Origin of the sequence: Maribacter litoralis (assembly GCF_003075045.1) — a bacterium.
GTDB lineage: Bacteria > Bacteroidota > Bacteroidia > Flavobacteriales > Flavobacteriaceae > Maribacter > Maribacter litoralis.
The window spans coordinates 807,403-865,073 of sequence record NZ_QCZD01000001.1 but is presented as its reverse complement, the minus strand read 5'-3'; the positions used below and the strand labels follow the sequence as shown (position 1 = coordinate 865,073).

Genomic DNA, 57,671 nt, shown 5'->3' with positions numbered 1-57,671 from the left:
GCTAGATCCTGTGACCGAAGAACAATATTTAAATAGAAATTAAGAAGTACCTCTATACTTTTAAATTAATAAAATCTTAGTGATGAAAAATATCAAGACAACATTGTTATTGCTTTTAATTGTTCAATTATTGGTAAATGATGTTTATGCTCAAAAGCAGCCCATTACCCTTGTAGAACAAGGCAGTTTTACCGTGGGTGGTAGCGTTAAAACCAGCCCTGGTACTTTTGACCCAGTTGCCCATGGCTCATTTAATCCTTCCAATCAGGCTACCGAAGGACAAACCTTGCATGGAGACCATGCCACTGTTTTTTATCAAATTCCTGATAGTGCAAAAAAATTACCTTTGGTTTTTTGGCATGGGTATGGACAGAGCATGCGTACCTGGCAAACGACCCCAGATGGCAGAGAGGGGTTTCAAACGCTATTTTTAAGGCGTAATTTTCCCATATACCTTATTGACCAGCCCCGTAGAGGATTATCAGGGAGGAGCACGGAACCTACTACGATTTCGGCAGCCACGGATGATCAATTGTGGTTTGGGATATTCAGATTGGGGACGGGAAGCACATTTTATCCAGATGTTCAGTTTTCCGAAGACCCAGGGGCGTTGAACCAGTTCTTTAGGCAAATTACACCGGATACGGGACCATTAAACATCAACCTTAACATAGAGGCGGTTTCCACGCTGTTCGATAAGATTGGACCTGGTGTTTTGGTCACCCATTCCCATAGTGGCGGCCAAGGTTGGTTGACGGCCTTAAAAAATGGGAACATCAAAGGCATTGCATCCTATGAACCCGGTAGTAATTTTGTCTTTCCAGAAGGCGAAGTCCCTGAGACCATCCCCTATGTGGGAGGAGCTTTAAGTGCGAGAAGCGTACCCAAGACAGCGTTTAAACGATTGACGGAAATACCCATTGTTATCTATTATGGGGATTATATACCCAACGAACCTGTAGCGCATCCTGGGCAGGAACAATGGCGCGCCGCCTTGCAAATGGCAAAGCTTTGGACGGCCACGGTGAACAATCATGGAGGTGATGTCACCTTGGTACACCTTCCAGAAAAGGGTCTTAAGGGAAATACACACTTTCCGATGTCCGACCTGAACAATGAAAAGGTGGCCGTATTGTTAGCGGAATGGCTAAAAGAAAAAGGATTGGATAAAAAATGACACTATGTTGACTAAAAAATTGGGGCTTTTATTGGTATTACTGCATCTGTCTTTACTTGGTTTCGGGCAAAGCGATGATACCCTAAAAGCGGATACTGATCAAGGGAAAATGATGGTTCGCATTGCGGAACTTGAAATTGGGACGGACTATCTGGATGAATATTTGGAGATACTCAAAGAGGAATCGGAAGCATCACTTAGGCTGGAGCCCGGGGTAATCTGCATTTACCCCATGTTTCAAAAGCAAAATCCTACACAGATACGACTTTTGGAAATTTATGCCAATAAGGAGGCTTACGAATTGCATTTGAAAACACCTCATTTTCAAAAGTATAAAACAACCACAGCAGAAATGGTAAAAGATTTAAAACTGATTGATATGGAAGCTATTGATCCTGAATCGATGTCGATGGTTTTTAAAAAATACAAGTTCTAGTTCGAAATGGGCGAATAACTTTGGATGCTGGAAACTATTAATTCAACATCCGGTACTCCTGTGGAGTATAGCCACCTTTTTTTGAAAAGCCTTGTAAAATGTTGCGAGTATTTAAAACCAAGTTCATACATTATTTCACTAAGTGATTTATCCGGATCGAATATTTTTTGTTTCGCTACTTGAACAAGGGTGTTCTGTATGTTTTTCTTTCATCTAACTTCTTTCTGTTAAATCATGTTCACCATTAAGTGGGTACACTGTACCTAAATTTAAATTTCAAACAATAATCATCGACCCATATCTAATCTTTTGTGTTGGACAGAGAAGAAAACTATTGTTCGAATTTAGTTAATACTTTGTGAACAAAGGGTTTATACCCCTGTAATCCGTAATAATGGTAGGTGAATCCGTAATTGTGGTAAGCCTATCCTATGAATTATACCATAGCTTTGGAAAAGGTAATTTATAATCTAAATCAATTAAATAAAACAAAATGAGAGCATTATTGATAGGCTTGTTTATAGGTATGCTAAGCATATCTTCCTTTGCGCAAGAAGCTATTTTTCCGATGGGGGCAAAAGCGAAAAACGTACACCATACAGGTGATATTTGGCTTACGCATGTTGTAGATGCCGATGGAACTTTTAAACATAACGTAGCCCAAGCGGTTTCAGCACCTGGAGCATTTCTCAATTGGCATTTACATCCAGACGGCCAACAATTGTTGATTACTAGCGGCGTTGGTTTTTATCAGGAAAAAGGAAAGGAAGTACAAGTGATGCGAGCTGGTGACGTTATCAAATGCCTTCCCAACGTAGAACATTGGCATGGTGCTACTCCTAAAAGTGCAGTGACCTATTTGGCGATAGGTGGTAGCACACCTACCAAATGGACAGATGAACTTAGTGTTGAGGATTATAACAAAATACCGCTTCCTAAAATTAACAATTCAAGTCTTGAAAATGAGATCAAGGAACTTTCTAAAGCCAAATGGAAATGGATGGCCGAAAAGGATGTGGACAAGTTGGCCAATTTGTTTCATGACAAATCAAGGTTTGTACACATGAGCGGCTCCTGGAAAAAGGACAGGGAATTGGAAATCATCGAGACGGGAAGTATTTGGTATAAAAATGCCGATGTACACGATGTGGTCGTGGAAACTTTTGATGACAATACCGCGGTACTTTGGAACAGAATAACACTTACGGCCCATGTTCGTGGTAACGATGTATCCAATGAATTTACCGTGACCGAATTCTATAAAAAAGAAGGCGACGATTGGAAATTATTGGACCTTACCTTTAGCAGCGTTCGTGATACCCATGAAATTGCGCATTAATACTTCAGAACAAATAATTTATAAAAATGAACAGGAAAATAATACTAAGTCTATTAGTTATGCTCATCACAGGAAAAGTCGCCCTTGCCCAATCGACTGATTTAGAAAAGGAAATCAGAGAGCTGTCCATTCATAAATGGCAATGGATGGCCGATAAGGATGCCGATAAATTGGAAGGCCTTTTTCATGATAAAGCCAAGTTCGTCCACATGGGCGGCACATGGGGAAAGGACCGCGAAGTAGAAATCATTAGAGGTGGGTTCATCCACTATAAAAAAGCTGATGTCCATGAAGTCATGGTCGAAGTCTTGAATGATAATACCGTTATACTTTGGAACCAAATTACACTCTTGGCCGTAGTAGGCAGTAATGAAGTGACCAATCCCTTTATGGTAACGGAGGTTTATGTAAAGGAGGATAACACTTGGAAATTGGCCGATCTGACCTTTAGCAAAACAATGACAAGGGAATAACTTGAACAACGCAACTTAATAAACACTCAAATGAAAAAATACATATTAGGATTGTTGGTACTCCTTGGAGTTACTATTTCCGCGCAAGAAAGTACACCCAAAGTAAAGACCGAATTAGGGGTAATTCGAGGCGTCTATGAAGATGGTGTTGATAGCTTTAAAGGAATACCCTTTGCGGCTCCTCCAGTTGGTGAGTTTCGTTGGAGAGCCCCTCAACCATTATCCCCCTGGGAAGGTGAATTGGATGCCACGGAATATGGTGCCAACTGTGCTCAGTCCGGATGGGGCGGGGCACCGGGAACCATTAGTGAAGGTTCATCCGAGGATTGCCTGTACCTTAATATTTGGAAACCGGCGGATGCAAATACGGGTGCGAACCTGCCCGTCATGGTTTGGATTCATGGTGGAGGATTCGTTGGTGGAAGTGGTTCCGGAGCTGGAATCGCGGGTGATGAATTTGCGAAGAAGGGAGTGGTTTTAATCACCATCAATTACCGTTTGGGTCGTTTGGGGCATTTTGCATTTCCAGCGTTGAGCGCCGAACATCCTGAAGAATATAAAGGCAGTTACGCCTATATGGACCAAATTGCAGCGCTGCAATGGGTGCAAAAGAACATTGCCGCTTTTGGTGGTAATCCTGATAACGTAACCATATTCGGCTTTTCCGCAGGTGGAGTATCCGTACACTCTTTAATAACGATTCCAGATGCGAAGGGACTTTTCCATAAGGCCATAAGTGAATCTGGTGGTGCCCGTGACGGTGTCCTTACCGGAAGGCCTATACAGGAGGAAAATGCCTCCCCTTTTTATCCCGTTTCCGCGGAGACCATTGGAATTAACTTTGCCAAAAAACAGGGTATAGAAGGTACGGATGCCGATGCCTTGGCCAAGCTACGGGCATTGCCAGTGGAAGAAATTGTGGATAGCGGTCAGGAAACGGATGGTGAAGGTGGTCCAAGAACGTATTCAGGACCTATTTTGGACGGTTCGTTGGTGGTAGAAACAGCTGAAAGTGCCTACAACGCTGGTAGACAAATGCAAATACCGTTGATGATCGGTTCTAACAGCGCCGAAATCGGAGGTAGTTTTGTCAACAACAGTAAAACAAAAGAGGAACTATTTTCACTTTTTGGCGAGTTTAAGGAGGAAGCACAAGCTGCCTATGATCCTGATGGAAGCAAAGCATTCGAAGAGGTGATTACCAAGTTCAATACCGATTGGGTGTGGGGAGAACCAGGACGTTTTGCCGCAAGAGCTTTCGCGGAACAAGGTGAACCCACGTTTATTTACCATTTTGGGTTTGTACCCGAACCTATGAAGGAAAGAATGAAATATGGTGCCGGCCATGGTTCCGAAGTTGGCTATGTGTTTAATAATCTTGATGCACGTTGGGGCAATCCCGAGACCACTCCAGAGGACAAGAAGGTGGCGGAACTTATGAACGGATACTGGGTAAATTTCGCCAAGACCGGAAACCCGAATGGAGATGGATTATCCAACTGGCCAGTCTATACTAAAAATGAAGGTGAAATCATGGATATACAGTTAGATGGTGAAGCCGTTGGAAAACCAGACCCAAGAAAAGCCAGATTGGATGTCGTTGAAAAGGGTGTCAAACTTAGAAACAAACTACAATCACGAGGAATTTAGTCCATTTATTGGGTTTTAAAATATTACGATAACAGCATATTGGTATGGAAAAGAAAAGTAATTCAGTAAACAGAAGAAATTTTATTTCGAAATCCGCCCTTTTGGGAGCAGGTATAGTGGCAGGCCCAATGGCCTTTGCCAATGAGAAAAATTCACCTGGTACAATTGAGGGTTTAAAAGCAGCTTCCAACCCTGAAAAGCGAATGTTGGGCGCATTGGAAGTATCGCCAATTGGGTTGGGTTGTATGAGCATGAAAAGTGGCAGCTACAATCCACCAAGAGATACCAAGGATATGATTCCCGTAATTCGTGGGGCTTATGATTTGGGCGTTACCTTTTTTGATACTGCCGAAGTGTACGGCCCATTTACTGATGAGGAATTAGTAGGTGAGGCACTGCAACCTATTAGAGACAACGTGGTCATTGCCAGTAAATTTGGGTTTGACTTTTCAAATGGAAAAAGGGCAGGTAGAAATAGCAAGCCAGAGCATATTAAAAGTGCTGTAGAAGGCATGTTGAAACGCCTTCGTACCGATCGTATCGATTTATTGTATCTGCATCGCTTGGATCCAAACGTTCCGATTGAGGATGTTGCCGGAACGGTCAAGGATTTGATAAAGGAAGGGAAGGCGCTCCATTTTGGACTTTCCGAAGTTTCACCGACGACCATACGAAAGGCCCATGCAGAGCAGCCCGTTGCTGCCCTTCAGAGCGAATACTCTATTATTCAGCGTGCCCTTGAAAATGAAGTAATAGATACCTGTGGAGAATTGGGCATAGGGTTCGTGCCATGGGGACCGGTATGTCGTGGATTTTTAGGCGATAAGTTTAACGAGCATAGCCGTTTTTCTAGTGACTCCCGCTTATCTCAAGTGCCCTATTTTACACCGGAAGCTATTGAAGCTCACATGGAGGTGCTCAGGCTGGTACGCGAATGGGGTCGAAAAAAGGATGCCACTCCGGCCCAAATAGCATTGGCGTGGGTCATGGCACAAAAACCTTTTATTGTTCCTATTCCAGGAACTACGAAACTGCATCATGTGAAACAGAACCAAGGTGCACTGAACGTTACTTTTTCCGATACGGAATTAAAGGAATTCAGGAATGCTTTGGAGAGGATACAACTGGTAGGTGTCCGTGGGCCAGAAACTGCCTTGGTAGATCAATAGAAGAATACGTCAAAAAAATCTGTAGTTATCGATATTGAAAATATGGATTCGTCCCTCTCAACAAATCAAAAAACCTATATTCAAATAGCCCAAAATTTTTTGATGAAACTGAGCGGACAATTCCCCATTACAGAGGACACACAACCCATAAAGTTGCGCAAAGCTTCAGATTTTGCGGAAATATTAAATATTCATGTAAACTCTTTGAACAGAGTTGTAAAATTATATACGGGTAAAACGACTACCCAAAATATTAATGAACGTTTCATTAAGGAAGCAAGGGGATTGCTCAAAAGAACCGACTGGTCAATTACTAAGATAGCGGCGGTCTTAGGCTTTAGGGAAGTAAATCATTTTAGTGCCTTTTTCAAAAAACATGTAGGACATACGCCAACAGATTACAGGAAATTAAAGATCAAAAAATGATAGTGAGCCGTTGGATATTTATTATTTTCTTGGTATCAGGATGGTGCAGTGCCCAAGGGTCCCTGAATGAAGCTGACAACATTCTTATCGTATATCTATCAAGAACGAAAAACACTAAGGTTGTGGCCGAAATGATCCATGAAAATATGGGCGGCGATGTGGTGGCACTGGAATTAAAAAATCCTTATCCGCAAAACTACAAGTCGATTGTGGCACAAGTGGCAGAAGAAAATCGCACCGGGTTTCTTCCGCCCCTAAAAACACAGATAAATATGGACAAGTATGATACCGTTTTTTTAGGCTTCCCAACATGGGGAATGCAACTGCCCCCACCAATTAAAAGCTTTTTGACCCGGCACGACTTAAAGGATAAAACGGTTATTCCTTTCAACACCAATGCTGGGTACGGTATTGGCAGTACCTTTCGAACGGTGGAAAGCCTTTGCTCCGATTGCAACATTTTAGAGGGGTTTTCGGTAACCGGGGGTATTGAGAGGGATGGAATTTACTTGGCCATAAAAGGGAACCGTAAAGTAGAAGTGAAAGAATTACTTGTGGAATGGCTTGAAAAGATTAAACCCCTGACTATCAAAAACTAAAAACAATTAGGATTTTGACAAAGTAGGTTAAAACTGTTTGAATTTCGTAGGCAACATCCAATATATAATCTTTATTTTTAAGTAAATTTTTTAAAAATGGCAATATTCAACTTAAATATTAACGGATCGGAACACAGTGTAGATGTTAATTCAAATACTCCAATGCTATGGGTACTAAGAGACCATATTAAATTGGTAGGTACTAAATATGGTTGCGGTATCGCTCAATGTGGTGCCTGTACGGTGCATTTAGGTGACAATGCGGTGCGTTCTTGCCAATTACCTGTTTCGGCTGTTGGGGAGCAAAAAATCACGACCATTGAAGGACTGTCGGAACATGGTGATCATCCGGTTCAAAAAGCCTGGTTGGAAATCGATGTTCCCCAATGCGGTTATTGTCAGGCCGGACAGATTATGTCGGCGTCAGCTTTGCTTAAAAGAAAACCAAATCCGTCGGACGAAGAAATTGAAAGCGCGATGAACGGGAATATCTGTAGGTGTGGTACATACACTCGTATTAAAAAAGCAATAAAAACAGCCGCTAGTTCGGAAAACGTTTAATCAAAAAAATAGGAGATGACAAAGCTAAAGACGCATATGGGACGTAGGGCCTTTATCAAGAATACAAGTTTGGCAAGTGGAGGTTTGGTACTTGGCTTTAGTATTTTAAACTCCTGCAAACCTGAGCAGGCAAAAGAGATGGCTGTCAGGGAAATGCCCAAAGAATGGTTCGAAATGAATTCGTATCTGAAAATAGGTGATAACGGGGTTGTAACCATTTATACGCCCAATCCGGAATTCGGTCAGAATATCAGGACATCTATGCCCATGTTGGTAGCAGAAGAGTTAGATGTAGATTGGAAAAATGTACTGGTTGAACAGGCGCCCTATCATGCAGACAAATATGGATTTCAATTTACGGGGGGCAGTAGGGGAATAAGTGCCCGATGGGAGCCGCTTAGAATGGCCGGAGCAACCGCAAGGCAGATGTTGATAGCGGCGGCGGCAGAAACTTGGCAGGTACCCAAGGAAGAGATTACCGCAGAAGCAGGAGTATTACAACATGCAGCCACCAAAAAATCGGCCGGTTACGGAGAAATGGCTTCAGTTGCATCAACACTTACCGTACCCGAAGAAGTACAACTAAAAGAGGTAAAGGATTTTAAACTGGTCAGCCGTTCGCAAAAAAATGTAGATGCAAAAAGCATTGTAACCGGTAGGCCTCTATTTGGCATGGATATTCAAGAGGAAGGAATGTTGATCGCCATGATCGAACATCCACCAGCTTTTGGTTTGACCTTAAAATCAGTGGATGGTGAAGCGGCCAAAGCTATGCCTGGAATCAAGGATGTGGTTACGATCAAGAGTTTTAAGGACGGATATGAAAAAGGCGGTTTCGACACCAACGCTTTTCCTGAATTGGTTGCGATAGTGGGCAACTCTACTTGGGAGGTGATGCAAGCTAAAAAGAAATTAAAAGTTGAATGGCAACCCATTACCGCCTATTCGGAAACAATCGCTGGGTTTGGTGGAAAACAAACGATTAACATACCCGCAGGACTGGAATCTACCACGACCCATAAATCAAAAATGGAAGCACTTGCTGCAAAACCGGGAAAAGTTGTCCGAAAAGATGGAAATCCAGAAGTAGCCTTCGAAAATGCAACAACGATTTTGGAAAGAAGTTACTCGGCGCCTTTTCTTGCTCATAATAACATGGAGCCCTTGAATGCTTTTGCCCATGTAGCAGGCGATAAGGCGAAAATTGCAGCACCAATACAGATTCCGCCTTTGATCATCCCTACCATTGCTAGTAGTCTGGGAATACCGAAAGAGAATATTGAGATGGACCTTCCAAGAATGGGCGGTGGTTTTGGACGCAAGGCCTATGCCCACTTTGTAGTGGAAGCGGCCCTAATTTCACAAAAAGTCAATGCACCTATCAAGTTAGTATATAGCCGTGAAGACGATATGACTAATGGTATTTATCGCCCAACTTATCACGCAACCTATCGCGCGGCTTTTGATGAAAACAATAATTTAACGGCATTATATGTAAAGGCTGGAGGAGTGCCGGAGAGTCCATTGTTCGCCAATCGTTTTCCGGCAGGGTCTATTGATAATTATATGGCAGAAGAGTGGACCATTGATTCCAACATTTCCATAGGTGCCTTTAGAGCTCCACGATCTAATTTTATGGCAGGTGCTGAACAAGCGTTCTTGGATGAAGTTGCTGAAACCATGGGCAAGGACGCCATTCAATTTCGCTTGGACCTGCTAAAACGCGCCAAGGAAAATCCTGTAGGCGAACGTAATGATTATGATGCAGATAGGTACGCCGGAGTCCTGGAATTGGTTCGTGAAAAATCGGCTTGGAAAGAAAATGATGCAACGAAACATCGAGGAGTGTCGGCCTATTTTTGCCATAACTCCTATGCGGCGCATGTACTGGATTTAAAGATGGAGAACGGTAAACCCATAGTTGAAAAAGTAGTTTGTGCCATTGATTGTGGAGTGGTGGTAAATCCTGATGCAGCAACAAACATGGCCGAGGGAGCCATTACCGATGGTGTAGGCAATGCCTTTTATGGGGAATTGACCTTTGAGGATGGGGTGCCACAGAAAAACAATTTCCACCAATACCAAATGATCCGTATGAAAGAGGCACCGAAAGAAATCGACGTACATTTTGTGCAGAATGAAATCGACCCAACGGGTATGGGAGAACCTCCGTTTCCCCCTGTTTTTGGAGCGGTGGCCAATGCACTTTATAAGGCCACGGGTCAAAGGCATTATCAGCAACCTTTTAACAAGAGTCGGGAAATTGTTGGATAGATTTTATAAAAAAATATGCTCTTTTATTATTTTGAATTACCCAAATTATATCTTTACGCCATCAGAAAGTAAGTTAATTTACTTTAAGTTCATTTAAAACACCGTCAACAAATCGGTCAACAGTTTGTTTTTTAAAGATGTAACTAATTGATATAAGAACATTTATTGGGTAAGGTTCAAATCCTGTCATCCCGACTGAATAAGAAAATGAACTGTGAGAACAGTTCATTTTTTGTTTCCAAAAGCGTCATAAACATAGTTTATGAAAGCGATTGGAATCAAAAAAGTGAGAAGGCGATAGCCTTCAGTTTGTCATTTGCAACGAGGGTTCATTAGGATTCTGTAAATCCTTTTTTGTTCTGCTTATGTAAGCGATTGGAATCAAAAAAGTGAGAAGGCGATAGCCTTCAGTTTGTCATTTGCAATGAGGGTTCATTAGGATTCTGTAAATCCTTTTTTGTTCTGCTTATGTAAGCGATTGGAATCAAAAAAGTGAGAAGGCGATAGCCTTCATTTTGTCATTTGCAACGAGGGTTCATTAGGATTCTGTTAATCCTTTTTTGTCCTGCTTATGTTAGCAATTGGAATCAAAAAAGTGAGAAGGCGATAGCCTTCATTTTGTTATTTGCAACGAGGGTTCATTAGGATTCTGTAAATCCTTTTTTGTTCTGCTTATGTTAGCAATTGGAATCAAAAAAGTGAGAAGGCGATAGCCTTTTTTTATATGCTCAAAGGGTTGGATACTTTCCCCTGCTTATGAAATTAATCCTACCATAAATAAAATATATTGGCACTTAATATTGATATGGATAATAATGCTTTTGGATTTGGAATTAGCAACATAGGTAGGGGAGTACTTTCGTTTAGACGGAAAAAAATGGATGTTATTATTGAAGCAGTGATGGTCTCGGTTAGTCAGTGAATAAAGATTGCCAACGAAATCAGAATTCCAAGTATGGAGTAAGTATTAATGGCAGCGACAGTTATGAATGGGTAGCTGAGACACATGTTAAATATGTCCATAAAACTCCGAAATTTCGACATATTCAGCATATTAGCCGTCGGAATAAATATCTAGCCATTTTACATATATGACCAAAATTGCCCCATTAAAGGTCAATTAAAGAAACTATTGGAAAAAGACCACAACTGAGACATTCTAGAATAAATTTCTCGAATTTATAGTCGGTGCAACAAAACGGGTTATTTTAATGTTCTCGAGAACTTTTTTCTTTTCGCTACATTTTCTGGCATTATATAGAATTAACTTATGGCATTTAGCTTAATGAAGCTATTGATTGAAAATTAATTCAAGGACGATGAAAATGATTAATAATTCACAAGTTAAATTGACCGTTTAAGGGTAGAAATACAAATTTCTACCACTGACCTACATTATACGTTAGTTTACAACATTTATAATCTTTTTCCTACTTATCATGTGCATATTTACTGGAAAAATCGAGAAATATAGCATAGGATTAGATCCTTTGCGAAATTGTTTAAAATTGTTTCCTATTATGAGATTAATGAGTATTTTAAAGTCGGTTGGCTTTAATCGAAGAAAGATTACATTATTTACCGTACGCTTATGCATTACTATTCTACTTATTTGTAGTATACAAAGCCTATCTGCCCAGCAGAGTCCCGGAGGGATAACGACAGGTCTCGAGCTTTGGCTTAAGGCCGATGCGGGATTTACGTATAACAACGCTACTGATGCCGAATGGCTCGATCAGTCAGCTAATGCTGTACCCCTAAATGTCAATTTAATTAATAATCCGGACGCAGGTACCGTAGCACCACTTTTTGTCAATAACGTAGTTAACTTTAACCCGGGTCTAATTTTTGACGGGGCCAATACAGGCCTTGCTTCAGCAGTGAATGCTACTGATTTTGATTTTACGGAAGCTACTGTATTTTCTGTTCAACAACTGGAAACGGGTTTTAGTCATGCGATTTGGCACTATGGGGATGACGGAGATAATGATATGGCACTTTTTGTTGATAATTCAGTATTTAATGTCAATTTGAATAGTACTAGCATTAATAATTTGACCGATCCTGATTTGGATGATAACATTCCTCATATATTTGGTTTTGATTTTGATCCTATTATATCAAGATATCACATAGATGCTTCTGAAGCATATTCCAACATTAGTACCTATGCACAATTAGCTGGCAATGGTGCAATTATGATAGGTCTTGATGCCGATTCTTGCGAAGCCTGCGATGGAGACAATCATATGAAAGGAGGACTTGGCGATGTTATCATTTTTAATCGTAAGTTATCGGAAATCGAAAAAAGTAAAGTAGAAACCTACTTGGCATTAAAATATGGAATAAGCCTAGATCAGTCCACTGCAACAAACTACCTCTCTTCCGATGGTACAGTAGTATGGGATGGCATTGCCAATGTAGGTTATAAAACCGATATTTTTGGTTTGGGTCGTGATGATGATAGTGGACTAGATCAAAAAGTTTCACGTTCAGTAAACGATGTAAACGGTCCGGTTTTATCGACCACCCAACATTTCACGGAGGCAAATAATGATGTACTAAGAACCACAAGTTTAGGCGACAATAATTTTATAATGATGGCACATAATAATGCTGCCAATACATTTTCTGTCAGTTTTAATGGAGGAACAAATAACCAATCGGCACGTGTTTGGAAGGTAGATGAAACCGGAACAGTGGGTAGTATTTATTTTGCAATCCCTAAAGCTAGTTATACATTTCCGTCAGGAATTCCTACAGTTATCCTTTCTGATGATATGACATTTGCTAATACAGATACATTGGTAACTCTTACCGATGATGGCACACATTACTGGGCAGAAATAGACCCAACTGATGCGCAATACATAGCTCTAGCAAGTACCACTCCAGGTTTTACAGTAAGTGAAACTGCTTTAATTATTGATGAAAATGCTGATACAGAAACTTTTACAGTAGTGTTAGATGCAAAACCAACTAATAATGTATTATTTAACGTATCTAGTAGTGATATTGATGAGACTACTGTAGATTTAGCAACTCTTACCTTTACTCCAGCTAATTGGAATATAGCACAAACAGTAACAGTTACTGGTGTTAATGATGATGTTTTATCGATAGACCATACCGCAACTATTACCATTTCGGTAAACGATGCCTCTAGTGACGACTCTTTTGATGTTTTAGCTGATAAAACGGTAGCGATTACATTAACTAATGATGATGTTAATTTTACTATTGATGCTATTGATAATATCAGCGTCAACGAAAACCTAGTCTACATAAGTGTAACCCCATCTTTATCAGGGGCAACGCCAATAGGTTCGGTGACCTATACTTTATCGGGCAATGATGCGGCGGATTTTACAATCGTCCCAACAACAGGAGTGGTGAGCATGGTGGCAAGGGATTATGAAAACCCGGCGGACGCCAATACGGATAACGTTTACGAGATCAGCATAACGGTAACGGACAGTTACGGGAACAATGACACGGAAGACTGGACGGTTAGCGTAGCCGATGTGAGCGAAACAGTAACGTTCACCATTGATGCCATTGCCAATGCGAACGTCAACGAAAATGTGGCATACACCTCGGTGACCCCAAGTTTATCGGGAGCTGCGCCAATAGGTTCGGTAACCTATACTTTATCGGGCAATGATGCGGCGGACTTTACGATAGATCCGTCCACAGGAGTGGTGAGCATGGTGGCAAGGGATTATGAAAACCCGGCGGACGCCAATACGGATAACGTTTACGAGATCAGCATAACGGCAACGGACAGTGACGGTAACAGTGATAGTGAGGTTTGGATGGTAGAAATATCTGATGGTGATGAAATAGCCGGTGATACCGATGGCGATGGCACTATTGGCACAGGAGAAACAGCCGGTGATACCGATGGCGATGGCACTATTGGCACAGGAGAAACAGCCGGTGATACCGATGGCGATGGCACTATTGGTGCAGGAGAAATAGCCGGTGATACCGATGGCGATGGCACTATTGGCACAGGAGAAACAGCCGGTGATACCGATGGCGATGGCACTATTGGTGCAGGAGAAACAGCCGGTGATACCGATGGCGATGGCACTATTGGTGCAGGAGAAATAGCCGGTGATACCGATGGCGATGGCACTATTGGTGCAGGAGAAATAGCCGGTGATACCGATGGCGATGGTACTATTGGCACAGGAGAAACAGCCGGTGATACCAATGGCGATGGTACTATTGGCACAGGAGAAACAGCCGGTGATACCGATGGCGATGGCACTATTGGCACAGGAGAAATTGAAGGAGATACGAATGGTGACGGTACTATCGGTTCGGGCGAAACGACCGGAGATGTAGATACTGATAGTGATGGTGTGCCAGATGACGAAGATGCCTTCCCTAACGATCCCAACGAAAGTGTAGACAGTGACGAGGATGGAATAGGGGCCAATACAGACTTGGACGATAACGATGTTAATGTAGGAAAAGAACGAATCGTTGTGCCCGCCCAAGCCTTTACACCAAATGGTGATAATATTAATGACACTTGGATTATCAAAGACATTGAGAACTATCCCAATGCCATTGTTGCGGTATATAATAGGTACGGTCACGAGGTATTCAAGACCATAAACTATAAGAACGATTGGAACGGGCGGTTCAAATCGAATTCGGAAGCCCTACCGTCTGGATCATATTACTATGTTATCGATCTTCAAAATGGTACGGCAGCTATGAACGGATGGATATTCATCAACTATTAAAAAATAAATTAAAAATCAGCATGAGAACTAAGAATATATATTTTCTTATAACCCTATTAATAGTAATTTGCAGTGCTAAGGCACAGCAGGACCCCAGTTATATATTGTATAGATATAATATGAATTTTGTGAATCCGGCATATGCAGGAGCAGAGGAAAAAACAGAATTCGGAGTCAACCTTAGAAGTCAATGGTCGGAAGTGCAGGGAGCTCCGGAAACACAAAGTTTTATGGGCAGTACCTATATGGGCGGGAATGTCGGGCTAGGGGTCAGCGTCATAAACGATAAGACTTTCATAGAGACACAGACCTCGGTAGCTATCGATTTTTCCTATAAAATTCAATGGGACAATTATACAAATATATACTTTGGTTTAAAGGTTTCAGGTAATTCGTATAATGCTAACACGGATGGGCTATTGACCTATGGTATTCAATCCGACCCATCCTTGATGAACATAGACGGAGGTATAACTCCTAACGTTGGAACAGGGGTATACTTCCGTAATAGAAAACTTTCCGTTTCACTATCTGTGCCCAAAATCTTAAAACCGAAACGGTTGGAACAAGATGGTGGGTTAGCAAAATTAGGGCGTAATAAACTCCATAGCTATCTTATGGCCGCATATGATTATAACATTAACGAAAGGTTGATTTTAAAACCATCTTCCATGCTAAGATATGTGGAAGGTTCCCCTTTATCCGTTGACTTAACACTAGCAATGAACTATAACGAAAGTTTCGAGTTCGGTTCGGGATATCGGTTAGATGAAGGGTTCTCAGGTTTCATTGTCCTAGACCTTGCGAATAGCATGCATATAGGATACGCCTACGAGGCCTCTCTCAATTCTACATTGGCAAACAGTAATAATGGGACCCATGAAGTCTTTTTGAAATTTGAATTATAGTATATAAAGATTCTATTTATCTAAAATTATTAGAAAACGACTGACAAGTTAAGTTCAGGTTTGTACGTAAATAAACTATTGTACCGATTAGTACCACAAACCATCTGAATCTATTTATAAATCAAGTTTACAAAAAGAAATTTGATTTTGAGGAATGCATGCAAATTACTTGCCAAAAGTGGTTGTATTTTTGTCATCCCGACTGAATAAAAAAATGAACTGTTTTACAGTTCATTTTTTGTTTTGCTAAAGTGCATTAAATATAGTTCACGCAAACAATTGGAAAAAAAGAAAAGGCGATAGCCTTCACTTTGTTGAATATTTGATGAAAGCTGTAGGAAGCAGAAAATGGGAAGACTACGCCCTAATATTTATCATATTTTTTATAGAAATAGACTATTATTTTGCACTTTGCAGAAAACCACCATTTATAAAGTGGTTTTTTAAATCAATATAACCATGTGGACTTCAATATTTATTGGTATTTACGTAATTGTTGCTTTGTCGATTGTGCTGTCCATTTTACTTTACGGAGCTAAGCCATCTAAAAGTTTGGCATGGCTCTTAGCAATCTTTGCGTTACCCGTGGGAGGTATTTTTCTTTATCTACTATTGGGTAGAAATAGAAGAAAATACAAGCTTATTCAACAAGAGAAAGATTTGTTCAATAAGCAACCTAAACCTAGTTTAGAACACATCGATGTGTTTGACGGTAAATATAAAAAGCTAATTACATTAAACTATGAAAACGCTCAATTTCCACCAACTACCGGAAACGAACTGCACATATTAAAAGATGGTAAAACAACCTTTGAAACCATTTTTAAAGCATTGGAAAGTGCAAAGCAACGTATTCATATTCAGTATTATATTTTTGAAGAAGGCGATTTGGCGAACAGGTTGTTAGATTTATTTGAGAAGAAAATTGTCCAAGGGGTAGTGGTTAGGTTAATATATGATGGTATTGGCAGTTTCTCTTTGAGCAAAAAATACCTAAAGAAACTTATAGAAATCGGTGTAGAAGTATATTCTTTTTTACCATTTAAATTCGGCAGGTATTTTTACTCATTGAATTTTAGAAATCACAGAAAAATAATCGTCGTAGATGGTGAAATTGCATTTACCGGTGGTATCAACGTTTCCGATAAATATTTAAAAGGTCAAGTAGGTTTAGGTAAATGGCATGATATGCATTTAAGACTTGTTGGTCCAGCAGCAGCTCAATTAGATCAAGTATTTATGACAGATTGGTATTTGGTAAGTACAAAATTACTAGAAGCTATAGAACAACCCAAGAGTTACGCAAAACAACCTGTCTCCAATGAGCTGGTACAAATTGTAGCTGGTGGACCAGATGATGATTTCCCGGCATTGGAGCAAACCTATTTTACTATTATCAACACCGCAAAGAACTATATTTATATTACAAACCCTTATATTATTCCAGGGCAAGCGTTGATAAGGGCATTACAAACGGCTGCATTAAGTGGAGTAGATGTAAGGTTACTTGTTTCTGAAAAAGCTGATAACAAAGTGGTTAGTTGGTCGGTTCATTCTTATTTTGAAATGTTTTTGAAAGCGGGAATTAAAATATACTTATTTCCTGACGGATTTTTACATAGTAAAATTATGGTAAGTGACGATACCGTATCCTCAATTGGTACGGCAAATTTAGATGACCGAAGCTTTGAGCAAAATTATGAGGTAAATGCAATTATGTATCACAAACAAATTGCCAAACAATTGAAAGAAGATTTTCTAAACGACTGCCTTATCAGTAACGAATTAATCTATGATGAATTTATAAAAAGACCATGGAGCAAAAAGCTTAAAGAAGGCGTGGGCAGAGTGCTTAGTCCGTTGTTTTAATTGGATCCTTTTATTCAATTTGAGAAGTAAATACCAAATCTTGATCCTCCATTGCCACAATAATTAATTGTACATAATCTTTAATCGCTTTTTCAATGTTATTCGGTTCGGTAATTTCAATAATACCTCGCCAGATCATAGCCCTTTCTTTACCCTCGCAAATACAGTATAGTGTAGTCTCTGCATGGTAAACGGTAAATTTTTCATAGTAATCATCATCATAATAGATACCTTGATGTTCTAAGTAATCATCATTGAACCTTGATTGGTGGTCATCCCACCGTGATATTGATTTCATAAAACTTTCACGATTTTCAGAACCGGTAATTTTTGTTAATAGAATAGCATCAAAATCTTTGTCCAGTAAACTTTGTTCAACTGCATCTAGTTCTTTTTCGGTCTTGCGAGAATCGGTTAGCGATAAATCAAAAATATCAATGCTTCTCCATGCTTCTACATTTCTATCGGTAAATTCTTTTTGCAATTTTGTTTCAAAACGCTCTCTATTATTTTCATCTTGTGCCATACCTACAAGTAGTACTTTATTGGCATTGAACAAAACGATATCGGGGTTTTTCCAATTTTCTACTAAGCTAATGGATGAACAACCCATCAATATCAATGAGAATAGCACGATCAACTTTTTCATAGGGCAGGTATTTTTATTTTCTTATATATGTCGAAGATACTACATTGGCAATGTCGTAAATATGACGATAGTCAGTTTAAGAAAAGTACAATCTGACAAAAAAAGCCGATTATATATATAGATTTATAGTTTCTTCTAATTTGGGTATATGGCAGTTCCACCCTTTGGTATCTCTTATTTTTACTTTAAAAGCATCTAAGGCGCCTGGTTCACCATGAATTAGAAAAACATTTTCCGGGGTATTTTTAATACCATCTATAAAATGAAGAAGTTCTGCTTGGTCTGCATGAGCAGAAAGGCTTTCAATAAAATGAATACTAGCTTTTACAGGGTAGTATTTGCCGAAGAGCTTAAGTTCATGCGTACCCTCTAACAATTGCCGACCACGTGTACCTTCCGCTTGGTAACCGACTAATAGAACCTTTGTTTTGGGTTCATCTATCAACTGTTTTAAATAGGTGAGTACGCGGCCGCCAGTAACCATGCCGCTACCTGCAATTACAATTTTAGGTCTTGGGTCATCTATAGTTTTCCAAGTATCTGCGTATGATGATGTAATGGTAAAGTGATTGCACATAGCTTTAAAATCGCTCTGGCTAAGCTTATGCCAATCTGTAAATTGCCCAAATACATCTAGAACATTACTACCCATTGGGCTATCTATAAAAATGGGTATGTTGGGTATTTTGTTCTTTTTATATAAATCCCAAAACAAGAACATTAACAATTGTAATCTTTCAACAGCAAATGATGGTATGATCAACGTACCACGTTCGTTAATGGTTTTTTGAACCAGATCACTTAAAATTTCAGTAATGTTTTCTTTAGGATGTAGTTTGTTGCCATAGGTGCTTTCTAAAAATAAATAATCTGCCCATTCAGGTCTTTCTGGAGGCATTAATAACTCATCGTTCAACCTACCAACATCACCAGAGAAAACGAACATTTTTCCGAAAATCTCCAATTCAATAAAAGTGGAACCAATGATATGACCGTTATATCTATATTTAAAGCGAATGTTCTCTGAAAGCTGAATCCATTCATCTCTTTTTCTTCCAGAGAATAATCTAATGGTTTTTTCAGCTTCTATAATATTATAAAAGGGAAGCGCTTTAGGGTGTTTAGAAAAGCCTTCTTCATTTGCCTTTTTAGCTTGTTCTTCTTGTATTTTGGCACTATCAAGCAAAATAACGCGAGCAACGGCTAAAGTAGGGAGGGTGCTTATGATATCTCCTTTAAAACCTTCTTTTACCAATCGTGGTAAGTACCCGGTATGGTCTAGGTGACCATGTGTTAGCAATACCACATCTATTTTACTAGCGTCTATAGATAAAGGCTCCCAATTTTTTTTACGTAACTCTTTAAGACCTTGAAACATGCCACAATCTATCATGATATTCAGTTCAGGAGTTTCTAGATAAAATTTAGAACCTGTAACCGTACCAGAAGCGCCTAAAAATTTTATACGTACTTTTTTCATGTTATTGAGTTTTGCAAAGTTGTGAGATTTCGTCTAAAATTTTGGATTTTCGTTCGGTAGAAATACCAAGGTGATCCAGGTAAAATTTGTCTTTTACAAGTTGTCTACACAGTACCACATTTCTGCTTAATAGAAATTGTTTTTCTCGTTTAGATAACAAGCTAGAAACCGTAATAGGGTAGAGTCCAAGCCTATCAATTCTGTCTTTTAGTCCGTCATCTTTTGGAAAATCCCAACTTAAAAGATAGAGGTCTGCACATTTACCGTAGGTTAAGGCATCTTCAGTGAATCTGGTGTTTGTAACTACCCAACCTTTATTTAATGGTTTGCTATTTTTATTTGTTATCCAGTGTGCTTTTACATCATTATATCTGGAGTGTATGTAAAGCGGAATTTTAACGTTGCAATTACGTCCTTCTTCATTATGAAATTTACATTCTATAAGAGTTGCCGAACCATTTTTTTCTGCAATAACATCAATTTCATGGGTAACGCAGGCACCATTTAATATGATGTCTACGTCAACTTCATAACCTGAAAATTGCAATATAGCGGCTATAAAACGTTCAAAAGGAAAACCAGTTGGTCCCAATTCATAGATTGCCTTTTTTAGTTTGTATTTAGAGGCGAATACGGACTTGTTTTTTTTAAGCAACGAATATGCTCTATTATAGATTTCATTAGAGGTAATGCCTTCAAAAAGTTCATCATATACCTTACTAACAATTTCTTCTACCAGTTCATGGTTTGCACCACTGTGCTTAAGAGAGTTACGAAGTTTGTCTAATGAGAACTTCATTTTCTGTCCTGAAGATTTGATAATGTCAATAGATTCTTTAGTATCCATATTACTTTTTTAAATTAACATTAAGCGGTGGTACCTCTAGTAATTGTAATGTAGTAGAAGCTAGAGTTACTTTACCATTTGTATTAGAAATCGCTATTTCAATATATTGAAATAGCGTGTGTTTTGTATTTCTTCTTCTTTTATAATCTGTTATATACCTTAAATTTAATTGTACCCAATTATCGGTAAGGTTCATGGCTATTGTTGGTTCGATCGTTGCATCTTCTATATAATAATGAGCGACCATTTGTTGCCATTTAGCTTTCGATTTTTCTGTGTAATCAGATAAAAATTCATTGGCGGTATTCAGCATAATGGTTTTGGCAAGTTCGGTATCAGAACCATAAGTGATGAGAATGTTCAATTCGTCCCAAACGAAAGGAAAATCCATTGAATAATTCTTTATCGGACCTTTAAAAACAAAAGCATTACTGATTTTTACAATTCTACCGGAATAGTTGTCACTGCTAACCCATTCTCCCATTTCCATAATAGTGGTGTAAATACTGTCCATGTCAATAACATCACCTTTTATATTATTGATTTCAATACGGTCGCCAGGTTTATACACGCGAACAAAAAATATATAGAAAGAGCCTGCAATACTAAGTATCAATTCTTGCAGGGTAAAAGTGATACCAGCGGTAAATAAGCCGATAATTATGGTGTAATCTTTAATGCTATCAATAGTAAATGCCATTAGAACTAAGAAAATAATAAGTACGTAACCTATAATTTCAACACCTTTTTGCGCCTTGTACCTTATAGAAATATCTTCTATTCTTTTTTTAAGCGATTTTCTGATAAAACCGATAATAAAAACTATAAAGAGAATCCACGCAATTAACTTGATCATTTTAATTAGGGTAGGGTTCTCTAATAAGCTAGAAATTGTATCCATATGAATTGTTTAAAAAAACCGCCAATGAAGCGAATTCCTTGACGGTTTAACCTTAGACATCAACCAACCAAGGATGTCTAAAATATGTTATGATAATTTTATGTGTAGGTACGTATCAATTCTAAAGCATCTTAATGTAATGCTAGTATGGGAACATCACTATCATAACCAATCTCTTTAATTAATGGTTTAGAGAAAACATTTCCAAAAAAGAAGTGTTTACGGTTTATGAAAGACACCATGTCGCTTTCTCTACTTTCAACAAAGCTCTGTATACCTTTACCTAGATTTTTTTCTGTAAGTGTGTGAAATTGGTGTGCGGTCTCACTTAATATTAAAGATAATAATTGCTTGTTGCTCTCTTGAGTTTTAGTAAGTTCTTTATTCTTTTCTAAATGTAAAATGGCAATTTCAGCATGATGCATATTAGCCAATTCTATAAGGTATCTAAATTCGGATCTTTTATATACATCTTTATAATCTGTAGGAAAAACAATTTCTTTAGGAGACATAAATGATACGTGCTCAGGTATTGCAAGCACAGGGCATTCCCTGATTTTTTCCATTGCGATTACAGTATTACTACCAAATAACACACCTTTAGATCCGGTAGCCCCTTTTGTTCCCATAGCCACCAAATCAATGTTTTTTTCATTTATAATTTTCTTTATAGCTTCTGATAGAAAATTAGATGTAGATTCGGTATAATAATTATGCTTTAGGTTTTCTGGGTGTAAGGACAAGGTATCTAATAGCTTCACAAAGTTTTTTTCAGAATCCTCTTTTGCTTGCTCATATACGGCGCTCCCTTCTTCTGGTATATTTAAGCTATTGGTAGTGTACTTTTCAAAACTGAATACATTTAAAAAATAAAAGTCACAGTTTAATTTGGCGTACAAATCAACAGTATATCTAATTGCGTTTAAAGCATTTTTAGAAAAATCGGTAGGTATTAAAATACGCTTGTTCATTGTTAAATGATTTAGATTGTTCTATAAATATATTGTCCAGTTAACTCAATCACTATGATAAATATCAGTCTTGTACAGGTAGAATCAGAAACGGAATAGTGGCATAGATACTTAAATCCATAATTACGGGCTCATGTAAAAAACGTTCAAAGAATTTTCTTCTATGATACGCCATTGCCAACATGTTGATTTCTCTTTCAGCTATGAAATCTTGAATGACATTCGCTTTATCGGCATAGTTCCAAATTTCATCATAACTATGCGGCATTTGCCCTAAACATTTATCTAATAGTTTTTGATTGGATACCTGTTTAGAAGTCATTAATTCCTCTTCATTAATATGCAGAACTGCAACTGAAGCATCTGAAATTGACGCGATATCTAACAGCATAGAAATCGAATTTTTAGTACATCCTTTTTTATAATCGGTAACAAAAGCGATTTCTTCAATAGGTTTAAAGGCAATCTCTCTAGGTATGGCCAGAATGGGACATGTAGTAATAGTATTGGCAATTTGAATGGTATTGCTGCCCATAAATAATTCTTTGGCGCCCGTTTTACCTTTGTTACCCATAACTACCAAATCAATATCATGAGTATCTATCGTTTTGGATATTACACTGGCAAGACTACCATTACTAGAAATGGTATTGAATTTGTGTATTTCATTACCGGTGTCAAGTACAATTTTATGTGCTGTTTTCGTCAAGTTTTCTTGAGATTGGTTTTGTAAATGCTCCATCTCTTTCTTACCTGTAAATAGCGCGTTTTTTGCACTCAAAATTATATCATCATAGGCATGAACTATATGAAATGTGCATGCTGTTGACGCAAAAATCTGGGTAGCATAAAAAAGCGCGTTATAGGCTTCATTCGAAAAATCTGTTGCGACAAGTATATTTTTGATATTCATAATTTTATTGTGGAATTATAAGGAATGGAACAGTAACATGAAATCCAATTTTCTTGATTACAGGCTCAATAAACAAACGTTCCAAAAAGGTATGCTTGTTTTGTACCATGACTAATAAGTTTATTTTTTGCTTTACTTGAAATTCGTTGATTGCAGCGATAATTTCATTGCTGGATACTTCATGAAAAAATGCATTTTTTGATAATACTTGGGCTAATTTTTCTTTATTTTTTTGTTGAACCGTAGTTAGGTCATCGCCTGTATAAACATGCATTACGTTAACTTGAGATATATGAGAATTTACAATTTTTAAAAGCTGAGACAGGCTGTTTTTATCTAGTGATACTTCATAATCATTAGGAAAAAGTATTTGTTCTGGAGCTTCATATTCAAATTTTGAAGGAATGACCAAAACGGGGCATTTAGAATTTTTGATGACATGAACCGTATTGGTGCCCAATAATATTTCTTTAGCACCAGTAGCGCCCTGGGTACCCATAACAACGATATCAATATCTTCAGCCTCTACCGTTCTGCTTACCTCGCTAGAAAGAACATTTAGTGCAGAATGGGTAATAAATGTATGTAAAGGATTATCAAATTCTTTTAATAATTTCTCTTTAAGGTTTTTAAGATTGTCTTGTGAGTTCTGCTGTACAATATCTCCAAGACCAATTTGCGCCGGACTACCCATTAAATACTCCGTGTGGTATACCGGCGGCATGTAACTGTTCAATAGAAAAAATGTGCATTTAAGATCTTTGTATAGTGTAAGAGCATAGCGTATAGCGGTCAATGCGTTTTCAGAAAAATCTGTAGGTAGTAAAATACGTGTCATAATACTATAATTTAATATAATAAAGGTACCTTCATTAGGTAGATTATAGTATGATATTCGTCAGTATTGAAAAGTATTTAATTGGTTATTATATAGTATAAAACTAGTGTGTAATGAGAAAGCTTTTTAAAAAGACCATAGCCTCGGAAAATCCCACATTGGTGTATTTTTATACATCTTGGTGTGTGCCCTGTAAACTTATGAGACCAACAGTGGAGAAAATAGTAGAAGAAGGGGCAACAGCGATCAATAGTCTTGAATTAGATGTAGAGGAAGAAAAGGCAATCGTAAAAAAATATAAAATTAAGGGCGTACCTACCTTGGTATTATTTAAGAACGGTTTACCCTTGTGGAGGCATACAGGTGTTATGCCCATTGAAGATATTAGATTGGCAATAAATGAACATCGTTAAAGTTTTTCTGCTATAAAACCTTCTCTGTTACTCATGTATAACCAGAAATGGCACTTTGGTATGGTAACTAATTTTTTCAACTGTTGGTCTAAATAGAATTCGTTCTAGAAAATTAATGTTTTTGGCGACCATTATCAACATATCTAGATTTCTACTTTCTGTAAAACATTGAACGGACTCATCTATATGCTTGCCGGTAACTTCATGAAAAGTACATTCCGTTTCTTTATAATAATCAAGTAATAAGTTTTTTATTTTTATTTGATTGGCATTTAGTTCTTCCCCTCTACTAGAAACATATAACAATCTCAAAGCAGATTTTTTCAAGAGAATGATATTTTTAATGATATCTAGTATTCTTACATCATAGAATAAATTTAAATCAGACGGAAAGCCAATTTCTTCAATTTTCTCATAGGTAGCATCTTCTGGTACGGCCATTAGTGTACAGGGCACTTTGGTTATAACATTACCTGTATTACTACCTATAGAAACAGATTTTAGACCAGAAGCTCCTTTTGTACCCATTATGATAAGGTCAATATTCTTTTTTTTAACGAACTCTTTAAGCTGATCTGTGAAAAAGCCATAAATAGCTTTAAAGTGAAATTCGTGCTTAACGTTTAATGGTAGCTGTTCAATTTTTTTACTGAGAGCCTTAAGTTTTTCTTTACTTTCTGCCAGTATCGTTTTTTCTAAAATATCTGGAGATACGTACATAGCAGCTTCTCCGCTGGCATTGGTGTTAATAGAATTTATGTGTACTATATGAAATGTACAGTGTGTCTTTTTAAAGAAAGAAATTCCGTAAACTAATGCATTCCAGGCATTGTCAGAGAAATCTGTAGGTATTAAGATATTTTTCATTGTAATGGATTAGATATTAGAAAAGATGCGATACTATTGGGGTAGGAACAGGACGGGTATTTTTGAATGAAAAGCTATCTTTTTTACAACAGCCTCACCAATAACTTTCTCCCAAAAAGTATGCTGATGTCTTAGAATGCTTAAGAAGCTTGACTCTTTGTCTTTGGCATACAAGTCAATACTCTTAGAAGTATTGATTTCAAAAGGTATGTTCTTAAATTCAATATCAAACCCAGATAACCGTTCCTTTAAAACTTCTTTATGGGCATCTTGGTGGTCGTTCAAATAAAAATCTACAGCTACATGAACTACTTCAATACTGGCATTCCAAATTTTGCTAAGTTCAATAATGGGGTCAAATAGGTTTTTCTTGTAAGAATCACTAAAATCGGTGGCGAAAAGTATGGACTTCAAACTTTGAAAATTATACCCAGTAGGTACTGCAATAATGGGAATATTTTTTATTTGGTTCAATACTTTTACCGTATTACTGCCTAAGAATATTTCTTTGGCACCTGTAGCCCCTTGGGTACCCATAATCAATAAATCTATATCATTTTTGAAGATAACTGATGCTACGGAATCTTCAAGGTTTCCCGGTTTTGATATTGTGGTAAATTGATGCTTTGGATTATTATGATGTGCTTTAAGGTAAGTATTGGTTTCATTTAACTCTTGTGCCGAATATTTTGAAAGCGAATCATAGATTACACCAAGTCTTTGCTGACTTTTAGAACCCATTAAATTTAGTGGAGTAGGCTCATAAGCATGTAGTAGGTAAAAATGACAATTTATTTCTGCATATATTTTTAATGCCGTAAAAACAGCGTTCCATGCATTATCCGAGAAATCTGTTGTAATCAATATCTTTTTCATAGCAATAGAAGTTTAGTTATCGAGAAAGGTTTTGCATGACCAAAAATGGTATGGTAGACGAAAGACCGATTTCATCAATAGTGGATTTATAAAGCATATCTTCAAGAAAGGAGTGTCTTGAATTTACCATAACCAAAAGGTCCATATTATAATCGGCAATGTATGTTGAGATGGCTTTAGCCCTATTTTCTACACCTATGGTTACAAATGATAACCTGGCGTGTGGTAGAGATTCTTCCAAGAACTTCTTATTGTCCAACTGCCTATGGCTCAAATCAACAAAATCAGAAATATACAGGCTATGAACTTCAGCCTTAAACTCTCCCGCTAAAATATCCAGCAACTTCAATTCTCTTCGTTTGTACGGTATCATGTAGTTACTGGGAAAAAGTATTTTCTTAGGTTGGCTATAATCATATTCGTCAGGGACTGCCAATACGGGGCATTTTACATATTTGAAAACTTGTACGGTGTTGCTGCCAAAAGTTATTTTAGAGCTGGCGGTATTACCTTTGGTTCCCATTATTATAAGATCTATATTTTTTAGATCGGCAAAGTTGTTCAAGGCATCTACCAAAGATTCAAAAGCGGGTACTGCTTCATATTTATGTAAAGGGTTATGCGTTTTAGTTTGGGTTTCGGTCACAAGCTTGTTCAGTTTGTTCTCAGAATCATCAGCAATAATCTTCTTCTGCTCTTCAAAAGTTTCTGGATCTACTTTATGATATGGTCCGTAAACTTCATCGGCATATGCATGTAAAAAGTAAAAATTTGCGCGTTCGCATTTAAATATGTTCAACGCATACGAGATGGCGTGATCGGCATTGTTAGAGAAGTCAGTGGGTATGAGAATATTTTTCATGGCTTATCTTTTATTGATGATTTAAAAGTAAAGGAGTGCATAAAAAAATCCTATGATAAATATCATGAGCTAAACCTGAAATGCAAGTAATTTAATAGAAGAAAAACTAGATCCTGTCGATTGCTGATATTCGTCATAGAATATTATTGTTCAACAATTTACATTTATAAAAGAATGGTGATTCTACAATAAAAAAATATGTAAAGATGAACAGATTAAAAGGTAAAGTAGTAGTAATAACAGGAGGTACGGGTGGCATTGGTATGGCATCGGCAAATCTATTCTTGGCACAAGGTGCGAAAGTGGTTTTGGTAGATAATAATGAAGAGGCCATAATTGAAGCACGTACTAAACTCATTAATAATAATGTATCTTACTATAGAGCTGATGTTTCTAAGAAGGAAGATACTATACGGTTTTTAAACCATGCTTTAGAGACTTTTGGTAAAATCGATATTTTCTTTGCCAATGCAGGTATAGAAGGCACTTCAAGCCCAATTTCAGAATATCCGGAAGAAGTGTTTGACAAGGTAGTTGCGGTAAACTTAAAAGGTGTTTGGTTGGGCTGTCAATATATTGTCCCAAAAATGGAAGAGGGCGGTAGCGTTATAATTACATCATCTGTCGCAGGTTTAAAAGGATTTGCAGGTTTGGGCGCATATGTAGCTACGAAGCATGCCGTAGTAGGTATAATGCGAGTTGCGGCTGCAGAAAATGCATCTAGAAATATAAGGGTCAATACTATTCATCCAGGTCCTGTGGATAATGAAATGATGCGAAGAATTGAAAGTGATATGTCTCCTGATAGTCCCACTGCTGTTAAAGATGGTTTTACGGCTACAGTACCTTTTGGTCGATATGCCACCTCAATAGAAGTAGCTGAACTTGCTTTGTTTCTGGCATCAGATGAGAGTAAATATATTACGGGTTGCACACATCTTATTGATGGAGGTATGATATATGCCTAGGTTTTGGTAAATCTTAATTTTTTATAAACTTGATAGTATAAATGATCACATTTAAACTGTCAAGTTTTATTTTTGAAAGCAGTACCTTAGAATTAAAATATAGCACTTATGACCATTCATAATTTAGGAGACCAAAATTCAGTTCTCAATCAGTTTATTTCGGAAATACGCGATGTGCAGATTCAAAAAGACCCTATGCGATTTCGTAGAAATATAGAGCGTATAGGAGAGGTACTCGGTTATGAGTTCAGTAAAGAGTTGCTATATAGTTCTAAAAATATAGAAACTCCGCTTGGTAATAAATCTATGCGTTTAAGTCAAGATCAAGTAGTTATATGCTCTATTTTAAGAGCAGGTTTACCATTGCATCAAGGGCTTTTAAATTATTTTGATGCGGCTGAAAACGCGTTTATATCTGCCTACCGTAAACATGAAAACGACGAAGATGATTTTGAAGTCGTGGTCGACTATTTTGCGGCACCTTCTCTAGAAGGCAAAGTATTGGTGTTAACAGACCCCATGTTAGCTACAGGTAGAACTTTGGAAAATGTGTTAAAGGGTTTAAAAGACCATGGCACACCCAAACAAATTCATATTGTTTCTGTTATTGGCTCGCAACAGGGTATTGACTTTGTACAAAGCGTTTTCCCGGCTCAGACTCATTTATGGATTGCCGCAGTAGATCCAGAACTGAATGCTCGTGGTTACATAATACCTGGTATAGGCGATGCCGGCGATCTAGCATATGGTCAAAAGCTTTAATTATCCTTTTTTCTTAGCGCGTTTTGCTGCTTTTACAAATTCGTACCAAAGAACGGAGATGGCACCTATTAGAATGGTCAAACCTAACTGAGATAGCGTTAGACTTTCAAATTCAAAAAAGTTGGCTAACACAGGTATATAAATTATCGCTAAGGAAAGAATAATCGTTAAACCTATAATTAGCGGAACCAAATTATTCTTGTATTTCAAGGTGGTGAAAATAGAATAATAGAAAGAACGATTGACCAAAGTCAAAAAGATATTGGCTACTATTAACACCGTAAAAACCATAGTTCTAGTCGTATTCTCAGAGAACCCAACAGCCACTGTATATTGATAAATTACTAATGCACCTATAGTTATTGCTAAACCCTGTATAACGCTAGTAGTTAGCTCTTTATAGTTGAAAAAAGTAGTTGAAAAAGGTCTAGGTTTCTTGATCATTAAATTCTTCTCCATAGGTTCGTTTTCAAAAATGATAGAACAGGTAGGTCCCATAATTAATTCTAAGATAATAACATGGGAGGGTGAGAATATATTTGGATAGATCCACCGTAACGCCAAGGGTATAAATACGGTAAGAATGATGGGTATGTGTATAGAGATGATATACTGAATTGCCTTTTTCAAGTTGGTGTATATTTTTCTACCCATAGCAACGGCATCTACCATTCTAGATAGGTCATCATCAACCAAAATAAGGGATGCCGCTTGTTTGGCAATTTCGGTGCCTTTTTTACCCATTGCAATACCAATATGTGAAGCCTTTAAAGCCGGGCCATCATTTACGCCATCGCCCGTCATGGCAACCACCTCGTTGTTCTTTTTTAGTGCATTTACAATTCTCAATTTCGCATCGGGAAACATTCTAGAGAATACGTTGATATCTTTTACTTTTTCTTGAAGTTCAGCATCGGTAAGTAGCATTAACTCATCACCAGAAATACATTTTTCATATCCTTTAAAATTAATCTGTTTGGCGATTGCCATAGCGGTATTCGCATTATCACCTGTAACCAGTTTCACCTGTATGCCAGCACTATCAAAGTCCTTCAAAACTTGTGAAATATTTTCCTTTGGTGGATCATAGAAAGCGATAATTCCCTTAAAATCAAATTTAAAATCTTGTTGTTCTTTTGGGTAATTTTTTCCTTCAAATATCGCCATGCCCACGGCAAGCATTCTATACCCATATTTACCTAATTCGGTAAGTATGTTTTGTATCATTTCAATTTCAGAAGTACTAAGATCCGCTACTGCTATAATAGCTTCAGGGGCACCTTTAGCTGCAATAATTTGGTTGCCCTCATCATCCTGGAAAACATGGGTCATCATTGGCGGTTTACCACCTAAGGGGTATTCATGAACCATTTTATAATTGGGGCGCTCATCGTTATCTGTTAAGGAACTATATGCATTATGTATGGCAATTTCCATTGGATCAAATGGTATAGGTTCACTTGCCCACATAGAAGTTGTGATAATCTCTTTTTCATTGTCACCTAAAATATCTTTAGTGTTAACTATAGTACCGGTTTTTAATGTGAACAGTTTGGCTAACGCCATTTTGTTTTGGGTAATAGTGCCGGTTTTATCCGTACAAATAACAGTTGCACTTCCTAAGGTTTCAACGGTCTTCATCTGTTTAACGACGATTCCCATTTTCATTAATCGCCATGCGCCTAATGCCATAAAAGTGGTAAAAGCAACAGGAATTTCTTCAGGTAAAATACTCATGGCTAAGGTCAATGCCTTTAGTAAACTGTCGAGTACAATACCAGAACGCAGGTAATTTATTCCCCAAACGAGTAAAAATACAACGCCGCCCAAAATGGACATGAATTTCACGAAGTTGAAAATCTTCAGTTCCAAAGGTGTTTTTCCTTGGTTGATGTTTTCAAGGCTTTTGCCTATTTCCCCCAGTTTAGTTAAGTTGCCAATTGCGGTAATTTGAGCAATTGCCAATCCACTTGCAACGGTACTTCCTGTAAAAATTAAATTATCTGTACATGTGGCGTCCTTATATACAGAAAGTGATTCACCGGTTAATATGGATTCATTTACAGAAAAATCATTTGAGTGAACTATAACGCCATCCGCAGAAATGGTAGTACCTTCTTCAACCATAAGAAAATCACCAACCACAATATCTTGGCTATCAATTTCTACAACGGCACCATTACGTATGACCTTGCTTTTTGGGTGGGTAAGGTTTTCGAGATTTTCTAGAGCCTTTCTACTTCTAGAATCTTGATATAGCGATATTGAGCCAACAAGAACAATGGCAGAGGCCAAAAAAACGCCATCACCATAATTACCGGTTATGAAATATATAGATGAAGCTATGAGTAACAATATAACCATGGGCTCTTTAGCAATGCTTTTTAGGGCATTTAAAAAGCTATTTTCTTTCTTGTAATTAAAAGAATTTACGCCGTGTTTTTCTTTAGAAGCATCAACCTGTTGGTCTGTGAGTCCGGTAATTCCAAAGTCGGTAGGGTTGATCATATTATTGTTTTTCAGTATTAATTTGTAAAAGGCATATCAAGTACTAAATTATCTGAAATCTTTAGGCAGCTCACTGACATTTATCATATGATATACGCCTATAAGTTTGCAATTTTATAATGTAATAATCTTAAAAGTAAACTATTATGGAAGCTACCATGAATGATATAAGAATAATAATGAAAGAAACGTATTCTAAACTGGTCTCTTATAAACGAAAAGAGAATAGAGAATCTTTCAATACAGAACTATTAAAGGTACTCCCTCAAATTTACAGATATGTGTCTAAAAGGTTGAATAGTGCCGTTGCCAACGGTAAATTAAACAAAGGTATGTTCGATCCCAGTGATTTTACCGATCAGCTTTTTATAGAAGTGTATGATAATATTGATGATATTAAGAGTGAAAACGAGCTACATGTATTTTTGTTCAAAAAAGTAGATGAGCTTTTGGAAAATAGTTTGGTAGAAGAGGAGTTTGATCATGTGTTTTTTGATAATATAGATACTTATTCTAAACCAGAATGGGATGCTATGGAAGAAAATTATACTCAAGATGCAGATGGTGATTTCGTGTTATTGGAGGAGTTAGATGATATATCTTTAAACAAAAGCAACTATTCACTTGAACACGTTTTTATTACCCAAGAAGAAAAACAATTGGCAGACAAGCTCGATGCCTCTTTGAATAAAGAACGCATTTATCATCATATTCAATTAGTGCTTAACAAAATGAATATGCCCATGAGAACTGTTTATGAACTATTTACGGATGAAGGGCTAACCACTGAAGAAATAGCTAAAATACGTAGAACAACAATTGACCAAGTAGAAGAATTATTGGCTTTGGCAAGGCAACTTTTAAAAGATAGTTTTGAAAAAAGGTTCCTGTTAGAAAGTAATTAAAAAATGAAAAGCTCTCATCAATAATGAGAGCTTTTTTATGTACAATTATAAATAATGTTATTTTAAGGTCAGTGATTTCTGACTCTTAGTTTCCCTGTTATTTCCGTGATATGAATTTGAAATATCACAGGAATATCTTCATTATCAATTTTTGCGGAAAACTCGCTAATATATTTTGGATGTTCGCCGTGTGTATTGGCTATTACTTTTTTAACCCCTTCAGAAAATTCATGAAGCATATGTTTGGCGTCGATACGTGATAGTTCTGAGAAAGTCCCATGAAGCAATACCGATTTCCAGTTGGCTATAGAGGCAATCTCATCTACTGAGAAGCTAATTGCAGTATTCTTTCTCATTTCCCTAATTTTGTGTCCTTCAGAAGAATAACTTATTAGGGTGTAACTATCGGTGTCATAGAAATATGTTATGGGTACAATGTGAGGGCATCCTCCAGAGACGTAGGCTAGTCTACCAATGTAGTTCTGTTTTAGCAGTTCAATACATTCTTGTTGATTCAAGTTCCGTCTCATAATGGTTTTCTATTATTTTTTTAAAAGTAAACATCTTAAAAACTAATACATATGATATTGGTCAGTTGACTAGTGTTTTAATACTTAATGCAAAAAAAGTATTGAACAAGGCAAATTAAGCATCGGTTTTACTATGAATATTAAACTAGATTTGAAGTTTATCATGTAAGTTTTAAAGACCAAACAACAACCAAAATTTAATAAATGACTAAATCAACATTTAAAAAAGTACCATCAATTTTAAAACTTCTAACACTCCTGTTTTTAATAGGTTCGTGCAAAGAGGAATCTAAAAAAGCCTTGTTCTATACTACACAGAATACGATTAAAATAGATGAAGATGATTCTAGGGACTCTATAATTTTAAAGGCAGCCCATGTAGTTCCTTCAAAAAATCAAATGAATGCTTTAAAAGATGAATTTATAGCATTTGTACATTTTGGTCCAAATACATTTACAAAACTTGAGTGGGGTAATGGCATGGAAGACCCTTCGGTGTTTAATCTGAAAAATCTAGATACCGATCAGTGGTGTAGGGCAATGAAAGATGCGGGTATGAAAAAGGTAATCATTACTGCTAAACATCATGATGGCTTTGTATTATGGCAAAGTAGATATACAAAACATGGCGTTATGTCTTCGCCCTTTCAAAACGGCGAAGGAGATATTCTCAAAGAACTATCCAAATCATGTGAAAAATATGGCATTAAGCTAGGAGTTTATTTATCGCCTGCAGATTTATATCAGATAGAAAATAAAGATGGCTTGTACGGCAATTTAAGTGAGTATACTGTAAGAACTATTCCAAGACCGGTAGAAGGTAGACCATTTAAAAATAAAACAACTTTTGAATTTAAAGTTGATGACTATAATGAATACTTTTTAAATCAATTATTTGAATTGCTAACCGAATACGGGCCAATAGATGAGGTTTGGTTTGATGGTGCTCACCCTAAACGAAAAGGCGGACAACAATATAAATATAGAGATTGGAAAAAGCTTATCACAGCCTTGGCTCCCAACGCGGTGGTATTCGGTAAAGAAGGAACACGATGGTGCGGCAATGAAGCCGGAGCAACTAGAGAAACAGAGTGGAATATAATACCATACGCTAAAGACCCTAGAACAATGAATTTGTTTGCCGATATTACGGGTAAAGATGTTGCAAGTGTCGATAAGCTTATGGAAGGTAAATATTTGCACTATCAGCCAGCAGAAACGAATACCTCAATTAGAGAGGGTTGGTTCTATAGAAATGAAGACGAACAGAAAGTAAGAAATACAGATGATGTTTTTGATATCTATGAAAGGTCTGTTGGTGGCAATTCAATTTTCTTATTGAATATTCCTCCAAACAGAGAAGGGAAATTTTCAGATAAAGATGTAACAGTTTTAAAAGAAACGGGTATTCGTATTAATGAAACCTATGGTATAGATTTATTGGAAAACGCTAAAGGCCCGGCAGAATTATTGGATACCGATCAAGACTCTTTTTTAGTATTGGATAATGATGAATTAACACTCGAATTTACACTGCCAAAAGAGGTAAAGATCAATAGGTTTACAATTCAAGAAGACGTAAAGAGGCACGGTGAACGAATATCTCGTCATGCCTTGGATGCATGGGTAGATGGAGAATGGCAAGAGCTGGTTTTATGCACCAATGTAGGGTATAAAAGAATTCTTAGATTTCCTGAAGTAACAACGAATAAATTGCGATTACGCATACTTGATTTTAGAGCAATTCCCGTACTTCAGAATGTAGCTGCCCATTATTATAAGACAAGACCTCCGGTTTTAGAAATAGAAAGAAATAAAAATGGTATGGTAAGCATAGCTCCGGTTATGGCTGATTTTAAATGGAATCCAAATGGCGAAAATCCAGGTGAAAATCTAAATAAAGGTATGAAAATTGTTTATACCACGAACGGTGAAGAGCCTAACGGGTCATCTACAGTTTTTAATAAACCGTTTTCATTTGCCAATGGTACGGTTAAAGCACTTGCAATTGTAAACCAGAAATTGGGTAGTGTTGCTGAATTGAGTCTTGGGTTGCAGAAAAATAATTGGAAGGCTGTTAAAGCCAGTAGTACTCACGAGAATCACCATGTCAACTTGTTGTTTGATGAGAATATAGATTCGTATTGGCTATCTAAAGAAGGTGTTGAAAAAGACCATTATGTTACTTTAGATTTAGGGGATGAAACTGAAATCAACGCTTTTAAATATACACCGCCTTCTACAATTTCGACAGGTATGATTGAAAAAGGAATTATTTATAGCAGTATGGACGGTATTCATTGGCAAGTTGAAGAAACATTTGAATTTGGTAATCTGATCAATAATCCTACGGGTAGACTGTTTAAGTTTAAAAAATCATTTTCTACGAGATATGTAAAACTACAGGTAATAGAAATTGCAGGAGGTAATTCTTCTGCAGCAATAGCTGAATTGGATTTTTTTAAGTAGTGCAATTAAGGTATTCTAAAAAGGATTCTACTACCACTTAAAAAGTAGAATCCTTTTTTAGTTATAAACTATTGTGAATATAGGCCCACGGCTATTTATCACGTACCTGTTAAATCAAAACCCTAGAAGATAATCGCTAAATTTTAATATCCGGAATAACGGTTCTTTAACGAATTCTAGATAATATCCAACGAATTCTAAAAGCACCCAAAGTTACCGATCGTACCCCTTTAGATTTGACTTTTAATAGTAATAATCTAAAACTACGATCATGAAACCACTTTACACCTTTTTATTTTGCATTACCTGTTTTATAGGTTTTTCTCAAGTCGCCGATAGTCCGTATTTACTGGTCGCTACCGAGAATGCCATTGTACCATTGAAATCTTCAATTACAGAAGTCAACATAGCTGGCACCATTGCCCATGTGCGGGTTACACAAGTCTATCAAAATATGGGTTCAGAGGCAATTGAAGCCAAATATGTATTTCCGCTTTCTACCCAAGCGGCAGTTCATAAAATGCATATGATTATTGATGAGCGACTTGTTATTGCTAAAATATTTGAAAAGCAAGAGGCTCAAAAGGTGTATGATACCGCATTGGAAGAAGGCAAACGTGCTGCTAAATTAGACCAGCACAGACCTAATGTGTTTCAAATGAACGTTGGTAATATTATGCCCTGCGATGAAATTACGTTGGACATTTATTATACTGAAATTCTGGTACCTGTAAATGGCGAATATCAATTTGTAGCACCTGCCGTAGTGGGTCCACGATTTACTGGGGAAAATACGAATAACGAAGAAAGTTTCAATATGCCGTATACCGCTAAGGGAATAGCGGATACTTTCAATTTTGATATTTCCATAAGGTTGAATGCGGGAATGGTCATTCAGAATGTCAATAGTGCATCACACCACATAGCCGTTGATTATCCTGATGCAAAAACAGCCGAGATTATATTATCCGAAGGGAATAAAAATCCGTCGAACAGAGATTTTATCCTAAACTACAATTTAAGGGGTAATCAAATACAAACCGGACTATTACTATACGAGGGTGATGATGAAAATTTCTTTGCTTTTCAGATGGAACCCAATAGTGATGTGGTATTAGATGATATTCCTGCGCGGGAGTATTTGTTCATCGTAGATGTATCGGGCTCTATGAACGGTTATCCATTAGAGGTGTCAAGAACACTGATGCGTAATCTTCTATGCGGATTGCGAATGAGCGATACATTTAACGTTCAGTTATTTGCATCGAGTTCAACCATTTTTAGTCCCGCCCCTGTAGAAATTAACGAACAGAATATTGAAGCCGCTATACGGTTCTTATCCGAAGGTCAAGGCGGAGGAGGCACACAATTGTTAAGCGCTCTAAAAACAGCATATAAATTACCGAGAAAAGACATGAGCGTAGCAAGGTCTATGGTGGTCATTACCGATGGTTATGTAAGTGTTGAAAAAGAAGCCTTTGAACTTATACGTAACAATCTAGACCAAGCCAGTGTCTTCACCTTCGGCATTGGTTCTAGTGTAAATAGGTATTTAATAGAAGGTATGGCAAAGGTTTCCAACAGCGAATCGTTCATTGCCACCACGTCTGAAGAAGCTGCCGAAGTGGCTAAAGACTTTGCATATTATATAGCAACTCCATTATTGACACGAGTGAAGATTGAATCGAAAGGCTTTGATATGTACGACCTTGCCCAAAAGAGTATACCCGATGTTTTCGCGGCAAGACCGGTTGTTGTTCATGGAAAATATAGAGGTAAGGCAGAAGGGAAAATTATTGTCACCGGTTACCAAGGCAAGAAGCGATTTAGACAAGTGTATAATGTCTCTGACGGGCAATTAAGCAAGCAAAACAAAGCATTGGGTTATTTGTGGGCAAGAAAGAAAATAGCGGAGTTAGATGATTATAACAATTTGTTCAATGAAGACGTAAAAGCTGAGGTGGTTGCACTAGGACTCAAATACAACCTGCTTACCAAATACACCTCATTTGTTGCCGTTGATGAAGCCATAGTCAATAAAGACGGTACGCTTAAGAACGTGAAACAACCATTGCCAATGCCAAAGAATGTAAATAATTCAGCCGTAGGAGCAGAAGCAGAGGTGAAAGAAACTAGCAAATTCAAACGCACGTTTACCATAGATTTTGAAAACGAAATAGAGAAGAATGTAAAAAGACAATTGACGATGGAGTTCAAAGTGATGTATACCAAACTAATAACCGAGTACTTAAAAAAGTATGAAAGCTTGCGCATAAAATTCAATGTAGATGGAAAAGTGATTCGTGTAGAAAAACTAGAAAATGGTATCTGGACGATAGATGAAACTATACAATTGGAATTGGAGAAAATCAGTTTAAAATCCGTTAAAAAGGAAATTACATTAACGCTAAAAAAGTAGGCAGTATCAGTTTTCAGTAAGCAGTTTTTTAAATGTTGTTGCGAGGCACGAAGCAATCTGTATCAAGTTGGTAGCGATTGCTTCGTGCCTTTCTATATTATCTAATCTATAATTTTTCCTAGGTCTGTTTTTCTTTATAAAAGTCCTAGTGAAAACTAGATATAAACTGATTACATATGCACTGTTCAACGAATTCTAGATGAGGTGCTACGAATACTAGAAGACCACCAAAAACACCGGATGTCTACACTAATTTAGAGGTATAGAAACAAAACAACTAAAATTAATATCATGAAAAAACTAATTCTTTTAGCCTTTATATGTTGTGCTTTTATAACCAATGCACAAGAGTTTCAATTAACCGATAAATACAATGTAACCAATCAAAGAAGTATTGGTCAAGAAGAGGAAGATACTTGGGCTTTAGATGTTATTGCTTCAGAGAATCCCGGTAAAAGTTTAGCCACATTAGCTATTGCAGATTTTGGTTTATTAGATGAAATGCGCCTCTCGGTTTTAGAGAAGTCAGGTCTTGAAGAGGTAACCGAAGTATTAAAGATTACTATTGAATACAATACCTGTTGTGCAAGCACAGAAGAGTTCTATTATTTGGTAACCAATGATGATTTTATCGGCTTGCCAAGTGTAAAAAACGAGTATGCCTACGAGCCTATTTCAGACATACACTACATATTTCCAAACCAGTCATTTGGTCAGGAAGGAACCATTTTAAGAGCAGCATTACAATACACAGAAACATATACGATCAAAGACATAAAAGTACTTAGAAGTATTGCTTGGAACGATGATGACTTTGATACAGAAGACGCTATAACAGCAATTAATTATTAATAACCCTTAAAATTTAAAAACATGAAAAATGTAAAGAAAAGTGCCTTGTTCCTTTGCTTGTTTGCAATGGTGAACGTTTTCGCTCAAACAGAACAAGTTGAATTTGAAGTGATGGACAAAGAGATTCCCTCAGAAGAACTGACCTATGAGTATTTATTGGCTCACAAAGTATTTCTTCGCGAAAAGCCATCGGTACGCAGTAAAAAAGTAACGCTACTGGATATTGGAACCAAAATGGTACTGTGGGAAAAGAGCTTGTACGCCAAAGAAATAGATGGCATTAAAAGTCACTGGTACCGTGTAACAATGGGTGACCAAACTGGCTGGGTATGGGGCGGAATGATTGCTCAGAAATCCTTCGGGAGTATTGCAGACAACCAAGTGAAGTTTGTTTATGGTTATGAAAGTAGTGCCAAAAATGCATCTGGCGTTACGGAAACAACATACCAACTACGAGCCTTTAAAAACGGACAACAATTGGATAAAATGGTGTTAGATAGTTTGGCTGCGATTCCGGTTCATATTGAAAACCACGGTAGTTTAGGTCTTTTCAATGTAGAAGATGTGATTACAGTAGATTTAGCTGATAAGGACACAGGTTACCAAGTAGGTAAGAGCTACCTGTTTTGGAATAATGGTAGGTTCAAGAAAGTGGCGGACTTAATAGATTATGCCGATACCAATTATTTAAAAACAGAGCATTTTGTTTTTCCGTCGGATATGCAAGGGGTAAAGAGTACCATTTTGTTGAAGACGACCATTACAAAGAATATTAAATCCTTAGATGATGCATTGGCTCAAGATAATGTAGAATTCATTACAACACCTTATGTGTGGAACGGTTCTAAGCTGATTAAAAAGGAAGAAGCCCGTGAAATTAGAGATGATGCAGTAGTGAGTACGAATTTTTAAAGAACAGCTATGAATAAGTGTTTCATTTTGGTATTGGTTAGTGTGCTAATGCTTGGTAGTAAGAAGCCGTTTTCGTCACAGTCGGAAACGGCTCTTGCTTACCCGTTAGAAAAAGAACGAATAGTAGAATCCATCGTTTTTATTGCAGGTGTTGATGAAGGTGATAATACTTATTATAGCAATGCAAAACGGTATTTTGAAAAGCAAGGAATACCAATTGTAGATAGTTTATATTCCATTGACGACATCATAACCTATGTAAACAAAGCAGGGGAGCGGCACATAAAATTTAAGGAGATTAACATTGTAAGCCATAGTAATGCTTGGCTGGGTATGTCTTTGACAACTACGGTAAATGGCGAGCGTATTACGGTAAAAAGTTTACAACATGCGATGGCTACCAATAGCATCGCATCTAGTCGTGATGAGTTTATGAACGATACCAAGGTTATTTTTCACTCCTGCGGGTTAGGGGAAAACAAACATTTATTAAATCAATTAAAGCATGCTTTAGCGGCAGAACAAGTAATTGCTTCTCCTTATTTTAATGTATTTGGCGGTAAGTATGCCGAACATTATTTGGCAAAACCCTACTACGGTTACTACCCAACGGCAGAGTCTGAAGGTCCGGCATACCTTGCTAAAGAGTTTGAGCAAGAATATCCCAATGTAGCAATCGATTGGTTTAGCGCTTTAAAGACCAGGCAAGAGTCTTCTTTTGGAGAAGCGTACAGTTTTAAATTCAATATTCCGGTTGAATGGGAATTTACTTTTGATTCCGTTACCGATATACCTACTTTAGAAGACAAAGAAGCTATTATGGATTGGATTTCAGAGTCCCCTGAAATGGCTGAATTGATTTATAAATTAAAAATCCCGATAGAAAAATTCCGTTGGAGAAGTAGGGTACAAGGAAATAAATTAATAATAAAAGGAAAAACAACCGTACTCTGCGTATTGGCACCTATTTTGCAGGCTAATGATGCTAGTGAGTATCAAAACACAAACATACAAGACCCTTTATTATATCAAATATTATAGGCATAACAACGTTAGATAATTACTTAAAATAGAACACATATTTGAATCTGCTTAGAACATACGTCTTATTGGTATTTTGTTTCTTTGGAACAATGTATGTGGCTGCGCAAAATAGCCAGTTACGAGCATATACCATTGCAGATGGTTTACCACAGTCTCAAGTATATGATATTGTACAAGATGAAATGGGTTATCTGTGGTTGGCAACCCAAGGTGGCGGATTGGCAAATTTTGATGGCGAAACCTTTGAAGTATGGAATGAAAGTGACGGATTACTCTCTAATTATATTGATGTCTTATATACCGCAAATGACTCTCTTTTTGTGGGAACCAGAAAAGGACTTTCTATAAAAGTTAAGAACAACTTCCTAAATTTTAATTCCCCACAAATACTTGAATTCTACAATGCTGAAAATGTGCTGTATGTAGGTACTAAAAAGGGACTCTATAGCTATTCTAAAAATAAAGAATTAAGTAAGGTTACTATTAATCCTGAAATAGATTCTAGCGAAATTAATTCCATTCTTTTTGATGGAGATTACTATTGGTTAGCAACCAATAATGGCTTATGGAAACTTAATGAATTAAGAGATTCTGCAACAGAAAAAACAAAATTAGAAGTCAATAATTTCAAGTCCGTTATTGCACATCAAAACAAAATCCTTGCGGCTACTTTTGATGATGGTGTATTTATCATCAATCAAGATAATAACGATGATCGGTTTCTAATGCCAGAACCATCGCGTATAAACTCCATGTCAATTCAAAATACAGATGAGTTATGGGTAGCTACTGACAATGAGGGAATTGCTATTGTAGAAACGAATAAATTTGCAGAGGTAAAACAATTGAATACAGCTAGTGGTTTAGCAACTCCACATATTAGAAAAGTAGTAAAAGATGACAATGGCAATTTATGGATTGCTACATCTGGTGGAGGATTTTACAAGTACTTTCAGAATAACTTTAAGCACTATAATCAAAGATCAGGTCTTAAGGGAAATCGGGTTTATGCCGTGCATAATGCTGCAGACGGATTGTGGTTTTCCACATCAGAAGCTGGCTTAGCAAAAATAGATTCCTCGGGAATTCACGCACTACCAAGTAAGGGTACATTTTTCGATGTTAAGATCAAGACAATCGATAGCGATTCAAAAGGCAATATTTGGGCAGGATCAGACAATAGAGGGCTTTTATTTCGAGAAACTAAAATGGTTGATAGTTTAGTGTTCTCTTCAAGCGAGACCTATTTAATACAGATAGATACGGTTGCGGTTAAAAAGACCACCAATCATATTATTGATGAAAGTAAAGGTTTTCCATCCGATTGGGTACGAACCGTGATCGCAGCAGATGATTACGTATGGGCGGCAACCTATGCAGAGGGAATAGTGAAATTCAATTACTATTCAGATAATGATAGCCTTGTGGTTAGAAAAACCTTTTCTAAGCGAAATGGCATTACCGATATGCTGATAAAAGGCATGATAAAAGCACCAGATGGTAAGCTATGGTATTCCACGCAAAATGGTCATTTAGGGCATATAGAAAATAACAAGGTTACCAATATTGAAACCGGTTTAGAACAACAAACTGCAGTTAATACGATTTTGTTTCATGATGATACTATTTTCTTAGGTACATCAGGTAAGGGTATTTGGTATGCGAACAGCACTAATCCTGTAAATTTTCAACAATTAAAAGGAGCTAAAAACGTATCGTCTAATAACATTTATCAGCTCATATTTGATGATCAAGGCTTTCTGTGGGCAGGTTCTGAAAGGGGAGTGGACAAAATAGAATTGAACACCGATAATGAAATTGTAGATGTTTATCATTTTGGAAGAAATGACGGATTTTTAGGCATAGAAACGTGCTTAAATGCCGTAGATAAAGATGAAGACGGCAATTTATGGTTTGGGGCAATTTATGGGTTAACAAAACATATTCCCAGTGAAAGCAAGAAAACAGCAGCGCCACCAACAGTTTATTTTACGGGAGTAGAGGAGCGGTATAAGAATATTGATTCTTTAGTTTTAAAAGATTGGACAAACAGCAACAAAGTTTTACAGTTAACACCCGAACAAACACAATTAGGTTTTTCCTTTAGAACGGTAGATGTAGACCACCCAAAAGAGGTGGAATACAGAACAAAATTAGATGAAACGGAGTGGAGTCCGTGGGTAAAAGAGAACAAGCAGAATTTCGCGGGTCTGGCTTATGGACCTCATACTTTTCAAGTGCAATCTAGAAACTACAGGTGGCAAGAAAGCAAACCCATAACATTTAGTTTTTTTATTGATAGTCCGCTGTACCAAAAAGACTGGTTTCAGTGGTCGGTATTGGCGTTGGCGGTATTGCTGTTATTGGGAATAGGTTTGTTTTATATCCGTAAAATCAAGGCAAAGAATAGAGCGGAACAAGAACGGTTAAAAACACAGAATTACCTGCTGACATTGGAGCAGAAAGCACTGCAATTACAAATGAATCCCCATTTTATTTTTAATGTATTGAACGGGGTAAAAGCAATGGCGGGTACCAAACCGGAGAAGATGGATGCTACGATCAACAGTTTTGCCATTTTGTTGAGGGAAACACTTCAGAATTCAAGAAAAGAGCACATAAGTTTAGACCAAGAAATTAAGGCGTTGCGGCATTATGTAGAAGTGGAGCAATTAATGGCACAGAAACTCTTTGAGTATACTATCAAGGTAGAAACTAACCCTGATGCCGAAGAGATATTGATTCCGCCAATGTTAATTCAGCCCTTTGTAGAAAATGCCATTAGACATGGTATTTTAAAAGGCGATAGACCAGGTAAATTGGAGATTTCCTTTTCCACTACAAAAACTCATTTGCAATGTAGTATTGTTGATAACGGATTAGGTATTTTTAAATCGCAGAGCGAAAAACAGAAGACAGACCATCAATCAATGGCATTAACGGTAACCAAAGAACGATTGGAATCCATTGCAGGTAAAAACAGCTTGCATATCAGTGAAATCAAAAATGAAGATGGTAGCATTGGCGGTACCAAGATTACCTTTAAAATACCTTTACTAACAGATTATTAAAAAACTATGCACACAGCGATAATAGTAGAAGATATGATCGATGCCATGACCCTTTTAAAAAAGGATATTGAGACGCAACACCCAGAAATTGAAATTATCGCCACGGCGCAGAGTGTAGTGGAAGCCGCCAAGGTTTTACGCAAGAATCAGCCCGATATTCTGTTCTTGGATATTATGTTGGGTGATGGTACGGGTTTTGATATTTTAGAGATTTTTCCCGATTTAAAATCCAAAATCATATTTGTAACCGCCAGTGATGAATTTGCGATACGCGCTTTCAAGTTTGCTGCAATCGACTATGTATTAAAACCCTATTCAAATGCCGATTTAAGCTTAGCCATTTCACGAGCAAAAGAGCAGTTACAACCCAATAAAGAACGACTGCAGATTTTAAAGGAGACTATAGCAGCGCCAGAGAAAAAGCCGAACAAGATATCGTTACACACCTTAGACCAGATTATCATTGTTAGTTTAGATGATATTATCAGATGTGAATCCGATAGTAATAACACTATTTTCCACCTTCCAGATAAACGCAAAATTTTCGTAACAAAGACTTTAAAGTACTTTGCTGATTTATTGAGCAGTCACGATTTTGTACGCGTACACCAAAGTCACTTGGTGAATTTGCAATGCATCAGTGCCTATATAAAAACCGATGGCGGTTATTTAATGCTAAAGAATGGAGAGAATGTTCCGGTTTCAGTCCGTAAGAAAACCGAGATTATTGATATTTTGGATAAGATGCATAGGTAGGGGGTAGGTTAAGGGAAAATGATTTTATAATTATGATAAATGTTTTAAATGGGATACGACTTAACAATTAACCGTCTTAACGGTAATAAAATTACAAAAACTGAGTGGATAGAATTAATTGAATCAGATGTAGAATTTAAGCTAATTCAGGAAAATTCTGGAGAAATGCCTAATGGTAATAATATAAATGTACGAACTCCAGATGCTGGATTATGGGAATATGAAGATAGAGCTATACCATTTACCTTCAATGAGAATTGGGGTATTTCTGTAAAAAATCCTGATTTAAAAATAATAATAAAAATGATTTCCATTGCGGATAAGCTTAAAGCTCAAGTGCAGGGTGAGGAGGGTGAATTATATGATGAAAAATTTTTACAAGAACAGATAAAAGAAGGTTCCTTAAATGAAAAAAAATGGTGGCAGTTTTGGAAATAAAAAAATTCATTTACAATTTTTAAACTAAAACAGTTTAGAGTTTGTAGAAATAATTGAACTTTAGGGGAGGTGTCCAAATATTAGTAGTTCGTTATTAGAGAACTTTTTGTATATTTGTTTTATAGTTTTATCAATGAAAAGAATAATTGCAAAAAGTACGCTTCGTGAATTCTGGGAAAAGCATGCAGATTCGGAACAGTACTTAAAAACTTGGTATGACACCGCAAAAAGTGCAAAATGGTTTTCTCCAAATGATGTAAAACAGACTTACATTAATGCAAGCATTCTTAAAGATGGTCGAGTTGTTTTTAATATAAAAGGGAATTCTTACCGCCTTATTGTAAAGTTTAATTACGAAAAACAATGGGCATTTATTAGGTTTATTGGTACCCATGCTGAATATGACCAAATAAATGCAGATACAATCTAAATAAATAGTATGAAATTGAAACCTATAAAATCTGATATTGATTACCGAAACGCACTAAAGCGATTGGAAGTAATTTTTGATGCTCCCATTGATTCAAAAGAAGGAGATGAAGGAGAAATACTTTCTTTGCTTATTGAGAATTACGAAAATGAACATTATAAGATAGAGGCTCCTGATCCTATTGAAGCAATTAAAATTCGAATGGAAGAATTAAATATTCGTCAGAAGGACTTAGTCGGTATTATCGGAGGAAAAAGTAGAGTTTCTGAAATTTTAAATCGAAAGAAAAAATTAACGGTTGATATGATTAGAGAATTAGAACGAATACTTCATATTTCTGCTTCCGTATTGGTTAATAATTATGAACTTTCTAAGAAGTAGAATAGCTTAAAAAGCTAAGTTTATCAATATTTTGATTTCCATTGTGAATCAGTTTAGTTAAATATTAAAAAATACCCCAATCCTAAATTCCCATTTATTACTCTTCCGAAGATCAAAATATCATACCCATATTTTTACATAATTCTCAAAAGCACCGAATAAAGTTATATTTTATGTTAAGGTTAACATAATTGTTTCAAAAGCCTCTCTATTTTTAGAGGGCTAGAATTTGTAGAAAATAATCTCTCGGTATTCTAGTACTTTGATTTTAAAATTTTATACAGAATTAAAAGTCATACTTAAGAACTCACTATATATGTTATTCTTTAGAGTATCATATGCTATTATAAAGAACCAATTTAAAACTAACACATGAAAAGAAGAGATTTTGTACAGTACGCCGGGTTGGGTGCCGGAGCATTGATGATGCCGTCATTATTGCTAGGTAACGACATCCCTACAGAGGCACTACTGGAACCGGGTATGGATGCCTTGGTGAAAAAGAGAATGGCAGATGTTGCCTTGAATACCGCTAAATCATTGGGCGCTACGTATGCAGATGCCCGTATAGGCAGGTATTTAAATCAGTATGTATTCACCAGGGAAGACAAAGTGCAGAACGTGGTCAATACAGAGTCTTTTGGTATTGGTATTCGTGTAATCGCCAATGGTACATGGGGATTTGCCTCTACCAATAGCGTAACCGAAGACGGTATTAAAAAAGCGACCGAACAGGCAGTTGCCATTGCAAAAGCAAACTCTAAAATTCAAAAAGAACCGGTGAAGTTGGCTCCCGTAAACGCATACGGAGAGGTGTCTTGGAAAACCCCTATAAAGAAAGATTTTAAAGAAGTGCCTGTTTCGGAAAAGGTGGATCTTTTGTTAAGTGCAAATGCCGCTGCTTTGGATAACGGAGCAAACTTTGTGAACTCCGCCTTGTTCATGGTTAACGAGCAAAAATACTTTGCTTCTACAGATGGTTCTTATATTGATCAAGACATTCACCGCTTATGGCCTACTTTGAGAGTTACCGCAGTTGATAAATCTGCAGGTACTTTTAAAACTAGAGAAAATATGAGTGCGCCCGTAGGTATGGGCTATGAGTATTTAGACGGATTGGAATCTGAGAAAATAGATGGTCCGGCAGGATTACGATTATACAGAAACAGCTACGATATGGTAGAAGATGCCACTATCGCGGCTAAACAGGCAAAGGAAAAACTGACCGCAAAATCTGTTGATGCCGGTAAGTATGATTTGGTATTAGAACCGAATCACCTTGGATTGACTATTCACGAATCTGTGGGTCACCCATTGGAATTGGATCGTGTATTGGGTTATGAAGCCAACTATGCAGGTACAAGTTTTGCCTCATTGGATAAATTAAAATCGGGTAACTTTAAATATGGTAGTGATATTGTAAACCTTGTTGCGGACAAGACTCAAGTCGGTTCCTTAGGCGCTGTTGGTTATGATGATGAAGGTGTGAAAGCCAAGAAGTGGGATTTGGTACGAAACGGCGTATTGACAAATTTCCAAGCCATACGTGATCAAGCACATATGATCGGAGAAGAGGAATCTCATGGTTGTTGCTACGCACAAAGTTGGGACGATGTTCAATTTCAACGTATGCCAAACGTATCATTAGAGCCGGGGAAAGAAAAGTATTCTATTGCCGAAATGATAAAGGATGTAGAAAAAGGTATTTACATAGCAGGTCGTGGATCGTATTCCATAGATCAGCAACGTTACAATTTCCAGTTTGGTGGTACTGTTTTTTACGAGATTAAAAATGGTGAAATAGTAGGTATGTTAGAAGATGTAGCATACCAAAGTAATACCCAAGAATTTTGGAATTCATGTGTTAAGATTTGCGATAAAGATGATTACCGTTTGTTCGGTACATTCTTCGATGGCAAAGGGCAGCCTTCTCAGGTAAGCGCTGTATCCCATGGTAGTTCTACTGCCAGGTTCAATGATGTAAACGTAATTAACACTGGTAGAAACATTTAATTGGTTCACCTTAAAAAGGACAACAATGGCAATTTATACAAAAGAAGAAGCAAAAAAAATATTGGAGAAAGCATTGAGCTTTTCCAAAGCCGATACCTGCGAGATAAATCTAAGTGGTTATAACAGCGGAAATATCAGGTATGCACGTAATACAGTATCTACAGCAGGATTCAGTTCTAACCAAAGTCTGGCGGTACAGTCTAGTTTTGGTAAAAAATCTGGTACGGCAACTATAGATGAGTTTGATGACGCATCATTGGAAAAAGTGGTGAGAAGAGCAGAGGAATTGGCACAACTTTCACCTGAGAACCCTGAGTTTATGGAACCTCTAGGTCCGCAAGAGTATGATGAGGCAATAACGTTTAGTGAATCTACCGCCAATATAACTCCAGAATACAGAGCTGAGGTAGCGAGCAGCAGTATTGTGCCTGCAGATGCTAAAGATGTTACTGCAGCAGGTTTTTTAAATGACTCGGCAGGGTTTAGCGCCATGATCAATTCTAAGGGTTTGTTCGCTTACAATAAATCTACGGATGTTGATTTTACCGTTACCATGCGTACCAATGACGGTACCGGTTCTGGCTGGGTCAAAAGAGATTTTAACGATGTTGATAAGTTCGATGCCGATGAAGCAGCAAAAACGGCAATCGACAAGGCAGTACTTTCTAGAGAAGCGAAAGCTATTGAGCCTGGTAAGTATACGGTAATATTAGAACCAGCTGCATCGGCAGATTTGTTACGTAATATGTTCCGTTCTTTGAATGCCCGTTCGGCTGATGAAGGTAGAAGCTTTATGTCTGCTGCAGATGGTAAAAATAAAATAGGTCAAAAAATAGTTGATGAACGCGTTAATATTTATTCTGACCCGTTGAATCCAGAAGTACCTACAGCAACTTGGAACGGACAAGGGCAACCTTTAAAAAAGACAAGTTGGATTGAAAACGGAGTTGTTAAAAACTTGGCTTATGATCGTTTCTGGGCGAAAGAGAAAGGTGTTGAGCCAGTTCCTTTTCCATCGAATGCGATTATGACCGGTGGCGATGCAAGTTTAGAAGACTTGATCAAGAGTACTAAAAAAGGAATTCTAGTAACACGTTTGTGGTACATACGTAGTGTGGATCCACAGACCTTATTATATACGGGACTAACAAGGGACGGAACGTTTTACATCGAGAACGGAGAAATTAAATATCCTGTAAAAAACTTCAGGTTTAATGAGAGTCCGATCATTATGTTGAACAATCTAGAAACCCTTGGAAAACAAGTACGTATCAATGGTAATTTAATACCCTATATGAAAGTGCGCGACTTTACGTTTACCAGTCTTTCAGATGCGGTTTAATCAATAATAATACATTAGAAACTGGTTGTTTGTGACACTTCACAACAACCAGTTTTCTTTTTTAAGCGGAATAAAAACACTAATTACTTGCCCTTGAGCAACGAATTTTTCTTTACGAGATTACAGTATGAATCCGGCGATTGGGATGTGGATCAGCGTATGCCATCCAACTTGTTAAATTCATTGGTGGAGTATACGACCTTGAAAGTTGACACCCAAGAAAAGATAATCACCCTCGCCAGCGATGATATTTTTAAGAGTCCGTTTTGCTATATCTCAGGACATAAGTTGGTAGAGTTCACTAAAAAGGAACAAGAGAAATTTGAGAAATATGTCCGTAACGGAGGTTTTGTTTTCGCAGATGATTGCAATCATGATATAGACGGGTTGTTCGCCAAGTCTTTCGAGCGGCAAATGGAAGAAATATTTGGTCCGTCCGCATTAAAAAAAATACCCAACGACCACGAAATCTATACGATATTCTTTGACTTTGAAGATGGTCCGCCCACCACATCCCAAGAGCTGAACGGCTGGGGAGATGATTTGGTGCACGATTATTTAAAGGCAATTGTTATCAATGGAAGAATAGGGGTATTGTACAGCAATAAGGATTATGGCTGCGAGTGGGATTATGATTTTAGTAATAAACGTTGGTACAAAATAGACAATACACGGTTTGGGGTAAACATCGTCATGTATGCCCTAACCTCATAAACACATTTGAATGGATAAAGAATTACAACGCGTTGCAGATGAAGTAGAAATGCTTTCCGGTAAGTTGAGTGCCCTAAAGCAGGAGATTGGAAAGGTGATTATTGGACAAGAAGAAACCGTATCGCAATTATTGATTACGTTTTTAGCAGGTGGTCATGCTTTATTAGAAGGAGTACCCGGTTTGGCAAAAACCTTAATGATCAGAACATTGGCAAATGCAATCGACTTAAAGTTTAAAAGGATACAGTTTACACCCGATTTAATGCCCTCGGATATTATTGGGACGGAGATTTTAGAAGAAGATCATACCACAGGTAAAAAGTTCTTTAAGTTCAATAAAGGACCTATATTTTCAAATATTATACTAGCGGATGAAATTAACCGTACACCGCCAAAAACTCAGGCAGCCTTGCTGGAAGCGATGCAGGAGTTTGAGGTTACTTACGGAGATAAAACATATCCTTTAGATAAACCATTCTTCATTCTAGCAACACAAAACCCAATTGAACAGTCAGGTACATTTGTACTGCCGGAAGCTCAGCAAGACAGATTCTTATTGTACATCAAAATTGGATATCCTACGCAGAAGGACGAAGAAGCCATTCTAAAAGCTACTACGGGAACATTTAAAAAGAAGCTAAATAGAGTTATTTCAGGCGAAGATATCGTACGCTTGCAAGCATTGGTACGTGAAGTATCGATCAGTGATGCCCTTATTAGTTTTGTTAGTGATATTATACGGGCAACACGACCAGAAACCACTACGGTTTCTTATGTAAAAGACTGGGTAGATTGGGGCGCAGGACCGCGTGCAGGTCAAGCAATGATCTTAACCGCAAAGGCTAATGCATTGTTAGAAGGTCGGTTAGCGGTAACCTTAAATGATATTAAAGCAGTTGCATTGCCAGTACTTCGCCATAGGGTGTTGGTCAATTTTAGAGCAGAAGCAGAAGGCATAACATCAGATAAAGTGGCTACGCATTTATTGAATGCTATTGATATAAAAGGCAAGTAACGCTCCATTATCGAGTATATGGTAAAACAGGACTATCAAGATTTATTAAAACCAGAGGTCATCAATACGGTTGAGGGACTTTCCTTGATATCACGTATTGTGGTCGAGGGCATTACATCTGGTTTAAATAGAAGTGCCAGTGTGGGTCCTGGTATGGAATTCAGTCAATACAGAGGTTACGAACCCGGTGACGATTTACGATTGCTGGACTGGAAAATGCTGGCGCGTTCGGGCAGGTATTACATTAAACAATCGGAAATTGAAAGTCAGGTGACCATTAAGTTCATTGTAGATGCCAGTGCTTCAATGCTGCATAAAGAAAAGGACTTGTCGAAAGTTGATTTTGTACGTGTCTTGGTAGCTACATTGGCATACATGGGTCATAAGCAAGGTGACGCTGTTGGGCTTTTCGCACTCAATGAAAATGATGTGGTCAGTATTTACCCAAAGGCAGATAAAAAGCATTACAACAGATTGCTGCTAGAACTCATCAATCTCTCAAATACCGGCAAGTGGCCCGAAACAAATATTTCAAATAAGCGCATACCCAACAGAGGAGGGAAAGAGTTGATTTTTTTCCTGACGGATATGTATGAAACAGGAGAGGAGATTTCAAAGTTTATAAAAGGATTGAAATCTGCCAGAAATGAAGTTGTGGTACTACAGGTGATGGGATCAGCTGAAATGGATTTTAATTATGGCCCAAACATCACTTTCGAAGATTGGGAAACAGGAGCTCGAATAAAGGTGGATACCCAACAAGCGAAAACTGATTACCTGAACGCTCTTGAAAGCAGGTTAAAAAAAATCAAGGAAGAATTGCTTTCTAACGGAATAGACCATCATGTATTTAGAATGGATGCACCATTGGGCGAAGCGCTTCAATTATTTTTAAAACAACGAAAAAGAATCAATTAGTATGTCATTTGCACATCCTTCATATTTATGGGCTTTATTGGGACTTTTGGTTCCAATAGCAATTCATTTATGGAGTAAGAAAGAGTCAAAGACCATAAAAATTGGTAGCGTTCAATTGTTGTCAGAATCAAAATCGAAGCAATCTAGCAGCATTCAATTGAATGAGTGGTGGTTGTTATTGTTACGCATAGGTATTATTTCGCTGTTGGTTGTACTGATGGCAAAACCGCAATGGCATGCAAAAGTGAGTAACAAAAGCCTGACTTATATTGTAGAACCCGAACTCACGCAGTACTCCTATTTCATGTCCCGATTTAATGCGCTGGATGAAAGTCAGGAAATAAGACTTTTAAAAGAAAATTTACCATTAAAGGAAGATGATGAACAAGCTACAAAGAATAGTGTTGTTCAAGATTATTGGGCATTGGCATCTGAAATGGATGCCCTGCATACCGATAGTATTGTTGTCTTTACCAAGGGTTTTGTAAAAGGTTTAAAAGGAGCAAGACCAGAAACCAAACATCATATTAATTGGATAGTAATCGACTCCGCCTTATCAAAAGAACATCCATTATTAGCTTATAAAAAAGAAAACCAATTACAATTGTATACAGCAAGGAGCGCTTCTGATGAAACAAAAATCAGCAATGAGCTAATAACGCTAGGAAGTGAATATGCACTTAATGCACAGGGCGATAGTCTTTTGATTTCTAAGAATGGAACTAGTAAATCCGTCCCAGTGTTTACTCAAAACCCACTCGAAGTATCTATAATATATACCGATAGTTTAACAGCCGATAAAACATATTTAGAAGCAGCTTTAAAAGCGCTTTCTGTTTACTTGGATAGGGAAATTAAGGTAAAAACGAAATCAGATATTGACGATTTTACAAACAAAGAAGCCGATGTAGTTATTTGGTTGAGTAATAAGCAATATCCAAAAACTGTTCAGAAGCTTTTAGTTTGGAAAGAAGATACAATGGCGCAATCCATCATAACTGTTGGGGAAGATGATAACACATTTTATTTTACCAAGCATATCAACTCAGAAAATGCAGTATCAGAACGGTTAACAGAGAAGTTGCTGGGCGTTTTAGATGTAAACAGCGAGGTAGAACGGCTATTGGCAGAAGTAGATCATAGATCTGTAACGGCATCAGAATTGGAAACCACTTATACACCTGGTAAAAAGAAGCAAAAACAATTGGCAAGCTGGAATGTGAATCCGTATTTATGGTTGGTCTTATTTGCATTGTTATTGGTAGAACGCTTTGTGGCACATAAACGCAAACAGTAATGGAATCGGGCAAAATACACTTGATGAAATTTCAGAAGCGATGGCAGTTATTGTCATATGCTGAGGTTGTATTGTATGCCTTAGGCTTTGCGGTGCTTTGTTATTTTATTACTAAAAATGTAGTGATTAGCTTGGTGACGCTCCTCATTGGTTTGTTACTTTTTATACTGATAAAAAAGCCTTGGCAACATAACTTATTTTCCACAAGCACATATGTTGATGCACATGTTTCAGAAGCGTCTTTCAGTAGTGGACTCCTATTGCAACCAGAAGATTCCTTATCCAATCTAGCCAAATTACAACGTTATAAAGTTGCTCAAGAGCTTTCGGTTAAGTTAGGCTCGTTGACTCCGCCAATCGCCATAAAACAAGCGCTATTAGTTTTGTTAGGCTGCGTAATACTTGGGTTCGTAATTGATAAGTTACAAGTATTCAGTGGGGTTGATCAAGTGTTGAATAATCCCAATGATTCAGAACAAATTCAATTTATAGCAACGGATAGTTTAAAAGGTAAAAGCATAGTTCCAAAAATAGAAACACAAGAAATTAAAGTGCTGTATCCCTCTTATACCAGATTGGGCAGTACAACTACAAAAGAACCAAATATTAAGGCGGTAAAAGGATCAACAGTACAATGGAAACTTCAATTTGATCATACGGTCATTGATCCGGTATTGGAAATGATGGGAGAATTAAAGCCTTTACGGAAAGTCGGTTTAGGGTACCAAATTCAATTGCCATTAACAACTTCGGGTTTTTACAGTTTCAAATTTAAAAATGAAGAAGGAACAGAATTTACATCCGACTTGTTTTCATTGGAAGCGATACCAGATAATCCGCCAGAAATAGAGATTTTAGGATTGGAGCAATACACCTATTTTGATTTTTCTGATAAAAAATTTGTAGAACTGCAAAGTGCCATTACAGATGATTTCGGATTAGATGAAAGCTACATCATCGCTACGGTGAGTAAAGGAACGGGGGAATCGGTGAAGTTTAGGGAGGAGAAATTGAATTTTAAGGAAATTGTTTCAAAAGGTGTGAAATCGGTTAGGGCTACAAAAACATTGGATTTAAATGCCTTAAAAATGGAAATGGGCGATGAACTCTATTTTTATATTGAAGCCTTTGACGAAAAACGACCTAAACGAAATGTGTCGCGTAGCGAAACGTATTTTGCTGTAATTAAAGATACAGTTGGTGAGCAATTTGGTGTGGAAGGAACTTTAGGCGTAGACCAAATGCCAGATTATTTTAGAAGTCAGCGACAACTGATTATAGATACCGAGAAATTAATAAAGGATAAACCCACCATTTCAATTCAAGAATTTAAGTCGAGAAGTAATGAACTCGGGTTTGACCAAAAAGCACTTCGATTAAAATATGGTCAGTTTATGGGCGATGAATCTGAGATGGAAGAAGCTCCTGCTGAGATCGAAAGTCATGAAGAAGGTGAAGACCATGATCATACTGAAGATCAAGAAAGTATGTTAAAAGAATTTATGCACGACCATGATGGTGATAATGAGCATAATTTGGTAGAACAACATGAGCACGAAAATGAAAATGATTCCGAACCTGAAGATCCCTTGCACGATTACCTGCATAATCATGATGATCCAGAAGAATCTACCTTATTTGAAGAATCACTAAAAACCAAATTGCGAAAGGCGTTAAGCATTATGTGGGATGCCGAACTGTATTTAAGGCTATATGAGCCCGAAAAGTCCTTGCCATTTCAGTATGATGCTTTAAAATTAATACAAGAAATAAAAAACAGTGCCCGTATTTATGTACATCGCATAGGTTTTGATCCACCACCTATAAAAGAAGATAGTAGGTTAACTGGTGAAATAAAGGATATTGAAAATTACAGTAAGAACGAGTCTAAAGAGGTTGAACAACCTTTTGAAGCCATTGAGAAAGCTGTTAACCGTTTAGAACAATTGGTGCAAAAAGAAGATGATTACAATGCGAATGATTCCGCCCTTTTTTCTGCTGCAGGCAATGAGCTGGCACAATTGGCAATAGACAATCCTGGTAAGCATTTGCAGGTGTTACAAGGGTTAAAACGTATTGAAAATAGTACAGGGAGAACCCTCGAGAATTATCGGTTTGTACAAAAAGGCTTGTTATTGGCTTTACCGGATACACCACAAAAGCCCGGTGCGAAAAAAATGTATATAGATGAAATCAATTCACTATTTCTAAAACAATTGGAAGTATATGATTGATGGTTTCTCATTTTTACAGCAAGAATTGTTGATACCCATTATTTTGGGTAGTTTGTTGGTGTTTGTAGCTTTCGTTTTCAAGGAATGGATTACAAGAAGCAGTGGCAGATTTGTATTAAATAGTGTCGTTGCATTCGTAACTGTGCTTGCTTTGATGTGTATGGTTTTAGAGCCTACGAAAGAGGTGGAAATGCAGCAGCAACAAGGGCTTCTTTTGACTAGTGGATTTGTTAAAGATGAACAGGACAGCTTAGAGCGAGTTTATAAAGGCTTGGAAATACTGGAATATAATCCTAAGAAATCGATTCGTGCGAGTTTAGATTCCTTAACCAGTGTATTGGTTATTGGAAATGGTCTGGAAGAATTTGATTTTTATAAATTGGATAGTATCCCAACAACCTATTTGCCTAATGAAGTACCACCGGGTATTACAAGGTTAAAATTCACCCAGCAGTTGAATTTAGGTGAAGACCTGATTGTGAAAGGCGAATACGACCAACCCAAAAAAAGTTCTTTCTTGGTACTGCAAGACTCGAGAGGAAATGGGCTGGATTCTCTTCAGTTTAGAGATGCTTCTATACTTGATTTTTCCTTGACAGCCGTGCCCAAGGTCAGTGGTGATTTTGTATATCAATTAGCAGAAAAAGATAGTTTAGGAAATAGGATCGAGACCAACCCAATACCCATAACTATTCAAGAAAAGGAACCGGTGCGTATCTTGATTTTAAACACTTTCCCTACGTTTGAAACGAAATATCTAAAGAACTTTTTGGCTGATGAGAGCTACGAATTAACTGTTCGTAGTCAGCTCACCAAAGGCAAGTATAAATTTGAATATTTTAACACGAAGGCATCACAGATATATCAATTTTCATCGGAATCTTTAAAGCAATATGATGCGGTAATAGTAGATACGGAAACCTATTTTAATTTTGGAAAATCCATCAAGAGCAACTTTGAAAATAGCATTCGTGAAAACGGATTGGGATTGTTTATACAGCCAAGTGAGAAGCTTTTTAACTTAGGGGCTAAAACTTCTTATTTTAGTTTTAAAAGAGATGGTAGAAATGAATTTCAATTGCCGAATGCTAACATAACCGTGGAAAAATTTCCATTCCGGTTCAATGATGCCTTTGCTTTACAAGCTATCAATGCTCATGAATCTGGTAATTTATCCTATTATAAACAATTGGGCTTAGGTAGAGTTGCAACTACAACATTGTTAAATAGTTATCAGTTGATTTTAAAAGGAGAAGAGCAAGCTTATGCGAAAATATGGACCCAAATTTTAGATAAAATTGTAAAGCAAAAAGAACAAGCGGTCGATTGGGAATCGCAAACTGCATTTCCCAAAGAAGGAGAACCTTTTAATTTTAAATTGCGAACAAATTTAGAAGAAATTTCGGTGTTAAATAATGAAGGTAATCGTGTTCCCTTGCTTCAGAATTCAACGGTATCTTTTAAATATTCTGCAACGACATATCCGAAGAAAAAAGGGTGGAATACCTTAGCAGTGGAGGGTGATAGCACTACATCATTTTCTTATTATGTGTATGATACCAACGATTGGGAATCTTTAAGAGCTTCCAAAAAGATAGCTGCGAACAAAGCACAATTTAGTAATGATTCTAAAGAAAATAGGACGGTTATGGTAAACCATCCTATTTCTCCTATTTTGTTCTATATATTATTTTTACTAGGGGTAGGGTGGTTATGGCTGTCACCAAAATTATCTGCCGAAAACTAAAATGGTTTTTTAATGTGGTAGTTTATCTTTTAAAACGCCATATACGAAAGTGCCTAAAATAGCACTGGCAATAACGATTAAAATGGAAAGATAACCAGCTCCGGCAAGTACATACATAGGTCCTGGGCAAGCACCTGCCAAAGCCCATCCTAAACCAAAAATGATTCCGCCTACCAAATAATTGGTAACGCCTTTTCTTTTTGGGTGCAAGTTCATTTCTCTTCCACCAATGGCCTTGATATTATATTTTTTTATAACCTGAACACCAATTACCCCTAAAACAAGAGCAGAGCCAATGATTCCGTACATGTGAAAAGATCCAAATTGGAACATCTCATAAATTCGAAACCATGATGCAGCTTCAGATTTATACATGATGATACCGAAAAATATACCTATGGTCAAATAACTTAAATGTTTCATACTAACTAAAAATTAGGGGGAATAAAAGGTGAATCATAACCAAACCGCCAATAAAGAAACCGATAACGGCAATTAAAGAAGGCAACTGCAAATTACTTAGTCCAGATATCGCATGTCCGCTTGTACAGCCACCTGCATAACGGGCACCAAAGCCAACCATGAATCCACCTAAGATTAAGACTCCAAGAACAAATGGATCAGAAAGGTTTTCAGTTGCAAAGAGTTCTGGAGGTAAATAAGCCTTGCCGGCACTTTCAATTCCGTA

Annotated in this window: 50 protein-coding genes (2 of these 50 only partly in view); 36 read left to right on the top strand and 14 right to left on the bottom strand. The window is 37.3% G+C overall.

The window, feature by feature from the left end:
• The 14 genes from DCS95_RS04095 to cls form a co-directional block, all read left to right on the top strand.
• On the top strand, positions 1 to 43 hold the final stretch of the coding sequence (locus DCS95_RS04095) for a cupin domain-containing protein (protein WP_116769549.1). It extends 449 nt beyond the left edge of the window; 43 of the gene's 492 nt are visible here — the last part of the coding sequence; its start codon lies off the left edge, out of view; its stop codon occupies positions 41 to 43.
• 39 nt (positions 44 to 82) lie between these two features.
• The gene (locus tag DCS95_RS04090) at positions 83 to 1,177 is read left to right on the top strand and encodes an alpha/beta hydrolase (RefSeq protein ID WP_116769548.1); all 1,095 of its coding nucleotides are present in this window, start codon (positions 83 to 85) and stop codon (positions 1,175 to 1,177) included.
• A 4-nt stretch (positions 1,178 to 1,181) separates the two neighbouring features.
• Positions 1,182 to 1,613: a putative quinol monooxygenase gene (locus DCS95_RS04085; RefSeq protein WP_116769547.1), complete on the top strand. Its 432-nt coding sequence runs from the start codon at positions 1,182 to 1,184 to the stop codon at positions 1,611 to 1,613.
• A 493-nt stretch (positions 1,614 to 2,106) separates the two neighbouring features.
• Positions 2,107 to 2,952, top strand: coding sequence for a DUF4440 domain-containing protein (locus DCS95_RS04075; protein ID WP_116769546.1), 846 nt, complete (start codon positions 2,107 to 2,109; stop codon positions 2,950 to 2,952).
• Between the two features lie 59 nt (positions 2,953 to 3,011).
• The gene (locus DCS95_RS04070) at positions 3,012 to 3,425 is read left to right on the top strand and encodes a nuclear transport factor 2 family protein (protein WP_244178369.1); all 414 of its coding nucleotides are present in this window, start codon (positions 3,012 to 3,014) and stop codon (positions 3,423 to 3,425) included.
• A gap of 30 nt (positions 3,426 to 3,455) precedes the next feature.
• Positions 3,456 to 5,075 (top strand): carboxylesterase/lipase family protein, encoded by a 1,620-nt coding sequence (locus DCS95_RS04065; RefSeq protein ID WP_116769545.1) that lies wholly within the window; start codon positions 3,456 to 3,458, stop codon positions 5,073 to 5,075.
• A gap of 44 nt (positions 5,076 to 5,119) precedes the next feature.
• A complete protein-coding gene (locus DCS95_RS04060) occupies positions 5,120 to 6,244 on the top strand; it encodes an aldo/keto reductase (protein WP_116769544.1) in 1,125 nt (374 codons plus the stop codon).
• A gap of 102 nt (positions 6,245 to 6,346) precedes the next feature.
• The gene (locus DCS95_RS04055; protein WP_164674113.1) at positions 6,347 to 6,670 is read left to right on the top strand and encodes a helix-turn-helix domain-containing protein; all 324 of its coding nucleotides are present in this window, start codon (positions 6,347 to 6,349) and stop codon (positions 6,668 to 6,670) included.
• Complete coding sequence (locus DCS95_RS04050) at positions 6,667 to 7,269, top strand: flavodoxin family protein (protein ID WP_116769542.1); 603 nt, start codon at positions 6,667 to 6,669, stop codon at positions 7,267 to 7,269. Before DCS95_RS04055 ends, DCS95_RS04050 begins: the two co-directional genes overlap by 4 nt.
• A 96-nt stretch (positions 7,270 to 7,365) precedes the next feature.
• A complete protein-coding gene (locus DCS95_RS04045; protein ID WP_116769541.1) occupies positions 7,366 to 7,830 on the top strand; it encodes a (2Fe-2S)-binding protein in 465 nt (154 codons plus the stop codon).
• Positions 7,831 to 7,845: 15 nt separating this feature from the next.
• Positions 7,846 to 10,104 carry a xanthine dehydrogenase family protein molybdopterin-binding subunit gene (locus tag DCS95_RS04040; RefSeq protein ID WP_116769540.1) on the top strand — a complete coding sequence of 753 codons (2,259 nt, stop codon included), beginning with the start codon at positions 7,846 to 7,848 and terminating at the stop codon, positions 10,102 to 10,104.
• A 1,520-nt stretch (positions 10,105 to 11,624) separates the two neighbouring features.
• Complete coding sequence (locus DCS95_RS04035) at positions 11,625 to 14,864, top strand: DUF8202 domain-containing protein (protein ID WP_164674112.1); 3,240 nt, start codon at positions 11,625 to 11,627, stop codon at positions 14,862 to 14,864.
• Positions 14,843 to 15,772: a PorP/SprF family type IX secretion system membrane protein gene (locus DCS95_RS04030; RefSeq protein WP_116769538.1), complete on the top strand. Its 930-nt coding sequence runs from the start codon at positions 14,843 to 14,845 to the stop codon at positions 15,770 to 15,772. The genes DCS95_RS04035 and DCS95_RS04030 overlap by 22 nt, the downstream gene beginning before the upstream one ends.
• 459 nt (positions 15,773 to 16,231) lie before the next feature.
• Complete coding sequence (cls, locus tag DCS95_RS04025; RefSeq protein ID WP_116769537.1) at positions 16,232 to 17,641, top strand: cardiolipin synthase; 1,410 nt, start codon at positions 16,232 to 16,234, stop codon at positions 17,639 to 17,641.
• 10 nt (positions 17,642 to 17,651) lie between these two features.
• Here cls and DCS95_RS04020 read toward each other — a convergent pair whose 3' ends face one another.
• The 7 genes from DCS95_RS04020 to DCS95_RS03990 all read right to left on the bottom strand — a co-directional run bounded on the left by DCS95_RS04020 (position 17,652) and on the right by DCS95_RS03990 (position 24,240).
• Positions 17,652 to 18,290: a hypothetical protein gene (locus DCS95_RS04020; RefSeq protein ID WP_116769536.1), complete on the bottom strand. Its 639-nt coding sequence runs from the start codon at positions 18,288 to 18,290 to the stop codon at positions 17,652 to 17,654.
• A gap of 109 nt (positions 18,291 to 18,399) precedes the next feature.
• Positions 18,400 to 19,770: an MBL fold metallo-hydrolase RNA specificity domain-containing protein gene (locus tag DCS95_RS04015; RefSeq protein WP_116769535.1), complete on the bottom strand. Its 1,371-nt coding sequence runs from the start codon at positions 19,768 to 19,770 to the stop codon at positions 18,400 to 18,402.
• Between the two features lies 1 nt (position 19,771).
• Positions 19,772 to 20,617: an ATP cone domain-containing protein gene (locus tag DCS95_RS04010; RefSeq protein ID WP_116769534.1), complete on the bottom strand. Its 846-nt coding sequence runs from the start codon at positions 20,615 to 20,617 to the stop codon at positions 19,772 to 19,774.
• Position 20,618: 1 nt separating this feature from the next.
• Positions 20,619 to 21,518, bottom strand: coding sequence for a mechanosensitive ion channel family protein (locus DCS95_RS04005; protein WP_116769533.1), 900 nt, complete (start codon positions 21,516 to 21,518; stop codon positions 20,619 to 20,621).
• Positions 21,519 to 21,649: 131 nt separating this feature from the next.
• Positions 21,650 to 22,489, bottom strand: a complete 840-nt coding sequence (locus tag DCS95_RS04000; RefSeq protein WP_116769532.1) for a universal stress protein — start codon at positions 22,487 to 22,489, stop codon at positions 21,650 to 21,652.
• A 64-nt stretch (positions 22,490 to 22,553) separates the two neighbouring features.
• A complete protein-coding gene (locus tag DCS95_RS03995; RefSeq protein WP_116769531.1) occupies positions 22,554 to 23,402 on the bottom strand; it encodes a universal stress protein in 849 nt (282 codons plus the stop codon).
• A 4-nt stretch (positions 23,403 to 23,406) separates the two neighbouring features.
• Positions 23,407 to 24,240, bottom strand: a complete 834-nt coding sequence (locus DCS95_RS03990; RefSeq protein WP_116769530.1) for a universal stress protein — start codon at positions 24,238 to 24,240, stop codon at positions 23,407 to 23,409.
• A 113-nt stretch (positions 24,241 to 24,353) separates the two neighbouring features.
• On the opposite strand from DCS95_RS03990, the gene DCS95_RS03985 reads away from it, so the two are divergent.
• The gene (locus DCS95_RS03985) at positions 24,354 to 24,653 is read left to right on the top strand and encodes a thioredoxin family protein (RefSeq protein WP_116769529.1); all 300 of its coding nucleotides are present in this window, start codon (positions 24,354 to 24,356) and stop codon (positions 24,651 to 24,653) included.
• Between the two features lie 27 nt (positions 24,654 to 24,680).
• Here the strand turns inward: DCS95_RS03985 and DCS95_RS03980 are convergent, their stop codons facing one another.
• The 3 genes from DCS95_RS03980 to DCS95_RS03970 are packed head-to-tail and all read right to left on the bottom strand — an operon-like array spanning position 24,681 to position 27,258.
• On the bottom strand, positions 24,681 to 25,520 hold the full coding sequence (locus tag DCS95_RS03980) for a universal stress protein (protein ID WP_116769528.1): 840 nt from the start codon (positions 25,518 to 25,520) through the stop codon (positions 24,681 to 24,683).
• Positions 25,521 to 25,553: 33 nt separating this feature from the next.
• Positions 25,554 to 26,396 (bottom strand): universal stress protein, encoded by an 843-nt coding sequence (locus DCS95_RS03975; RefSeq protein WP_116769527.1) that lies wholly within the window; start codon positions 26,394 to 26,396, stop codon positions 25,554 to 25,556.
• A 16-nt stretch (positions 26,397 to 26,412) separates the two neighbouring features.
• Complete coding sequence (locus DCS95_RS03970; protein ID WP_116769526.1) at positions 26,413 to 27,258, bottom strand: universal stress protein; 846 nt, start codon at positions 27,256 to 27,258, stop codon at positions 26,413 to 26,415.
• A gap of 206 nt (positions 27,259 to 27,464) precedes the next feature.
• On the opposite strand from DCS95_RS03970, the gene DCS95_RS03965 reads away from it, so the two are divergent.
• Together DCS95_RS03965 and upp are read left to right on the top strand one after the other, a co-directional pair.
• On the top strand, positions 27,465 to 28,226 hold the full coding sequence (locus DCS95_RS03965) for an SDR family NAD(P)-dependent oxidoreductase (protein ID WP_116769525.1): 762 nt from the start codon (positions 27,465 to 27,467) through the stop codon (positions 28,224 to 28,226).
• Between the two features lie 108 nt (positions 28,227 to 28,334).
• Complete coding sequence (gene upp, locus DCS95_RS03960) at positions 28,335 to 28,988, top strand: uracil phosphoribosyltransferase (RefSeq protein WP_116769524.1); 654 nt, start codon at positions 28,335 to 28,337, stop codon at positions 28,986 to 28,988.
• On the opposite strand, the gene DCS95_RS03955 is transcribed toward upp, so the two are convergent.
• The gene (locus DCS95_RS03955) at positions 28,989 to 31,496 is read right to left on the bottom strand and encodes a cation-translocating P-type ATPase (protein WP_116769523.1); all 2,508 of its coding nucleotides are present in this window, start codon (positions 31,494 to 31,496) and stop codon (positions 28,989 to 28,991) included.
• Between the two features lie 146 nt (positions 31,497 to 31,642).
• On the opposite strand from DCS95_RS03955, the gene DCS95_RS03950 reads away from it, so the two are divergent.
• On the top strand, positions 31,643 to 32,401 hold the full coding sequence (locus DCS95_RS03950) for an RNA polymerase sigma factor (protein ID WP_116769522.1): 759 nt from the start codon (positions 31,643 to 31,645) through the stop codon (positions 32,399 to 32,401).
• A 68-nt stretch (positions 32,402 to 32,469) separates the two neighbouring features.
• On the opposite strand, the gene DCS95_RS03945 is transcribed toward DCS95_RS03950, so the two are convergent.
• Positions 32,470 to 32,931 carry a pyridoxamine 5'-phosphate oxidase family protein gene (locus tag DCS95_RS03945; RefSeq protein ID WP_116769521.1) on the bottom strand — a complete coding sequence of 154 codons (462 nt, stop codon included), beginning with the start codon at positions 32,929 to 32,931 and terminating at the stop codon, positions 32,470 to 32,472.
• Positions 32,932 to 33,135: 204 nt separating this feature from the next.
• Between DCS95_RS03945 and DCS95_RS03940 the strand changes: the two genes are divergently transcribed.
• The 18 genes from DCS95_RS03940 (at position 33,136) to DCS95_RS03855 (ending at position 56,983) form a co-directional block, all read left to right on the top strand.
• Positions 33,136 to 35,400, top strand: a complete 2,265-nt coding sequence (locus DCS95_RS03940) for an alpha-L-fucosidase (RefSeq protein WP_116769520.1) — start codon at positions 33,136 to 33,138, stop codon at positions 35,398 to 35,400.
• Positions 35,401 to 35,671: 271 nt separating this feature from the next.
• On the top strand, positions 35,672 to 37,819 hold the full coding sequence (locus DCS95_RS03935; RefSeq protein WP_116769519.1) for a VIT and vWA domain-containing protein: 2,148 nt from the start codon (positions 35,672 to 35,674) through the stop codon (positions 37,817 to 37,819).
• A gap of 291 nt (positions 37,820 to 38,110) precedes the next feature.
• The gene (locus tag DCS95_RS03930; RefSeq protein ID WP_116769518.1) at positions 38,111 to 38,671 is read left to right on the top strand and encodes a hypothetical protein; all 561 of its coding nucleotides are present in this window, start codon (positions 38,111 to 38,113) and stop codon (positions 38,669 to 38,671) included.
• Between the two features lie 21 nt (positions 38,672 to 38,692).
• Complete coding sequence (locus tag DCS95_RS03925; protein ID WP_116769517.1) at positions 38,693 to 39,583, top strand: SH3 domain-containing protein; 891 nt, start codon at positions 38,693 to 38,695, stop codon at positions 39,581 to 39,583.
• A gap of 9 nt (positions 39,584 to 39,592) precedes the next feature.
• Positions 39,593 to 40,624, top strand: coding sequence for a hypothetical protein (locus DCS95_RS03920; RefSeq protein WP_116769516.1), 1,032 nt, complete (start codon positions 39,593 to 39,595; stop codon positions 40,622 to 40,624).
• Positions 40,625 to 40,665: 41 nt separating this feature from the next.
• Positions 40,666 to 43,698: a sensor histidine kinase gene (locus DCS95_RS03915; RefSeq protein WP_164674110.1), complete on the top strand. Its 3,033-nt coding sequence runs from the start codon at positions 40,666 to 40,668 to the stop codon at positions 43,696 to 43,698.
• Positions 43,699 to 43,704: 6 nt separating this feature from the next.
• Positions 43,705 to 44,454 carry a LytR/AlgR family response regulator transcription factor gene (locus DCS95_RS03910; protein ID WP_116769514.1) on the top strand — a complete coding sequence of 250 codons (750 nt, stop codon included), beginning with the start codon at positions 43,705 to 43,707 and terminating at the stop codon, positions 44,452 to 44,454.
• Positions 44,455 to 44,502: 48 nt separating this feature from the next.
• Positions 44,503 to 44,892: a hypothetical protein gene (locus tag DCS95_RS03905; protein WP_116769513.1), complete on the top strand. Its 390-nt coding sequence runs from the start codon at positions 44,503 to 44,505 to the stop codon at positions 44,890 to 44,892.
• A gap of 133 nt (positions 44,893 to 45,025) precedes the next feature.
• Positions 45,026 to 45,322, top strand: coding sequence for a type II toxin-antitoxin system HigB family toxin (locus DCS95_RS03900; RefSeq protein WP_116769512.1), 297 nt, complete (start codon positions 45,026 to 45,028; stop codon positions 45,320 to 45,322).
• A gap of 9 nt (positions 45,323 to 45,331) precedes the next feature.
• On the top strand, positions 45,332 to 45,703 hold the full coding sequence (locus DCS95_RS03895) for a helix-turn-helix domain-containing protein (protein WP_116769511.1): 372 nt from the start codon (positions 45,332 to 45,334) through the stop codon (positions 45,701 to 45,703).
• 372 nt (positions 45,704 to 46,075) lie between these two features.
• A complete protein-coding gene (locus DCS95_RS03890; protein ID WP_089259949.1) occupies positions 46,076 to 47,716 on the top strand; it encodes a TldD/PmbA family protein in 1,641 nt (546 codons plus the stop codon).
• Positions 47,717 to 47,741: 25 nt separating this feature from the next.
• On the top strand, positions 47,742 to 49,058 hold the full coding sequence (locus DCS95_RS03885; RefSeq protein ID WP_116769510.1) for a TldD/PmbA family protein: 1,317 nt from the start codon (positions 47,742 to 47,744) through the stop codon (positions 49,056 to 49,058).
• 93 nt (positions 49,059 to 49,151) lie between these two features.
• On the top strand, positions 49,152 to 49,772 hold the full coding sequence (locus tag DCS95_RS03880) for a DUF4159 domain-containing protein (RefSeq protein ID WP_116769509.1): 621 nt from the start codon (positions 49,152 to 49,154) through the stop codon (positions 49,770 to 49,772).
• A 10-nt stretch (positions 49,773 to 49,782) separates the two neighbouring features.
• On the top strand, positions 49,783 to 50,787 hold the full coding sequence (locus tag DCS95_RS03875; protein ID WP_116769508.1) for an AAA family ATPase: 1,005 nt from the start codon (positions 49,783 to 49,785) through the stop codon (positions 50,785 to 50,787).
• Between the two features lie 18 nt (positions 50,788 to 50,805).
• Complete coding sequence (locus tag DCS95_RS03870; protein ID WP_116769507.1) at positions 50,806 to 51,705, top strand: DUF58 domain-containing protein; 900 nt, start codon at positions 50,806 to 50,808, stop codon at positions 51,703 to 51,705.
• Position 51,706: 1 nt separating this feature from the next.
• Positions 51,707 to 53,002, top strand: coding sequence for a BatA domain-containing protein (locus DCS95_RS03865; RefSeq protein ID WP_116769506.1), 1,296 nt, complete (start codon positions 51,707 to 51,709; stop codon positions 53,000 to 53,002).
• Positions 53,003 to 53,025: 23 nt separating this feature from the next.
• The gene (locus DCS95_RS03860; protein WP_244178368.1) at positions 53,026 to 55,236 is read left to right on the top strand and encodes a tryptophan-rich sensory protein; all 2,211 of its coding nucleotides are present in this window, start codon (positions 53,026 to 53,028) and stop codon (positions 55,234 to 55,236) included.
• Entirely contained in the window at positions 55,229 to 56,983 is a 1,755-nt protein-coding gene (locus tag DCS95_RS03855; RefSeq protein ID WP_116769504.1) for a hypothetical protein, read from the top strand. The genes DCS95_RS03860 and DCS95_RS03855 overlap by 8 nt, the downstream gene beginning before the upstream one ends.
• Positions 56,984 to 56,992: 9 nt before the next feature.
• On the opposite strand, the gene DCS95_RS03850 is transcribed toward DCS95_RS03855, so the two are convergent.
• Together DCS95_RS03850 and DCS95_RS03845 are read right to left on the bottom strand one after the other, a co-directional pair.
• Positions 56,993 to 57,406 carry a DUF6691 family protein gene (locus tag DCS95_RS03850; protein WP_116769503.1) on the bottom strand — a complete coding sequence of 138 codons (414 nt, stop codon included), beginning with the start codon at positions 57,404 to 57,406 and terminating at the stop codon, positions 56,993 to 56,995.
• A 1-nt stretch (position 57,407) separates the two neighbouring features.
• Positions 57,408 to 57,671 carry the final stretch of a YeeE/YedE family protein gene (locus tag DCS95_RS03845; RefSeq protein ID WP_116769502.1) on the bottom strand. The gene runs 297 nt beyond the window's last position, so 264 of the gene's 561 nt are visible here — the last part of the coding sequence; the start codon falls outside the window, past its right edge; the stop codon is at positions 57,408 to 57,410.

Bases quoted from the DNA above. Each gene is read 5' to 3' on its own strand.
- DCS95_RS04090 (WP_116769548.1), top strand. From the start codon at position 83: ATGAAAAATATCAAGACAACATTGTTATTGCTTTTAATTGTTCAATTA.
- DCS95_RS04085 (WP_116769547.1), top strand. From the start codon at position 1,182: ATGTTGACTAAAAAATTGGGGCTTTTATTGGTATTACTGCATCTGTCT.
- DCS95_RS04075 (WP_116769546.1), top strand. From the start codon at position 2,107: ATGAGAGCATTATTGATAGGCTTGTTTATAGGTATGCTAAGCATATCT.
- DCS95_RS04070 (WP_244178369.1), top strand. From the start codon at position 3,012: ATGCTCATCACAGGAAAAGTCGCCCTTGCCCAATCGACTGATTTAGAA.
- DCS95_RS04065 (WP_116769545.1), top strand. From the start codon at position 3,456: ATGAAAAAATACATATTAGGATTGTTGGTACTCCTTGGAGTTACTATT.
- DCS95_RS04060 (WP_116769544.1), top strand. From the start codon at position 5,120: ATGGAAAAGAAAAGTAATTCAGTAAACAGAAGAAATTTTATTTCGAAA.
- DCS95_RS04055 (WP_164674113.1), top strand. From the start codon at position 6,347: ATGAAACTGAGCGGACAATTCCCCATTACAGAGGACACACAACCCATA.
- DCS95_RS04050 (WP_116769542.1), top strand. From the start codon at position 6,667: ATGATAGTGAGCCGTTGGATATTTATTATTTTCTTGGTATCAGGATGG.
- DCS95_RS04045 (WP_116769541.1), top strand. From the start codon at position 7,366: ATGGCAATATTCAACTTAAATATTAACGGATCGGAACACAGTGTAGAT.
- DCS95_RS04040 (WP_116769540.1), top strand. From the start codon at position 7,846: ATGACAAAGCTAAAGACGCATATGGGACGTAGGGCCTTTATCAAGAAT.
- DCS95_RS04035 (WP_164674112.1), top strand. From the start codon at position 11,625: ATGAGATTAATGAGTATTTTAAAGTCGGTTGGCTTTAATCGAAGAAAG.
- DCS95_RS04030 (WP_116769538.1), top strand. From the start codon at position 14,843: ATGGATATTCATCAACTATTAAAAAATAAATTAAAAATCAGCATGAGA.
- cls (WP_116769537.1), top strand. From the start codon at position 16,232: ATGTGGACTTCAATATTTATTGGTATTTACGTAATTGTTGCTTTGTCG.
- DCS95_RS04020 (WP_116769536.1), bottom strand. From the start codon at position 18,290: ATGAAAAAGTTGATCGTGCTATTCTCATTGATATTGATGGGTTGTTCA.
- DCS95_RS04015 (WP_116769535.1), bottom strand. From the start codon at position 19,770: ATGAAAAAAGTACGTATAAAATTTTTAGGCGCTTCTGGTACGGTTACA.
- DCS95_RS04010 (WP_116769534.1), bottom strand. From the start codon at position 20,617: ATGGATACTAAAGAATCTATTGACATTATCAAATCTTCAGGACAGAAA.
- DCS95_RS04005 (WP_116769533.1), bottom strand. From the start codon at position 21,518: ATGGATACAATTTCTAGCTTATTAGAGAACCCTACCCTAATTAAAATG.
- DCS95_RS04000 (WP_116769532.1), bottom strand. From the start codon at position 22,489: ATGAACAAGCGTATTTTAATACCTACCGATTTTTCTAAAAATGCTTTA.
- DCS95_RS03995 (WP_116769531.1), bottom strand. From the start codon at position 23,402: ATGAATATCAAAAATATACTTGTCGCAACAGATTTTTCGAATGAAGCC.
- DCS95_RS03990 (WP_116769530.1), bottom strand. From the start codon at position 24,240: ATGACACGTATTTTACTACCTACAGATTTTTCTGAAAACGCATTGACC.
- DCS95_RS03985 (WP_116769529.1), top strand. From the start codon at position 24,354: ATGAGAAAGCTTTTTAAAAAGACCATAGCCTCGGAAAATCCCACATTG.
- DCS95_RS03980 (WP_116769528.1), bottom strand. From the start codon at position 25,520: ATGAAAAATATCTTAATACCTACAGATTTCTCTGACAATGCCTGGAAT.
- DCS95_RS03975 (WP_116769527.1), bottom strand. From the start codon at position 26,396: ATGAAAAAGATATTGATTACAACAGATTTCTCGGATAATGCATGGAAC.
- DCS95_RS03970 (WP_116769526.1), bottom strand. From the start codon at position 27,258: ATGAAAAATATTCTCATACCCACTGACTTCTCTAACAATGCCGATCAC.
- DCS95_RS03965 (WP_116769525.1), top strand. From the start codon at position 27,465: ATGAACAGATTAAAAGGTAAAGTAGTAGTAATAACAGGAGGTACGGGT.
- upp (WP_116769524.1), top strand. From the start codon at position 28,335: ATGACCATTCATAATTTAGGAGACCAAAATTCAGTTCTCAATCAGTTT.
- DCS95_RS03955 (WP_116769523.1), bottom strand. From the start codon at position 31,496: ATGATCAACCCTACCGACTTTGGAATTACCGGACTCACAGACCAACAG.
- DCS95_RS03950 (WP_116769522.1), top strand. From the start codon at position 31,643: ATGGAAGCTACCATGAATGATATAAGAATAATAATGAAAGAAACGTAT.
- DCS95_RS03945 (WP_116769521.1), bottom strand. From the start codon at position 32,931: ATGAGACGGAACTTGAATCAACAAGAATGTATTGAACTGCTAAAACAG.
- DCS95_RS03940 (WP_116769520.1), top strand. From the start codon at position 33,136: ATGACTAAATCAACATTTAAAAAAGTACCATCAATTTTAAAACTTCTA.
- DCS95_RS03935 (WP_116769519.1), top strand. From the start codon at position 35,672: ATGAAACCACTTTACACCTTTTTATTTTGCATTACCTGTTTTATAGGT.
- DCS95_RS03930 (WP_116769518.1), top strand. From the start codon at position 38,111: ATGAAAAAACTAATTCTTTTAGCCTTTATATGTTGTGCTTTTATAACC.
- DCS95_RS03925 (WP_116769517.1), top strand. From the start codon at position 38,693: ATGAAAAATGTAAAGAAAAGTGCCTTGTTCCTTTGCTTGTTTGCAATG.
- DCS95_RS03920 (WP_116769516.1), top strand. From the start codon at position 39,593: ATGAATAAGTGTTTCATTTTGGTATTGGTTAGTGTGCTAATGCTTGGT.
- DCS95_RS03910 (WP_116769514.1), top strand. From the start codon at position 43,705: ATGCACACAGCGATAATAGTAGAAGATATGATCGATGCCATGACCCTT.
- DCS95_RS03905 (WP_116769513.1), top strand. From the start codon at position 44,503: ATGGGATACGACTTAACAATTAACCGTCTTAACGGTAATAAAATTACA.
- DCS95_RS03900 (WP_116769512.1), top strand. From the start codon at position 45,026: ATGAAAAGAATAATTGCAAAAAGTACGCTTCGTGAATTCTGGGAAAAG.
- DCS95_RS03895 (WP_116769511.1), top strand. From the start codon at position 45,332: ATGAAATTGAAACCTATAAAATCTGATATTGATTACCGAAACGCACTA.
- DCS95_RS03890 (WP_089259949.1), top strand. From the start codon at position 46,076: ATGAAAAGAAGAGATTTTGTACAGTACGCCGGGTTGGGTGCCGGAGCA.
- DCS95_RS03885 (WP_116769510.1), top strand. From the start codon at position 47,742: ATGGCAATTTATACAAAAGAAGAAGCAAAAAAAATATTGGAGAAAGCA.
- DCS95_RS03875 (WP_116769508.1), top strand. From the start codon at position 49,783: ATGGATAAAGAATTACAACGCGTTGCAGATGAAGTAGAAATGCTTTCC.
- DCS95_RS03870 (WP_116769507.1), top strand. From the start codon at position 50,806: ATGGTAAAACAGGACTATCAAGATTTATTAAAACCAGAGGTCATCAAT.
- DCS95_RS03865 (WP_116769506.1), top strand. From the start codon at position 51,707: ATGTCATTTGCACATCCTTCATATTTATGGGCTTTATTGGGACTTTTG.
- DCS95_RS03860 (WP_244178368.1), top strand. From the start codon at position 53,026: ATGAAATTTCAGAAGCGATGGCAGTTATTGTCATATGCTGAGGTTGTA.
- DCS95_RS03855 (WP_116769504.1), top strand. From the start codon at position 55,229: ATGATTGATGGTTTCTCATTTTTACAGCAAGAATTGTTGATACCCATT.
- DCS95_RS03850 (WP_116769503.1), bottom strand. From the start codon at position 57,406: ATGAAACATTTAAGTTATTTGACCATAGGTATATTTTTCGGTATCATC.